Raw genomic sequence first — 56,880 nt, forward strand, 5'->3', positions numbered from 1 at the left:
GTGCCGCCCGCCGGTGCCGCCCGCCGGTGCCGCCGGGCGCGCCTGGCGGCACGGTGCGTGTCGCGCCCGCCGTCGCCCCCGCTCGTGCACGCGCGGCCGGTCACCCGCGGTCGATCTCACGGTTTGGTCGTACTGCTGTCGGTCGTGTCTGCTGTCCGTCGTGTCTGCTGTCAGGCGCGTTGTGTCCGCGGCCGCGGCCGGCGTGCGCGGTCAGCCCTGCGCGCCGCCGCCCTGCCGGGAGCCCGCCGAAGCGGAGGCCGCGGCGGACGCGGTCCGCAACAGCTCCTTCGCGCGCGCCTCACTCACTTCGGTGTGGGCGATGACCGTCGGCACGGCGATGCCCGGAAGCAGCAGCCGCCACATCCGTACGACCCGGTCGCCCAGGTCCGCCCGCCCCTCGCTCGCCACGGCGGAGTAGGTCTGCATGCCCGTACACGCCTCGACGACGAACTCGGCGAGTTCCTCCGGATCGACGCCGGCCTGCAGCTCGCCCTTGTCGGCCGCCACGCGCAGACACTCGGCCATGATCGCGCCCCAGTCGCGGTAGGGCTTGGCGTCCCGCAGGCCGAACGCGCCCTGTTCGGTGGTGAGGCGTACGCCCGCCCGCAGCAGCGGGTCCGTCCTCAGCTGCTGGGACCAGACCAGGGTGATGTCGACGAGCCGCTGGAGCCCCTGCGACTCCAGCCACGGCACTATCGAGTCGGGCTGCGCGTTCATGACCGCGCGGGCGAGCGCCTCCTTCGACTCGAAGTGGAAGTACAGCGCCCCGGCCGTGAGTTCGGCCTGCTGAAGAATGTCCTTGATGCTCGCTCCGGCGAAACCGGACTCGTCGAACACCTCTGCCGCCGCCCGGAGCAACTGCCTCCGAGTCTGCACTCCCCGTTCCTGCCTGAGCTGACGAACCACCAGTACCTCCTAGCGAAACCGAACACTCTTTACGGTATCGGCCTCAGCTCCCGAACCTGCCAGATGTCGAGCAAGACCCAAGCCCACCAGCCGGAAAACTTCTGTTTCGCCCCTTCCTGCACCGACGCTCTTGACCTAGTCGTGATCTCATCTTTACTTGGACATGACAGAAAAACAAAACGAGCGCTCTCTATATTGTTCTCGACAGTTCACCGCGCCAAACACCAACACACGAGGTCAACCACATCCCTGGGGGGGATCCACATGACCGTGACTGCCTCGACGCGCGTCATAGAGCGCCCGTCGGCCACCTCCGTTCCCCGCGAGTACGTGCACAAGGCCGCCGCGTCGGAGGTTCTGCTGACCGGGCTGTCCCCGACCGGACCCGACCGCTTCCACGTCAGCGCCCGGTGGCCGTCACGGCACCCCTTCTACGGACCGAAGGGCGGCTTCCACGACCCGCTGCTCGTCGCCGAGTCGGTCCGCCAGAGCGTGCCCCTGCTCAGCCACGTCGCCTACGCGGTCCCCTTCGGCCATCGCCAGTCGTGGAGCAGCCTGCGCTACGAAGTCGACCCCCTCGCCCTGACGTTCACCGGGAACGACGCGCACGTCGACCTGCACGTCACCTGCTCCGAGACAGTCCGCCGCGCCGGCCGGCTGGCCTCGCTGCGCATGCAGGTCGACCTGTACATCGACGGCCGTCCGCTGGGCGTGGCGGAGACGAGGTTCTGCAACCTGTCCCCCGCCGTGTATCCGCGCCTGCGGGGTCCCTACGCCGACGCCGCCCAGGCCGCACGGCGCGCCGTCCCGCTCGCCCCCGCCATGGCACCGGCCCGCGTCGCCCGCACCCGCACCCGGGACGTCGTCCTGTCCTGCGCCGGCGCCCGCGATCTGCCCCCCGGCCCGGCTCCCACCCGCGCCCAGTTGCGCGCCGACCTCACTCACCCCGTCCTCTTCGACCACCCGGCCGACCACGTCCCGGGCATGCTGCTGCTCGAAGCCGCCCGCCAGAGCGCCCACGCGGCGGCCCACCCGCTGCCGGGGCTCGCGACCGGCCTCGACGCCGTGTTCACCCAGTACGTCGAGTTCGACGCCCCCTGCTGGATCGACCGCGCACCGGCCGCAGACCGCGGGAACGCCCACCGGCTCGTCCGCGTCCGGGCCCTCCAGAACGACACCCCCGCCTTCACCGCGACCGTCGCCCTGACCTCACCCTGACCTCACCCCGCCCACGCCCCGCCCACGCCCCGCCCACGAGAGTTCCGTCCGCTCCGGCGGCGAGCACCCGGTGCGTACAGTGTTCTCCTCCGGGAAGAAAAAGCCACAGGTCAGCCGTCGGCGGCACGGGTGGCCGGCAGCGGTGGGCAAGGAGAACACGGAGCATGGCCGTGAAGCTGCGTGACCACCAGGTCGAGGCCGTCGCCGCCGTCGTGCGGGGTCTCGGCTCCCCGCCCGGCGGCATCCCTTCCGCCGGTCTGCGCGGGCAGGTGCACGCGGCGTGCGGGACGGGGAAGACCGTCATGGCGGCAGCGTCGGCGAAGCGGCTTGTGCCCAGGGGGCGTGTGCTCGTGCTGGTGCCGACGCTGGACCTGCTGGCGCAGACGGTGAGGGCGTGGCACGAGGTGGGGCACAAGGGGCCGGCGGTCGCGGTGTGCTCGCTCCAGGACGATCCGGAGCTGTGGTCGTTGAAGGTGCGCTCCACGACGAACCCCATCCAGCTGGCGCTGTGGCACGGGCAGGGGCCCGTGACCATCTACGCCACGTACGCCAGTCTGGGTGTCCTCGCGGAGGCCTTCGAGGGCGTGTACGGCCAGAAGCTGGATCCGGTGGACCTTGCGGTGGTGGACGAGGCGCACCGGACGTCGGGGTCGATGGGTAAGGCGTGGGCGGATATCCACGATCAGAGTGTGATCCCGGCGTACCGGCGGCTGTATCTGACGGCGACGCCGCGGATCTGGGAGGAGCGGCTGGGCCGGGAGGTCGCCGAGGGGGTGCGCGACCCGCTGCCGCGCGAGATGGCGGCGTCCATGGACGACGAGAAGGTCTTCGGGCCCGTCCTGTACAAGCTCTCGCTCGCCTCCGCCGTCTCCCGGGGCCTGTTGGCGCGGTACCAGATCATCGTCCTGGAGCTGAAGGACCCGGTCGTCACACCCGAACGGTTGATGGGCGAGGAGCGGCACAGCGAGGAGGTGCGCGGGCAGCGGCTGGGAGCCCTGCAGGCCGCGTTGCTGCACACGATGGCGCAGCACGACCTGTCGACGTGCATCACCTTCCACCACCGCACCATCGAGGCACAGGCCTACGCGGAAGGGCTGGAGCGGGTTGCGGCGAAGCTGCACGCCGACCGGCCCGAGACGTACCCGAAGCGGATCTGGGCCGACTGGCTGTGCGGGGAACACGTCCCCGAGCGGAGGCGGGAGGTCCTCGGCTCGTTCGGGTCGACGGCGCAGCGGGCCGTGCTGGCGAACTGCCGTGTCCTGGGCGAGGGCGTCGACATCAGAGCCGTGGATTCGGTTGCCCTGCTGGATCCCAAGGGGGCGCCGCACGACATCGTCCAGGCCGTCGGCCGGGCGCTCCGGCAGAAGCCCGGCCAGGGCAAACTCGCCTCTTTGATCGTGCCGGTGTTCCTCAAGCCCGGGGAAAATCCGGAGGACATGTTCACCTCCGGCTCGTATCGGCCCCTGGTGAAAGTCCTGGAAGGTCTGCGCGCTCACGATGAAGAGGCCGTGGAACTGCTGGCGATTCCACAGGAGCCGCAGAAGGACGTGGCGCAGCCGTCCGTGAACATCGGTGTCGCGCCGGAAGAGGGCGAGGAAGAATCACGGTTGCTGCTCCGTTTCGCCGCTCCCAGGGATCCGGTGATGGTCGCGGACTGGGTGTCCTTCAACGTGATCGACACCGAACGCCAGGAGCGGCTCGAGGACGGGACCGAGATCCGGCTCGGGGTATGGCGCAGCAACATGCGCAGCAGGCGAGACTCGCTGCCGGCTCCACGGCGCCGACTGCTCGCGGACCTCGGTCTGTTCGACTGAAGCGATCGTCAGCGGCCGGTCGTCAGCCGGCCGGTCGCCAGTGGCTGGTCGTCAGTGGCTGGTCGACGGGGGGGCGCGGCCTCCAGGTGCTGCCGGACGGGGTACGAGGTGCTGCCGGACGGGATACCTCTGGTCGCAGAGCTCTGCCTCGCCCCCCGCCTCGCTCAGGAAACCGGCTCGGGAACCTCACCCGGCCTGACCGGCACGATCTCGACACGGGTGCAGCCCACGGCCTTGAGTTCGGTGCGCCGACGCTTCGCCGACCGTTTGTCATACCTGCCGGCCGACGCCTGCGGGGCGCCGTCCGGGTCGGTCCACAGCAGACCGTAGTTCCGCATCACGCTCGTCATGGAGATCATCACTTCCCCTCCCCCGACGACCATAAGCACACCGCGCGAAGCTCACCGTCGTACTCATCGCACTCGCCACGCCCGGACCGGCAAATGGGCACAGTGAGGTTAAGCAGTGGGATAAGTTTCTGGGTAAGCGATATCGGTTCCTGAGGTGGAGGCGGCAGGCATGGCATCTGAGGAAGAACTGTTCGCGTCCGTCGACGCTCTGCTGAACGAGGAGCCGCACCTGCCGCCTCCGGCGGAACGTGCCCGGCTGCGTGAGGCCGCCGGCATCACCCAGGCCCGCCTGGCCACCGCGCTGAAGACCACGACCCAGTCGGTGAAGAACTGGGAGAACGGCCGCAGCGAGCCGAAGTCTCCGCGCCTGGACGCCTACCAGCGCCTCCTCAACGGATGGGCCGCGAAGTACCCCGCCCCCGGCGCAGCCCCGGTCACCGGCGCGGCCCCGGCTGCCGCGACGGCGCCGGCCACACCGACGACGTCCGCCCGGCCGGCTGCGTCCGCGGTGGAGACGGCGGACGCCCCGCAGACTCCCGCCGTCCCAGCTGCGGCGCCGACGCGCCCCGCCACCCCCCGGCCCGCCGCGGCATCGCGCCGTCCGGCCGCGGCGAAAGCGGCGCAGCCGGCGGCCGATCCGCGTTTCCCGCACGGCCCCCTCGCCGTGCTGGACGGCGACGGGGCCGCGTACGGCGTCGGTGGGATCGTGCTCGACTGCCCCGCCACAAGCGTGGTGGAGCTGGTGGAGTGGACGCTGCGCGAGTCCGGCCTCGGCGCGCCGAAGCTGAACCGCCACGGCAAGGACAGCGATCCGCTGATCGTGCTCACCGCCGCGGCCGCCGTGAAACTCGGGCTGCCCGAACGCCTGGAAGGCCACGAGCAGCGCCGCTCCCTTCGCCTGCCGGAGGACCATCCGGTGGTCGAGCAGGTGGTGAAAGCCAAGTGGCGGCTCACCCAGCGCGGGTTCGGCCCCTGGGCGAGGATCTACCGCAAGGCGCAGGGCCGTGAGCGGCAGTGCGTGCAGCTGGCGATCCTGTCCTGGGACGCCCTGGACGAGCGGTCCTGGCCCGGCGTTGCCGAGATGGAGCCGGCCGACATCGCCCGCGTCCTGGGCGTGTACGCCCAGCGCGTCATCACCCCGCGCGGATCCACAGCCGTGTCGGGGCTGGAGCTGATGACGGCGCTGCGCCCGCCCACCCGCGCCGTGCAGGACCCGCAGACGGGGAACTGGGTGCCTGGCCACAACCCCGGCTCGCTGGGCACGGAGCCTGTGGACCCCGCGCCGCCGGAAGCCACCCCTGAACACCCCGTCGTCGTCGACAGCGGCTGGAGCGGCGGGTTCCTGAACGAGGAGGCCTACCAGTGGGTGCGCGACGTCAGCCTGCTCGACGATGAGGAGTGCACCCTGCCCTACGCGGTAGGCCTCGACCTCAACACCGCCTTCCTCGCCGCCGCCGCCCGCCTCGTCGTCGGCCTCAGCGCACCCGACCACTTCCACACCCCGGCCTTCAACCCGAAGATCCCCGGCTCCTGGCTGGTCGACCTCTCCCACGTCGAGGTCGACCCGCGCCTGCCCTCACCCTTCACCCCGGACGGCACCCGCCCGACCGGACCGGCCTGGTACCAGACCCACACCGTCGCCTACGCCCAGGAACTCGGCTACAACGTGACTCCCCTGGAGGGGTACCTGCGCCGTGAGACCGGCGCGTACCTCGACCCGTGGCACGACCGATTGAAGACCGCCTACGTCGACACCCTCGCCGACCTCGGCGTCACCAAAGACCTTACCGACGCGGAGTTCCTGGCGGCGATGGAACGGCACAAGGACACCGACCCGGCGATGGCGGCCGTCCTGGCTGCGATCAAGGCCACGGTGAAGGGCGGCATCGGCAAGCTGCGTGAACGCCCGCAGGGCAGGAAGTACCAGGAGGGCGAGCGGTGGCCGGCCCTGCAGCGGCCCACCTGGCGCCCCGACATCCGCGCCGCCGTCATCGCCAAAGCGCGGGTCAACATGCACCGCAAACTGCGCAACATGGCCGCCATGACGGGCCTGTACCCACTCGCCGTACTCTCCGACTGCGTCGTCTACCCCTCACCCGGCGCCTCGCCACTGGACTTCCTGCCCTACGCCGCCTCCGGCAAGCCCCAACCCGGCGCCTTCCGCCTCGGACCCACACCCGGCCTGGCGAAGCTCGAAGGCGTCCAGTCGATGCTGTGGGCGGTCGACCTCATGGAACAAGGCCACAACCCCGCCCGCCACATCAAAGGCGGCGACGCCGTCCACGACGAAGGAGAGTAGGCCGTGGCCGGAGAGATCGACGACGCCATCGAACGCGCCGACCGGGAAGCCTTCACCCGCCAGCCCCCCAAGACCCTCCCCGCCCGCATCAACTTCCTGATCAAGCAGCTCAAGACCACCCGCGCCGTCGCGGCGGAACTCGGAGTCAGCCAACGCTCGGTGGAGCGCTACCGCAAAGGCGAACGCAAGCACCCGCCCAAAGCCATCGCCGAACGGATCGACGCCGCCGTACGCCAGCGCTGGCAGCCCCAGATCCGCAAACGCCGACAGAAACAGGCCGCCACCACGCGCGGCATCACCGTGGAGACACGGGCCCGCTTCGGCTACACCGCACCCATCGGCACCACCGACGACGGACGCTTTAGGCGCCTCACCGTCCACCTCCCCCCGGCGTACGCACAACGCCTCTTCGACGCCCGCAACACCGGAGCCGGCGACCAGCAGATGCGCGGCATCATCGCCGAGGGCTTCAAAGACGTGTACTTCCAAGACGGCGGAAACCGCGCCCAAGGACTCACCGACGTCACCCTCAACGACATCGACTACCTCGACCTCGACTACTGAACCTCCATCAGACGGCAGACCCGGCCGGGNCACCGACGACGGACGCTTTAGGCGCCTCACCGTCCACCTCCCCCCGGCGTACGCACAACGCCTCTTCGACGCCCGCAACACCGGAGCCGGCGACCAGCAGATGCGCGGCATCATCGCCGAGGGCTTCAAAGACGTGTACTTCCAAGACGGCGGAAACCGCGCCCAAGGACTCACCGACGTCACCCTCAACGACATCGACTACCTCGACCTCGACTACTGAACCTCCATCAGACGGCAGACCCGGCCGGGCACACCGGTGTGCCGAAGCGCGATAGGTGTCACCGAGGCAGGCGTGTTGTCACTCGGGGGCTTCGGTCGGCTCCTGCAGGGGGATGGGCCGGAGTCCGCCTGCGCAGGCCAGCACTTCCGTCGCTGAAGAGTTCAGGAAGATCGTGAACACGGACGATCTGTCCACGGAGTCGATGTGACCGGTACGCACACGCTCTTCCCCGGCCTGCCGGAGGATGTCCACAGAGGCGGCAAGGCCCTCAATCGTGTGGCCGCGCCGAGCCGCCGTGCGCACTCGAATCGCGAACACACCCGCGTGCCGGTTGGCGGGGACCAGACCGTCCCAGACATCGAAGGCGCCACCGGCAATCAAGGCGTCACGGGCAGGTCCGCATGCCGGGGTCTGTTCGCGAAGCATGGCGATGAGTTCCTCGCGAGGCAGGCTGCGCGCCGGTACCCGTACAACCCACTCATCGACCTCATGTGACAACTGCAGTGCCTCTCTGGTGACAGTCCCACTGCTTCGATCTGCTCCCTTCGCAGGCTATCCGGTGCCGACGGTGACAACTACAGAGCTTCGGCACAGCTCTCAGCTGTCGGTGTTGCTGTTGAACGCCTCGGCACAGACCTTGTGGGAGGGCTCGCCTTGGTCGTCGAGCAGGTTGGTGGTTCGACGACAGTGCCTGCAAAGCTGAGGTTCGAAGGACCAGTGCTCGGCCGAGCGCCAGTCCAGGACCTGTGCCGTGTCAGCGATTGACGCCTGCCAGGTGCTTTGGTCAGACACAGGCTGGCCCGCAGCGGCGCGGCGGGGACGGCACGTCGGCGGTCGCCTGCTCGCACCGGATGGTTGGGCACCGTCCTTTGGTCCGGGCGGAAGGGAACTGTTGCCGTTGGTGAGGTCGTTGAGCCGGTCGCTGTCGGCTCGGGTGACCCAGAAGCGGCGGGTGCGGGAGCCGGTGTTGTGCTGGACGGGCACGACGAGATTGGCGGCTGTCTGACGGACGAGGTCGTCGAAGAGGATGTCTCGCGGCTTGGGCGTGACGTGCACCTTGCCGCACCGGTGGGAGGTGTCGGGGCAGCGGTAGAGGGCACGGGTGTCGCAGCGCCAGAAATCCAGGGCACGGAAGCCGGAGACGACGCGCAGGTCGCCGGTCTTGGCGATGACGCGGGCGGGCAGGCGGTCGCTGCGCGTCCAGTGGGTGTCGTGGCGGTCGGCGTAGTCGGCGCGGTCGGTGTGCCAGGCGGGGGTGATGCCGTGGCGAGCGGCGTGGGAGGCGCGCGCACGGACGCTGCGCGGCCCGTGGGCTCCTGCCGAGGACAACTGCACTTCCCAGCCGATACGCAGGCCGTCTTCCCCGCACACAAGGGTGTCGGTCTGTATCCAGTTGCGCCGTCCGGTACGGGTGCGGACCTCGCAGTCGGCGCGGAACCCGCCGCTCTCGGCGGCTCGCACGATTCGCTCCTGGTAGGCCCGGTGTTCCGGGGTCATGAGAGGGACGTGACGTTGTTCGTCCTCGGCGCGTTCGTGGACTGCTTCGCGCCGGCCGTCGGCGCGCTGACGCAGGTACATCCAGGCGGTGACGCCGGCCTCCTGGCAGATGCCCCCGCACTGCAGGTCGCGGGCGCTGACGGGAACGTCCCGTGCGGCGTAGAGGCGGTCGGTGTCGTAGACGATGCTCCACAGGTTCGGCAGGTTCGGATGACCAAGGTCCTCAAGCGTCAGATCGAGATGGATACCGAGCTTGGTGTGCCAGACCAGATTCGCCACGTGCCCTCCCCCTCAAAGGCCATGCCCGCTTTTCACGGTAAGGCCGGTCACTGACAATCCGGCAGAGCGCGTGCACGGTGAGGCCGTGCACAGGCAGTGTTCGGTGGCCGGTCGCGTCCGAGACCGCAACCGCCGCCCCAGGGTGATGAGTTGGCTCTGCGGAAGCGGTGAGCGAAGGGTGACGCGATGGACGCTGTCTTGAAGGTGGCGCCGTAGCGGGCGAGGCGACGTGGTCCTTTCTGCACCGGGTGAGGCCGCCTACCAGTTGCAGGCCGCCGATCTGACCGGTGGTGGCGGTGGGTGAACTCCGGGCAACGCAGTCGCGGAGTGCGCCCGGCCAGCAAGGTGGTGGCACGTCCTTGCCCTGCTCGTGCCTCAAAGGCCCCCGGGGCGCTGGCGCGGCCACCGTGAACTCCTCGACGGCATCGCGTTCACGAAGGGGGCAGCTCTCCACAGCCGTCCCTGGGGATCTAGTTGCTTGAGCTGCTGGGCATCCGTTGCGAAAGGACCCGCCCGGGACGGCGGACACGAGACCGTAGTGAAGTGACCCATCACCCCGGACTCCTACGAACCGCTCCCCTGCAGGGAGAGACAACCTCGTCGCTGATCTGCCGCATCGCAGGCCGCTACGGGATGGAAGCGAGGGTGTTGCGGCGTCCTGGCAGTGGCGCAACTACCCGCCGGGGCACGACGGCGGGGGCGCGCGGGCCGACGCCGAGGTGCTGCTGAACGCAGCCGGACGGCAGCACCTGGCAGCCCTGTGCGGCGTCGAGGAAGACGTCCTGGCGCGGGCGTTGCCGTCCTGGGGCCAGGAGGACGCCAAGCTGTCGGCCGGAAAGAACGCGGTGCCGGCGGCGGCGTGGCGGACCGGCGGCGCGATCGCCGGTCCGGTCGCCTTCGGCTGCCGCCTGTGCGCGGCCCGGCGCACAGGGACAGCCGTGCGGGTGGTCCGGTACGCGCCGCGCTGGGAACGGGCGTGCGTCCGGCACGAGCGGTGGCTCCTGGACGCGGACGCCAACCAGCCCCTGGAGCACCTCGACCTGCGCGGCGTGCCGGAAGTGGCCGCGGCACAGCGGCGGTGGACCGGGGTGGCGCGGCGCGCGGTACGGGCCGGAGTAGAACCGGAGAGGGTGTTCGCGCTGGCGCACGCGGTGGTGGCCCGGTGGTGGGGGCAGGCCCTTACCTGGGAGCGGGAGACCATCTGGCCGCGGCGGCTGCACCAGGTCGCGGGCGGCAACGCCGGGACGGAGCTGGAGCGGTGGCGGATCGTGGGGCGGGACGCGGTCGTCTTCCCCGAGGTGGTGGCCGTCGCCGACGCGCTGCTGGACCCCACCATGGCCGAGCTGGCATGGCGCGCAAGTGGGGGGTTGCGGCCTCAGATGCGGGGCGGGGACGATCCGTTCTGCCACCGTCTGGGCGAGCGGGTGGACCGGGACTGGCTGGGTCCGCTGGCCGCGACCGACTACGGCGGCCCGCTGACCTCCTGGAGGGGCGCCGTCATCCGCATCCGCCGCGGCGCCGGCGGACCCCCCGGATACGACAACGACCCCTGGTGGCTGCGCCAGGAACACCAGCCCGCCACTATGGCCGGACAGCTGCGAGTACTGGGCAAGGAGAAGAAGGCGCCAGGCTCCGGGAGGATGTGGCGCGCGGCCGTGCCCGCCGAACAGCGCACCCTGATCACCCGGACCATCGAGAGCGCCGAGGAACAGCTCCTCCAGCTACGCGGAGCACAGACCGGACCCGCCGCCGACGTCGCCCAGCAGCTCCTGCGCAACCTCCGCCACAGCGCCGCCCTGATCGACAACGCCTGGAAACGGACCGTCCTGGCCGCGGCGAACGCCGGGATACCCCTGGAAGAGGTCGCCCAGTGGGCGGACATGTCCCCCGACGCCTTGATGAACATGCTGACGACCGGCCAGGAACACAAAGGCTGAAGGACCGCCCGGCAGCGCGGAGCAGCCGTCAGAGAGGGCTCGTCAACCGTTAGCGCACGCGGTATCCGTTCGTGGCGGGAATCCTCAAAACCACGTGTCCGCAGGGCGGATACGGCTTGGCTGAAGCAGGTGATCAACGCAGATACATCTGGGCCGGGGAGCCGGGCAGGGCGGGTGGCGGCCGGTCGCCCTACCGGATTCGAGGCGGTCTTTCTCGACCCCGTCGGGCAGGTGGTCCAGCAGCGGTGGGCGGACGCCACCCTCGCGGTCGCGTTCGAGGGCCTGGCGCCGGTGTCCGCGTTCCCGGTGATCCCGGGGCGGCGGTGGGGGCCGGGCCTGTGGTGGTCGGCCACGACCGGGAAACATGTCTCCGCAGGATCGAACGCGATGCGCACCCAGCTGATCGTCCTCGACCGCGATCCGCGCGTGACCGCCTTGGCGGGGCGGCCGGTACGGCTGCTGTGGCGCAACCCCCGCGGGCAGGTCCGTTCCTGGGTGCCGCAGCTCTTCGCCCGCTACAGCGACGGCACCGCCCTGCTCGCCGACTGCCCCAGCCACGCGGGTGCCGGCGGCGAACGCGCGATGAAGGCCGCCGAGGCGGTGGCACAGGCCTGCGCGCACGTCGGCTGGACCTACCGGCGCCTGGCACCGCTCGACGACGTCCTGGCCGCCAACCTGAAATGGCTGGCCGGCTACCGCCATCCCCGCAACGCCGGCCGCCCCGGCCTGACGCCCGCGGTCCTCAAGGCATTCGCACAGCCGCGGCCACTGATCGAAGGCGCCGAAGCCGTCGGCGACCCGATCGAGGTCCTCCCCGCCGTCTTCCACGCCCTGTGGCACAGACAGCTGACAACCCGCCTGGATACACCGCTGCACGAACGCGTCCTCGTCGGCCCGCGGGGCTGGAGCGCCCCAGGCAAGACGGGAGGTGCCGGGTGACCGCGCGGCGCAATGCCCGGCCGGCCGTGAAGGTCGGAGCTCACGTCCGGTTCCGCGGCGTGAAGTGGCAGGTGGTCGCCCTGTCCGGGCAGGACATCCACCTCCTCGGCCCGGACAGCGGCGGTGAGACCGTACTCGCCGGGCACCTGTTCGCCGACCCCGGCTTCACCGTCATCGGGGCCGACGTGCCCCAGGCGGCCCCGCAGTGGGGGCTGTTCGAGACCGCCCCCGCCGCGGCGCGCGAGAAAGCACTGGCCTGGCAGCGGCATGTGAGAGAGGTTGAATGCGGCCTTGCCGGCGGACCCGGCAGCGAAGGAACCGTGCGACCGCAGTACGACCCCGAAGCACACACGCTGGCCGAGCGGGAGCAGGCCAAGGCTAAGGAGCTGACCGCGCTCGGCTTCGGCCGCGTCTCGCGCACCACGGTGCAGCGCATGCGCCTGGCCTACCGCAAACAAGGTCTGTGGGGGCTTCTCGACCACCGCAGCACCCGTGCCCCCAGTCCCAACGGGCGGGCCGACGAACGGGTCGTCGCCGCCGTCCGCGAGGCGCTGCGCCGTCGGCGCGGCCGCTCCAGGGGCACCATCAACGGCCTCTTCCCGCTGATCAACCAGATTCTCGAGGACCGGCACGGCCCCGGTACGGTACCCGCGCCGTCCCAGGCCACGCTGTACCGGCTCGTCACCACCCTCGCCCGCCCCGGCGAACTGCCCAGCGGCCCCGTCCGGCAGACCCCCGCGAGCTTCGACGGGCGCGCCTTCACCCCCACCACCGCGCTGCGGCCCGGCGAACAGGTCCAGGTCGACACCACCCGCCTGGACGTCCTCGCCCTCTTCGACGACGGCCGCCTCGCCCGCCCCGAACTCACCATCGCCATCGACGTCGCCACCCGCGCCATCCTCGCCGCCGTCCTGTGCCCCAGCGCGACCAAAGCCGTCGACGCGGCCCTGCTGCTCGCGGAGATGGCCGTCCCGCACCCCGCCCGCCCCACCTGGCCGAACATCCTGCGCATGGACCACGCTCCCGCGCTCCCCCACCAGCGGCTGACCACCCTTGACACCCGCCTGGCGGAGGCGGCGGCTAGGCCGGTCGCCCTGCCCGAGACGATCGTCGTCGACCGCGGCAAAGTCTTCGTCTCCCGCGCATTCACCGCCGCCTGCGAAACCCTCGGCATCAGCGTCCAGCCCGCCCCGCCGTTCGCCCCCACCGCCAAAGGCATCGTCGAGCGCGCCTTCGGCACCATCAACCACCTGTTCTGCCAGCACCTGCCCGGCTACACCGGATCCGACGTCACCCGCCGCGGCCCCGACACCGAACAAGAAGCCTGCTACAGCGTCCCCCACCTGCAAGACCTCCTCGACGAATGGCTGGTGCACTACCACCACCGCCCCCACGAAGGCCTCCGTCACCCGATGATGCCCCGCAAAGCCCTCACCCCGAACCAGATGTGGGCCGCACTCGTCGCCGTCGCCGGACACGTGCCCGTCCCGCTGACCGGCCACGACTACCTCGAACTGCTGCCCGTGCGCTGGCAGGCCATCACCGCCTCCGGCATCCGCATCCACCACCGCACCTACGACGCGGACCTCCTCGCCCCCTACCGCGGCCAGCCCTCCTCCCACACCGGCCGCAACGGGAAATGGGAGATCCACTACAACCCCCACGACGTCCGCCAGATCTGGATCCGCCTGTCCGACGGTCTACTGACCGAGATCCCGTGGATCCACCGCAACCACGTCCACCAGCCGTTCAACGACCACACCTGGCAGCACATCAGGACCCTCACCCTGCACAACCACCACGACGCCGAGCAGCACGAAGCCGACCTCGCCGACGCCCTCGACCAACTCATGCGCCGCGTCCACAGCGGCCACGCAACCAAAACCGAACAAGCCCTCCTGGCCCGCACCGCCACAGTCCCGCTCCCTGCAGCCCGCCATCCGGAAAACGCCACCGGCCCAAGCGCCGACCGGCCGGCACAGCAGGACGAGGACGACAGCATCGACGACCTCGACGACCTCCCCGACGACGACACCCACCCCGCCGCGGCCACCGGGTTCGGGCTCTACGACGCACACGAGGAAGCCGACAAATGGTGAGCCCGCGCCCGCAGAGCGCCCACAGCCCAGCCACCGACGGCGAACACGGCGATACCGCCGAGCCCTCCTGGCCCCTGACCACCTGGCAGGGCTGGCACCGCTTCGCCACCACCGACCCGCCAGCCCCGCCCCAGCCCGGCGCCCCGGCCCGCAGCCGCGATGAGCGCCTCACCTATCACTCCGCGTTCGTCACCATCCGCACCCCCGCCATCAGCACCCTCGCCACCCAGGTCCGCACCCTGATGATCCTCGGCCGACACCAACAGGCCACCGCACGGCCCTCACTGATCGTCACCGGACCCGCCGCAGCCGGGAAGACCACCGCCCTCCTCCACGTCGGCCGTGCCTGCCACCTCGCCCACACCCGCAAAAACCCCGCACCGCCCGGGTCAGCCCACGCCGCGGTACCCGTCGCGTACGTCCTTGTCCCGCCCGGCGCCACCGCGAAAACCCTCATCACCGAATTCGCCCGCTACGTCGGCGTCCCCACCACCACCCGCATGACCCAGACCCAGATCACCGACGCCGTCTGCCACACCTACAGCCAAGCCGGTGTCCAACTCGTCCTCATCGACGAAATCCACCGCCTCAACCCCCGCACCACCACCGGCGCCCAAGCCGCCGACCTCTTGAAAGACCTCACCGAACGCCTCCGGGCGACCTTCGTCTACGCCGGCATCGACGTCACCGACACACCCCTCTTCTCCGGCACCCGCGGTGCCCAGCTCGCCGGCCGCGCCACCCTCATCACCTGCGGCCCCCTCCCCGCCCGCCACGGAACACGTGAACCCTTCCGCGACGTCATCACCCACCACAAAACCGGCACCCTCCCCCGCCACACCACCTACCTCCACCAGCGCACCGCCGGCCGCATCGGATCCCTCACCCGACTCATCCGCCAAGCCGCCATCACCGCCATCTGCGACGGCACCGAACGCATCACCAAAACATCACTCGACACCATCCGCCTCGACCACCTCGCCGAAACCCACCACCACCCCCGCACACGAGACCGCTAACCCCACCACCCCGCCAGCACAAACAGCCCTGACCAGCACAAACACCAGCCGAACCCTTTCACGCCAGAGCTACCTACAACGAACCACGCCACACTCAGCACACACCACACAACCCCAGCTCATACACCCCGGACACCCGCTGGAACCACCCACCTCGCCTCTCAACAAACCAGCAACACACCAGACCAGCCGCCACCCCGCACACCAACAACCCCCCTCAAGCGTCACCCGGGTCTGGTCCCGGCTTCACCGGGTCGTCCTCGATGAACTCGGGGCCCGCGGCGAGCTGGACTGGTCGCGATGCGCGATTGATTCCGTCAGCCTGCGGGCCGTAAAAGGAGGCACAGGTCATTGGCCCCGCCACCCGATCCGCGCCCGCATCACCGGGCCCGGCATTGGCACGAACCCGGAGCTGATGGAACGGCTCACCGCGTAGGTCCTCGGTGGCGACACCGTGCTGGGCGACCTGGCCTGTCAGGTTCAGGACCGTTCCGACCACGTAGTGGCCCAGCTGCTCGCACAGGCCCGCGGCGGAGACGCCGGACCGAGCCCTGGCCTGACACCCGACTGCTGGCCCACACGGGCGCGCTGCTATATGGAGTCAGGCAAAAACCGGGGGGCGGGGCGCCGCCCTGCCATGTGATGATCCCTGCCGGTGCGCCGGGACTGCCGGCGCGTTACCACACCCTTGGGGGTAGCAATGAGACTGTTCTCTGCTGGACGCCCGGTATGGCTCAGATCCGGCGCCGCCGTGGCGGTGGCGGCCGGCCTATTGACTGCCGGCCTCGCCGCGCCCGCATTAGCTGACGGCCGTCAGCCGCAGACTGACCAGTTGTCGATCAACGAGCCGTACGATCAAACCCTGCCGCTTGGCACCGACGGCGGTCAACCGCAGTCCCGCTCCCTCCACGTCGGCATCTACCACGACAACGAGAACTTCACCGTGACCGACGGCAGGCTCACCGTCGACATCTCCGACCTCACGGGGGTCGCCGAGGTGACCTGGCCTGACAACTGCACGCCGAGCGGCACGAGCGCGGTGTGCGACATCCCCGTGGTGCCCGCGATCCAGGGGGACTACGAGAAGCAGGTGTTCCTGACGGTGCGCGCGGCCGACGGCGCTGCGGCGGGCGCACAGGGCAAGATCACCTACGAGGCGACCGCCACCGGCGGCCCTGACGGTACGCTCACCGCGCCGCACGACAGCTTCCACACCACCCTTACCGTCGGCACCGGGCCCGACCTCGCCATCGACTCCATCGCCGACGTCGAGGACGGTCAGCCAGGCGACGAGCGGACAATCCCGTTCAAGGTCACCAACAACGGCAATGAGCGCGCGAACGGATTCACCGTCAAGCTGCATGCCTCGTACGGCCTGACGGATCTGACCCGGTACGACGCCTGCGCCTACACCTCGACGGACGGCAACGACTACGCACCGTCGAACGAGGCAATCTGCACCTTTGACCAGGTGCTGGCGCCGGGCGACTCCTTCGAGCTGCCCGAACCGCTGACGGTGCGACTCGCCCCGCACGCGCTGCACGAGCGGCTCGACCTCGACATCGTGCCGGGCGGCGGCGCCCAGGACATCGACTCCGAGAATAACTACGCGGCCCTGCGGATCAGCGCGGACAACACCGCGGACTTCTCCGTGACCGGTGACACCATCTCCGGCACGGCGGGCCAAACGGCCACCGCCGAGCTCACGTTCAAGAACAACGGCCCGGCCTGGCTCGGCAACCTCGGCTCTGGCGACCCAGTCGCCGAGGTCCGGCTGATCGTGCCCACGGGCACCAAAGTCACCGGTGTGCCGTCTGGCTGCTACCCCCACACCCTCGCCGGCGGCTACTACCCGAAGCAGACGGGCGCCCCGCGCTACGACTGCAACCTGCCGTACTGGGTGCTGGAGGACACCCAGCGCACGTTCGCGTTCTCCGTGCGCGTCGACACCGTGGTTCCCGGCGCGGCCGGCGCCGTGAGCATCCACCCCCCGTTCGGGGAGTTCGGCCAATACCCCTTCGACTTCGACCCGGTCCCCGCGAACAACACGGCGGTCCTGGCCGTCAACTGACCGGCCCAGGCATTCGGAACAACCACCCAGGCGACTACGAACCCACGCTTCACAGGGCAGCTACTGGCGGTCGGTCTCAGCCGGCCCGAGCCTGGCGTCCGGGGTTGTCCGCACCGCCGATAGCGGTACGGACAACCCCCGTGCTACCGCCCGATGCCCGGATCCACCGGGACGAGTACCCCCGCCAGCTGGGGCTGAAGGCCAACTTCATCGACGAGTATCTGATGGAGCAGATCGAGTCCGAGGAGAACCTGTCGCTGCTCGATCCCGAGACCCTCACGCTGGTGTTGAGCTGCCGCGACGAGGGATTGCGCATCAGCGAAGCACTCACTCTGAAGACCGACTGCCTGAAGAAGACCCCGTCCGGCCGCTGGGCCCTGATCCACTACAAGAGCAAGGACAAGAGCTTCCGGGCCATCCCCGCCTCCCGCGTGGTCGTGGACGCGGTGCGTGGACAGCACCGCCGCGTTCGCGAACGCTTCGGTGACAGCTGCCGCTGGCTGTTCGCCATGGTCAGCGGCAACCCGGATGGGAAATATCCTGCTGGAGATGGACCGGCCCAAGAGCCGACTCATCTGACTGCGCAATCCCAACGTCGTCCGACTCCTCCAGGGCCTGGCCACGGGCAGTATTCCGCTCACCCATGACGGGCTGCACCAGGAAACCCCCTGGCGAACCGTCACTCACCTGCGTGACCTGCTGATGCTCGCGCTGGAGGCGGGCCTTGAGGAAGACTTCGGCGGCGACGGCCAGCTCACCCCCGGCCCGCTGCTGCGCCGCACGCGGTGACCTCCGGGAATGGTTCGGCCTACGCCTCACACCACCGATGCCCGGAAAGGATCAGTGGGAACGATCTCCGCGTCGTCGAAGAGTTGCTCCAACGCCTCGTGGCCCTCGCGCCGGCGGAACTCCATCTCGGCGGCCGTCACAGGCAGGGTCCACAGGATGCGGGCGTGTCCCTCGGGCAGTGGACAGTGCTCAAGGTCAGGCCCGTGGAGATAGGGCAGGCTGATCAGCAGGTGGTCGCAGGCCGAGCCTGGCACCCATGGTTCACCGATCGGCATGCTGTGCTCCAGATCGAGCTGATGGCCCCCGCAGTGGTAGTAGGCGATCATGGCCATGAGGTCGATGAACCGCTGATCTCGGACGTGAGCGGTCAAGACGAACTCAAGCCCATGACCGTCCTTCTCCATCGCGGCCCAGCACCCAGCGGTCACATAGGCCCAGCCATCGCTGCGTGGACCTGGGCCAACAACGAGAACCCGCAGGTCGGGCAGAATCTCGCGCCGCTCCGGCCCCAGGTCGCAGACGACAACCTCAACGGAATGCCCCTCGAAGAACGCACGGACATGTGACTCAACGGTCTCCACGGCCAGCAGCCTCGCATCACTCACCGCGCGATCATGCCAGACCCAACCAACTGGCCCGACTTCTCACCCAGCGTCATGGCCTGTGGACCTCGATTGCGAATACGCGGATGGTATCCGGAATCAGGATAGGACGGAGCACCGCGGGTGTCGCGCTCGACGCGCTGTCCGACACGCACCGGAAACTGCGCGACGAGCATCACGAACTCAGCGGGAAGCACGAGGAGTTGGGTGGGCGGTACCGGGGGCTGGAACAGACCCACGCCGCCCTCACGAGCGAGCACGGCACCCTTCGAACCGAGCACGGCCGGCTTCAGGGAGAGGCCGAGGCGCTGCACGCGCGCGTGGAGCAGCTGTCCGAGGAGAAGGGCCGCCTTGAGGAGTCACAGCGGCGTACGGCCGCCGACCTCGTCCGCGTGCAGACCGAGAACACGGGCTTGACCGCCCGGCTCGGCGAAATCGAAACGCACCGCGAGGAGCTCAAGGAGACGATCGGGCGCCTGAACACCCGGCTCGACGAGGAACGTGACCAGCACCGTCGAGAGATGGCCGCCCTGCGCGCGCGGCTCGATGCTGCCCAGGCGGCGGCCGAACCGCCCGCCGCCACCGGCGACGGGTCCGGCCCGGACCTGCTCGACGAGCCGGAGCCAGCTGAGCCGGAGCGCGACAGCGACGACGACCCCGCGGCCGCCGGGTCGGCCAGCGGGCTCCGGCGGCCATCCTCGACCTGGGCGTGCACGGAGGATCCGGTTGGACCCTGACGCGCTACGAGGACGACCACAGCCGCTGGCGGGTTCTGCGCGACGGCGAGATCGCGGGCAGCATCCAGCCCGAGCACTCCCAGCACGGCACCTCGGCTGCTCGGCTGGTCCGCCCGGACCAGCTACACCATGCCGCTGCGTCCGCCTCACGGCCAGAAGCGCTTCGCCAACCGTGAGCACGCCGCGGCTGCGGTCATCCGTGACGGCCTGCGCCGGGCCCCCGGCGCGGGAGCGGCCGCGGTGGCCGGTGCCTTCACCGCTCTCAGCGAGCCGGAGCAGAACGCTCTGGTCGCCGCGGTGATCCCGCTGGCCACCGCCACCCCGGAACGCGGCGGCCGGTTGGCACGCCTCCCCCAGGATGTCCGGGATGCCGCGCTGCGCACCGCCCTGCGCGTGCCCGGCGAACAGGACCTCCGACACCTCGCCGACCACGACGCCGCGGTGCTCGGCCGTAGCAAGGAGGCCCGGCAACTGCTCCGCGCGCTTCAGGTCCTCGCCCCGGCCGATACGCAGGAGCCTGGCCCAGTCGACCTGGGCACGATCGGCGGCCGCGCGTGGCGGCTGGAGCCCGACCCCGCCTACTTCGGCGGCTACCGCGTGCTCGCCGGTGGCACCGACGTCGGCGTCATCGCCCCCGTCCGACCCCGCAAGAGCGACACCGTCCGGTGGACGGCCGAACACCGGCGGCGCACTCTCGGACGCGGCCCCGCCCACGCCAGCCGGGACACCGCCGCCCGGGCAGTCATCGCAGCGGAGGACGCCTGGGCGCCACTGCCCGACCTGGACGACAAGGCCTACCTGCGCATACCGGCCGGACTGCGCTCGAACCTGTACGGCGCGGCCGGCCGCATCGACCTGCGGCGCGGCCGACTCGCCCAGGTCCAGCCCGGCTCCTACCGCCAGCAGCTCCACGCCGCGCTCAGCCAGGCTCGGCGTAGCGCCAGCGGCCGGATCGGAGGCCCGCACCTGGCCGTCCTACTCGATGCCGCCTGCGAGGACCTCGGCGCCCCCAACAGCGCATCCGCCCAGCGGCTGTACGACGCGATCCAGGAGATCCGCGCCGTCCTAGTGGCCGGAGCGGACACCGCCTGAGCGCCCCGTCGGCGGGTCTCAGCCTCCGTCTGTCGGTGAACGTCTCGCCTGCCGACGGGCCCGCCTTGCCCGCCGCCAGCTCCGCCACTTCAGACGCCAGTGGTATTGCCAGGCCAGGGGCCGTGCCAGGAGCCGCTTCTTAAGTCCCAGGGGGCGCAGCAGATTCCGCCGTGCCTTCGCGGTCAGGTCGTGTGCCAAGACATCGTCGTCCGTCATGTCGCTGAGTTGTTTCAGGCGACCTCTCATACGCTCGATGGGTTCGTCGCCCTGCCCCGGCAGGTCCTCCCTCCGAAGGATCGCCTCGTGGAGTCTGCTTTCCGTCTCCTCGCCGTCCGGTTGCCCTGGCAGGAGGGACAGGAGGTGATGGGCGGCGTCGAGGCGCCCCCACGCAAAGTCGTGACACCGCCATTCCTTGCTCAGGAACGCCGCGAAGTGGTAACAGCGCAGCCCGTACAGCTTCTTGGCGCCCAGGTCCACCGACCAGTCCTCGTTGAAAAGCGGCCCCATGTGATCAGGACCGAGCCGCAGGAACTGGAACTCAGGGGTGAGCTTTTCCATGGCACGCGCGGGTGGGGCGAAGCTCTGCGTGAGGACCTCCACCAGCAGCATGGCGGCAACGACGTGTTCCGCCGTCTCCCAGTGCCCCAGAGGTGTGAGTTTGCTTCCGCGGGCCGCTGACAGGAAGCAGTGCGCGGCGGCACCCACCAGGCGGCCGACCTGTGAGGGGACTGAGAGGTCGATGAAGAGGGCTCTGAGCTTGATCGCCTCCTCGCTCGGACCGGGAGGACACTCGTCCCATTGCGTCTTCTTGCGGACAACCTCGTTGATGGCCAGGACCTTGAGAAGACTGTCGTTGACGAACAGGATCCCCTCGGACACCCGGTGCGCCCACCCGCTGTCATCGGCCTTCCGGGCCTCTCGCAGCAGCAGATGAAGCAGGGCAAGAAGGTTTTGCAGCAGACGTTCCGCTGGGGTGATACCCCAAGACCACTCGTCCAGGCGGGGCGCGTTGAGGCTCTCCACCATTCTGGGCGGAAACCACATCAGGTCGTCCTGATCGAGGACCTGCCTGATGATCGCTTCCAGAGGCTCGTCGGCGACTTTAAGTACGGTCACCCGCGCATTGGTGACAGCGAGCCGTTTCCGTACAGCCAGGACCCGGCTCCTTCGGTACTCGCTGTACAGCGCCTGTGCCGCCTTCTGCATGCGGTCGTGCTCAGCGGGTCCACCCCTCAGGAGCCGCAAGAGCAGTTCGTCCCGCGATCTCGGGCCGCTGATCTCCAGGCGAAACTGCACATCCTCGATTCCGGAGCGGAAGTCAACTTCCTGCGGGTAGTTCAACGCGCTCCAGGCAGCCGTCCTCCTGCCGATCTCGCCACACCGGCTGTCCTTGACTGCCTCGTCGGCCAGCATTCCCCCGGAGGGAGCAACGAACATGACGACACGCTCGGCCGGGCCGCCACGCCGTTCAGTGATCTCGTCGAGGACGGGGGTGAAGGGCGCGTTGTTGAGAACACCACCGTCCATCACGCAACTCGCGGGGACGTCGAGCCCCTTGTCCGGGTGAACCCGGTAGGCGAGGAGCGGATGTTCACTGACCGGCTGGAACGCCACCGGATAGCTGGCCGTAGCGCGCGCCGCTGTGACCAGAGCCTCGTTATGGTCCTCAGTAAACTGCCTGGTGGCCCGCTTTTGGAACTCCCACCCGGTCCGCTTGCCCTCATAGCGGAAGCTCTCGGGTTCATTGCGGAACCGATACATGCGGCGGTGGTCCCGCACGCTGAAGAGGCTGCCGGCGGCGTCCTCGTAGGTCCGGGGGCGGCCGTCCAGGGCGGTGGCGGTGACGAAGAGGGTGACGCGCTCCTGGGGCTCCGGTCCTCGCAGCATGCCGTCGAGAACGTCCTTCACCTGGTCCTTGAACCAGTCGCCGTCGAGCAGCGCCTCCCGGCGCGGGCTGCGCTTGCGGCACAGCTCGTCCAGTGAGGCGACATCGCGCCACAATTGGCGAAGCTTTAGCAGCTGCGATCCCCGGGCAATGCCGGTGGCCAGGAGCAGGCCGTTGAGACCGCCGGCGGACGTGCCGGAGATGATGTCGATCTTCACCTCGACCCCGGCCCTCTCCGCGACCTCCTGCCACAGTTTGAAGACCTCGCGCTCCTTTTCCGGGACTGTGTCCGGGTGGTCTCCGCGGGACGCTCGCCGGAGCAGGTCGAGTTCGTGGGTGACGCCGCCCATCCACACGGCGAGACTGACACCGCCGTTCATCACCAGTGCGATCCGGAGTTCGGCCTTCGGCAGGGACTGTGGCTCGTCCCGGGCGCAGGGGGCCGTGTGATTGTCGTCGGGCATGCGATGTCCTCCAACGGCGCCAATCGTCCGGCCAAGCCAAACGCCCTTTCGGGTGGATGACGCTCCCAGCCTCGCTTCGTCCGAGGGCAGGCGCCACTGGGTGGTGCCATCCGGACGGCAGGTCGCACCCTTCCGGGGTACTGCCGCGGAAACCCGGGCCACCACGCAAAGGCGCGGTGGCCCGGGGCCTACACCGTGCCGACAGGGCTGTCTAGTGACCCCGCCCAGGGACGCCCCCAGCCAGCCAGGTGCTAAATGGGTGCTGACCACCGGCCGCGGGAGAGCGTTGCCTCCCCGTCAGGGGTGATGGTGACCCGGGCCCCGTTCACGGGCAGCTCTCCGCCGGTGATGAGGCGGTCGAGAATGTCGGTCAGCAGGTCCCATAGTCGGCGGGGGCCGCCTTGGTCGCGGGGGCGGTCGACGCTGGCGCGGGCCCAAGATCCGTCGGGGTGGGCCATCCACACGGTGCGCCTGCTGCTCTCGTGCTGCTCGGTGCGGTGCTCGATGCCGGGCGTCTCCACCAGGGTGGCGTGGCACGGCCCAGGAGTCCGGTACGTACGTGAGCGGATATCGGCTGGCGGTCACCGTCTCCCCGTCCTTGTCCGCGGCCTGCCACACCTCGGCGGTCGGTGAGGTGTCGTCGTAGTCGTCGCCGTGGCGGGTGCGCATGAACGTGGCCTGGTCGGAGGCGATGAAGCCGCGGGCGCCGCCGTCCGGCGTCTTGTCGGCGACGAGGATCATCGCAGTACCGCTGATGGTGGTGACCAGCCGGCCCCCGGGGCGCAGCGCGTGCAGCCACGAGCCGGACGGAGACGGTGCTGCATGCACGCGTGGAAGAGTTGTCCGGCGAGAAAGCCCGCCTTGAGGAGGAAGCGCCGCACGGCCGCCGAACTCGCCTCCGCGCAGACCGCGAACACGGGTCTGACCGCCCAGCTCGGTGAACTGCGCGAGCACCGCGAGGAACTCAAGGCGCAGATCGGACGCCAGGCCGGGCAACTGGAAGACGAACGCGTACGGCACCGCCGGGAAGTGGAGACGCTGCGCGGCCAACTGGACGGGTCCCGCGCGGCAGCCCCGCGGGCAGACGGTCCGAGCGAAGACGAGTCCGCTCCGGGGACCGAGGACGACCAGGTGCCGACCGGGGCACAGGGACGGCCCCGCGACGGACGATTCCGATGAGGCCCCGGACAGCACGGGACCGGCCTTCCCCGCGGCGATCGTCGACCTCGGCCGGCACGGCGGATCCGGCTGGAGCTTCATGCGCAGAGACCCGGGCTGGGACACCTGGACAGTGCTGCACGACGGCGAGACGGCCGGCAGCATCTGCCCCAAGCACTCCCTGCTCGGCAACTCCCTGCTGGGCTGGTCCACGCGGACGTCGCATTTCATCCCACTGTCGCCGTACAAGGAGAAGTACTTCGCCAACCGTGAGCAGGCGGCCGGTGCGGTCATCCGCGAGCCCCGCGCCGAGCGGCGAGCGCCGCGCCGGTAGCCGTGGCCGCCGCGTTCGCCGCTCTGGACGAACCCACCCAGGAGGCGGTGGTCGCCGCGGTGATCCCGCTGGCCACCGCCACCCCCCAACGGGGTGGGCGGCTGGCACAGTTGCCGCGCGATGTCCGGGAAGCCGCCATGCGCACCGCGCTGCGCGTGCCCAGCGACCAGGACCTGGACCACCTCACCGCGCTCGACGCCCAAGCACTGGGCCGCAGCAAGCAGGCCCGGCACTTCCTCACTGCCCTTCAAGACCTCCGCCCGGCCGCAGCGCGGGACGAGACCGGCCCGGTCGACCTGGGCACGACCGGCGACCGCGCGTGGCGGCTGGAGCCCGACCCCGCCTACCTGGGCGGCTACCGCGTGCTGGCCGACGTCGGCGCCATCGCCCCCGTCCGACCCCGCAAGAGCGACACCGTCCGGTGGACTGCCGAACACCGACGGCGCACTCTCGGCCGCGGCCCGGCCCGCGCCGGCCGGGACACCGCCGCCCGAGCCGTCATCGCAGCGGAGGACGCCTGGGCGCCACTGCCCGATCTGGACGACGACGCCTACCGGCGCATCCCGGCTGGACTGCGCTCCAACCTGCACGGCGCGGCCAGTCGCATCGACCTGCGGCACGGCCGACTGGCCCAGATCCAGCCCGGCGCCTACCGCCAGCAGCTCCACGCCGCCCTCGGCCAGGCCCGGCGCACCGCGACCGGCCACATCCGCGGTCAGCACCTGGCCGTCCTGCTCGACGCCGCCCGCGAGGACCTGGGCGCCCCCGCCAGCACAACCGCCGATCGGCTGTACGAGGTGATCCAGGACATCCGCGCCATCCTCCTGACCAGGGCGGACACCGCCTGACGCCCTCCGCTGGGCTCCCCGGGGCACTATCGCCGGATCTACAGCCGCACCCGACAGCCGCTACGGCGTGCCGGGCGATACGTGTTGGTCGAGCGGGGCGTATGACGATCGTTCCCATGGGGGTGTCGGCGTACCGTCCGGTTCCAGCCCGTGAGGCCACAGCGTTTCGAGTATTTCTTCGGTGACGCCGTGGTCGACGCTCTGCCGGAGGAGGCGCTGCGCCCCTTCTTGGTTCCCGGCCTCCTCTCGCATCATGACCAGGCGGTAGGGGGCTTCGGGGTACCCTTGGTCGGCGGCTTTGAGGGCGAGAGTCTCGGCGCCTTCCGGATCCCCTGCCGCCTCCCGGGTTAGGGCCAGTTGAAATAGGGCGGCAGCGTCGCCGTGATCGGCGGCTTGCTGAAAGAGGCGCTCCGCTCCTTCTTTGTCCCCGACTTCGTCCTGCCTCACGGCCAAGTGGTACAGGGCACCGCTGCTCCCATGGTCGGCGGCCTGGCGAAAAAGGTGTTCCGCTCGTTCTTGATCCCCGGCCGTGTCCCGGCGTAGGGCCAAGCTGTACAGGCCGTCGGCACTGCCGTGGTCAGTGGCTTTCTGGGACAGGATTTCGGCACCCTCTTTATCCCCGGCTGCCTCTCGCAACAGCGCCAGGTGCGACAGGGCGCTGGCGCTGCCGTGGTCGGCGGCCTGCCGGAGTAGGTGTTCCGCCCTACCAGGGTCTTTCCGTACCGAGACCAAGAGGATCAGGGCACCGGTCTCGCCGTGGGCAGCGGCTTCCTGGGCCAGGTTCTCGGCACCCTCCCGGTCCCCGGCGCGCTCTCGCAGCAGCGCCAGGCGGGACAGGGCATCGACGTTGCCGCCGTCGGCGACCTGCTGAAGGAGGGGCTGCGCCCCTTCCCAATCCCCAGCCTCTTGCAGCATCACAGCCAAGTCGTGCAGTGCGTCGACATTGCCGCCGTCGGCGGCCTGCCGGAGGAGACGTTCCGCCCCGTCCCCGTCCCCGTCCCTCTTGCACTGATTGGCCAGGAAGCGCAGGGCATCGGCACTTCCGTGGTCGGCGGCCCGGTGGCTGAAGAGGTGGGCCCATTGCAGGCGGTGGCGGCGGCCGGCTGCTATGCAGAGGTTGTACAGGTCGTCGGGTTGGGTGAGGCGAGTGTGGGCGGCGTGCCAGAACGAGGCAGGCGGACACAGTCGGCTTCGGGTGCTGCGGCCGTGTTGTTCGAGGTAGTCAGCGAGCCGGAACACCGGCCCCGCAGGCGGTGAGGCAGGGGTGTCGGCGCGAAGGGAGGGGATGGGCGGGCGTCGTGTGGCTCGGGGTGTTGTGCGGCGCAGGGGTGCCTGTTTGCCGTGGACGGGTTGAGCGAGGGTGGCGAACGCCTGTTCAGCCCAGTCGTCGGCGAGCTGGTCGTAGTCAGTGTCGTTGAGGTAGTCGGTGGCGGCGTCGATGAGGAAGGCCTGCGAGAGGTGAAGGCCGATGCCGAGACGGCGTGCGTCCATCGCCGCTTCCAACAGCGCTCTGGCGGCTGGGCTTGCGTGCTGGTAGCGGTTGAGGAGTTCGGGGGCGCCGGCCAGGTCCTGAGTGATGCGTCCGTCGGAGCTGGCCCGGGTGAGGGCGTCGGACAGCAGGTGGTCACCGTCCTTGGCCAAGGCGGTTGCGGCGGCCAGGGCCGTGGCGTCGAAGGCGTCGGGGACGGTCAGGGTGTGTCCGGAGAGCAGTTCCCGCACCCGGCTGTGTGGATCTTCCTCGTTCGGGGCGGGCAGTGCTGTGTACTGGTGCACGTATTCGGGCCAGAGCGTCCCCAACACCTGGACCGGCCCGCGCTCCGGGCTGACGAGCAGGTGGTGCACGGCCGCCGCGATCCGCTCACCGGCCGCCCGGTCGCCTAGGTAGTGCTGAGCCTCGTTCAACCACACCACCGTGCAGGGCTGAACACGGCGCAGGTCCTCCAGCGCGGCCTCCGCGCGAGTCGGATCGAACGGATGCCACAGCCGCCAACCCTTCTCCGCGAGCGGCTGCACGGCCTCCCAACAAGCCCGCGTCTTCCCCGTCGACGAGGTACCCACCAGGATCACGATCCGGCTGCGGCCGGCCGCCATGTCCCTGACCGCTTCGGCCAGCACCCGGTCATGCTCGCGGAGTACGTATCCGGGCAGGGCCCGCGTCCCGGACGCACCAGCGCCGGAAGCGGTCTGTCGCGGACCTGCTGGGTGCACTTCCAGGTCGTGCGGCTCCCACTCCCCGATCAGACGCCCCGGCCCGACCGTTGTCACCGTGCCCGACTCCTCGGCCGCAGTCCGCTGCAAGTCCAGCAGCTCCTGCACTGGCAGCTTCAGCGGGCCGGCCAAAGCGGCCACCGTCTCCGCCGACGGCACGGGCTTCCTGGGCGATAGCGCCTCCGACACGGTGGTGCGCCCCAGCTTCGCCTGGCGGGCGAGCAGTGTCTGATTCAGAGGAGATCGCGCCAGCCCGTCAGCCAGCCTCCTGCGCAGTTCGATGAGTGCCGGTTTGTGGCCGTTCTGCTCGTCGTGCACGTGCTCGCCCCCTGGGGCCGTGGTGTGTTCGACGGTGTTCATCTTCGTCCGGTCGAACCACGGCGCACATCGTTTCCGCGACCTTCGACCACGTCAACACCCCACCATGTTCAGGGAGTCCGTCGTGGCCGTCGTCCTGCTGACCACCGCACTCGTCATCGTCGTCGCATTGCTTGCCGCAGCCGGCGCGGGCAAGCTCGCCCGTATGGACGGCGCCACCTACCCCGCCGCCCTCACGCGCGCTGCCACCGCCTTCGCCGCGGTCATCACCCTCGCCGCCTCCGTAACCGCAGCCCTCGCAGCCCTCACCGCCGTGCTGACGTAGTCACCAATGCTCGCGTCTTTGCCTGCTGCTGTCACCTGCCAAGGGCACACATCACCCGCACGCCCGCCTGACCAGTACGGCCCGATCCTGGCCAGTTCGAGGACAGCAGCGATGACATCGAAGTGCTGCGGGGCCCGTAGCCCTCAACGGACGGGACCGGGCGATGTCCAGCCCGGCGGGGCCACCTCGGGAAGAATCTCGAAAAGCGCGTCAACCGTCCACACCATGCCCAAGTCCGCCTTCGGGTCGAGCCGCCCGCTGTAGACCCCGACCAGAGCGGTGACCGACTCCTCGTGCATGACGACGTCGCCGGCGGCGACGACGGGTTCACCGGGCCGGATGTGCATCACGACCGGCGACCCGGACTGGCCCTCACGGGTTCGGGAGTCGAGGAGGAATCCGGGTAGTCCGGCCCACCGGGCGAAAGGCTCGCTCGCGACGGGTGCCGCCGTCCATACGGCGTACGGCCAACTGCCCGTGTTGCCGAAGGGGAAGCCGAGGACAAACAGGCGATCCGTTATCCGCAGGGGGATGTCGAGGTCCACCTCGCTTCCCAGCTGCGCGCGCCGTTCACGGGCGGACAGCTCGCGCAGGGTCGGCCATGTATTGGGCATGAACGCCTCCACCACGGCCTCCGGGACGGCGCCGATGTGCAAAGCAGCGATATCGACCCGCCGTTCGGTGTGACTGCGCCACCGAGGACTCGACTGGAACTCACCGTCGTACAGCTCGAAGTCCCGATCGACGGGGTGGAAGCCGTCTTCCCCTTGGCCCGCGAACCGGACCCGGAGGTAGTCCGGGCGAAGGCCGTCCTTACGGATTGCGTCCCCGCTGTCCGAACGACATCCGGTGACAACATGCCAGGCGGTGACCAGCCAGAAGTCGCCGGGGACCCCGATGAGGAAGCCCGTGGCAGGCCCCAAACGTGTGTCGTCAGCCTCTCCGAGGGAGCGGTGCCACGCCTCGACATAGAGAGCACCGAAAGACAGGGCATGGATGCTGCCGACTCCTCGCATGCGGAGGAGCCTATGCGTCGGCCGCCACCGCGGAGTCGGGATTCGCAAGTGGTGGGTCGAAGACACAGACACCCGGGGCACAAACTGCCCCGGGTGTCTGCTGTGCTCAGGGCTAATGGGCAGCGGCGTTGCAAGGGGTGCCAGGAAATCAAGTCGCTCGCGGAATTTACTCGCGACCCGGAAGGCTATCCGGTCACGCGTTGCCGTCCGTGTGCGAGCTTGAACCAGCGCCTGCGCGCTCAATCCGCACCAGCCGCCCCCTCTCACGTTCCGTAAGGAGAACCCCGCCCATGACGACCTTCACGGCCCCCGCCATCGGCATCGACAAGAACCTGGATACCGCGTGTGCCGCTGTCACCAGCGAGATCAACCGAACGGACGGCGAGGCGTCCCTGTTCTTCAAACTACTGGAAGGCCGGATCGACTGGAGCATGGTCAGTGTGGACTCGACCCCTTGCCGCGTCCATCAGCCACGATGGTTCGACCAGCCCTTACGGCTGTGCCATATCGTTCAGCACGTTTCCGTCTTGGCGTAGTTGCCGAAGGTGAAGTGGTAGGCCGCCCCCGAGCCCGGGGGAATGGTGAAGCAGTCGCTGTCCGGCCCCCAGCCGATAACGACCCGTGCTCGTTGCGTGTTGCCGCATGCGTTCCACACCCACGCGACCTGCCCGGAAGCCTCGTTGTAGATGTCCGTCGAGACGCACCACGGGACGTTCCCCGTCGCGGATGCGTCCTGGGCAGGGGCCGCGACCGCGGGTCCTGCCGCACAGGCGAGGGCGGCCGCTGCCACCAGAGAGGTGAAGAGAACTTTGCGTGATGCCATAAGGCGTCCTCCGTTGTCGTGAGGTGGTGGCCCAGCGCCTGCGCGCCTGAGTAGGTGTTTTTCAACATCTACCCGGGCCGTCACCGGTCGGGTCCGGGTACGGCGTGTGCGGGTGACCAGGGTGCAGGCAGGAACCAGTAGAGACCGAATCAGTATGTGATCGCAGAATGCCGCAGTCCAACATTTCGATATTCCTCGAAAAGGTGGACGTGTTGGACGCCCTCCCGCAATGAGCGGCGCGCCTGCCCGGAGCCGGCTCGCTGGCGCGTGTCGATGAGCTTGCCGGCCTGTCACCCGACGCTGACGTCAGCACTCTCCGTCGTGACGGTCATGGGCTCTTGCTGGGGCCCACGTCGGGGGCCTGTGCCGGTAACTGATGGCACTCGGGCCAACGCGGAGTGGTTTCGTACGCGAGAGCGAGCAACGTTTATCGCTGCTTTTGGGCAGCACTTAACGATCAGATCGCTCGGAAATGTCGATGAGAGCCGACAACACTGGCGCATCCTGCCGTCGTTGGGTGACTTGTTCCGACATCACCTGTCGGTGATCTTCACTGGTACGGTCCGGTCATGCCGCGCCTGGTAGAAGTTCCTGGGTACGTACGTTTCTGGACCGCCTCGGCTGTGTCTGCCTTCGGCTCGCAGGTCACGGGGCTGGCCTTGCAGATCCTTACCGCTGTGACGCTGAGCGCTTCTGCCACCGAGGTTGGCATCGTCAACGCCGCCCGCTGGGTTCCGTATCTGCGGCCCCACCGCGCCCGGACGGTGACCGCGGCTGTGACCGACGCGGTGACGCACGAACTGTGACGCACCCGCAGAGCCGACCAGTACCGGGGCGCGTCCTCACGCACACGTACGCGTGCACCGCATGTGCGGGAAACCGCGCCACGGAACGCCCACGGGCCTCCCCTGCGGTCAAGAGCGAGGCCGCCTGACCGGAGGGGCAGGCGGGTGGGCGCCGGCTGATGCCGGTCGAGCAGGGCGCCTACTTCCGCCAGCCGCCCGGCGAGCCCGCACCCGCCCCGGCCCGGCCCGGCCCGGCCCGACGTCCGCTCGCCCCCGGCGGCCTCACCTTCTTAGACCCGGACCGCCATGTCTGAGCGCTAGCGCCACGGGTTGCGCCAGGTCCAGGACCAGCTCATCACCTAGCCCCACCGCCCGGTGTGCCAGCGCCTCCATCTGGACAGTGAGCCCATTCCAACTTCAGGCGACAGCCGATCGACGCTGTGCCACGGAGGTCTGGTAGACCCTGGCTATGACGTTCTTGGCGGTGGTCGAGGGTGATGCGGGCGGATGGCGCATCGATCGGGATGGTCTGACAGAAGCGATCCGTGCCCGGTGGTCCGGAGTCGAGATCGACTCGACGCAACGCAGCGAAGTGCGCAGCCTCATATGGTAGTTCGAGACCGAGGACGGTCCCGGTGAGGCCTATCTGCACGAGGACGGTACCTGCCTGTACATGGACGTATGGGAGGAAGACGCGATCTGGTTGGCGATCGTCTTCCGCAGGCTGGCACCCACGGACCTTGACCTGGTGTTCTGCGATGAGGGTTACACCTTCGACGTTCGTCTGCCGGCCGGGACGACGGAAGCCGAGTTGACGGACTGGGTGAATGCTGCGGGTTGATCTCAGCCCGTCGCGGTGAGCTGGAGCACCAGGACGGCTTGGACGAGGCTGGTGATTCGGGTCGTTGAGCAGCGGAGTTTACGGAGGAGGCGCCAGGACTTGAGGGTGGCGATGGCCTGCTCGACCAATGCACGGATTTTCGCGTGGGACTGGTTGACGGCCTGCTGGCCGGTGGAGAGGCTGTCCCATCGGCCGCGGTAAGGGAGACGGACCGTGCCGCCTGCACCCTGGTAGCCCTGTCTGCCCAGCAGCTGATGTTGGCCTTGGCGAGTACCTCGATGATGCCGTGCTCGCGCGCCGCCCGGATGTCGTGGACGGCGCCGGCCAGGGCTGGTGAAGCCCACATCAGACGCCCCTTCGGATCAGCTATGACCTGCACGTTCATGCCGTGCTTCTTGTGTTTGCCCGAGTAAAACGGGCGGTCGGCGGCGATTCGGTCGATGGGCAGGAGCGTCCCGTCCAGGATCACGTACGCCTTCGTCGACGCCGCTCGTACGGCTTCGGCGAGGGTGGGGGCGAGGGCGGCGAGGAGGTTGACGGCCTCGGTGATGTATCGGTAGGCGGTGGTGGTGCCGATCCCGAATCCGGCCGCGAGCTGGGCGTAGGGCTGGCCATTGCGCAGGTGGGCGAGGGTGAGCAGGGCCTGTCGGCCTGCGATCAGGCGCCGCCATCGGGTTCCGAGAGCGCGGCGATGTTCTTTCAGGCGGGCGGCGAGGAAGCGCAGGGCCGAGCTGGACACGTCGACGCCGGACGGGTAGACAAGCATGCGAAGCCTCTGGTGGAGACGGTTCCCTTGGTCGGAAACCCATCTACCAAGGGCTTCATCTGTCTGTCAGCCCAACCACCCGCCTGGCAAGTGAGGTTGGAAAGGGCTCAGTGGTCGTAGCCGGCCCGGCTCCCGCCTCGGATACCGTGTTCCTCTACGGGGTGCCATGACGGATGTGCCGCCCCTTACCGGAGGTAGTCAGCGTATGAGTTCAAAGCGCAGCAAGAATCCAGCCCTGCCCGTACTTGACGACGCATTCCGACTCGCGTCGGTCAAGGAGGCCGAAGAGTCCACCCGTGACTTGGCCGCGCGGCTGGCCACCACCGAGCTGCGCCGCGTTTCCCACCCGGGCCGGGTCACCTGGGAGCCCACCGATCAGGCCGAGCCCGTACCAGTCCCGCCGACTGTGGTCGACGGTGACGGGGACCTGTGGCTGCGGGACCGGGGCACTGGCGCCTGGACCATGCCCGAGTTCAACCCGAAGGAGTTCCCGGCCCGCTGTGGCGAGGTTCTGACGTGGAACCAACTTGCCCGCGAGTTCGGCCCGCTTACCGCACTGGCCGACGACCGCCGCATCGGCGGCGGCCGGCGCTGACCGCGTAGCCTTCTGGGATGACCGCGCCCCTGAAGCGCCCCTTACGGGTAGCTGGGAGCTCCAGCTCACCGCCGAGCTCGACGATGGCGGCGAGCAGGTGAGCGTGGTGGTCGGTCACGATGTCTCCATGTTGAGGCCGGATACGTCGTCGCTGTCCGTGGAGTCGGGAATGATCAAGCGCAAGATGTACGGCCGGGCTGGCTTCGGCCTCTTACGGAAACGAGTCCTGCTGGCATCCTGACGGGCTCATCACGAGCTCTGTTCTCGATCTCCGGTTCGCCCTCGATCCCGCGCGTGGGCAGGTCACGGGCCACGATTCGCAGCACGGTGCGCAACGTCTCCAAACACTCGGGGCGAGGTCGAAGCCGGGATCGAAGCCCGCGTCGTCCAGGATGCGCCGGACCAGGACGGTCATCTCCGCCGCCGACACCTCGGCCGGGTTCCGCTCGACGACCTCCAGGATGGCGTCGGTGTAATGGAACCAGTCGAGCAGTTCGCAGGCGAGGGCGACGACATTTTATGGGTCGAGGTTTCCCTCGCGCAGGCCGACGTAGCCCCTGCGCGTCAACTGTTCAGTATCCGCTTCGTGCTCAGCCATGGCGTTGCTCACCGGCACAATATCCCGACGCGGCGCGGTTCCCCGCTGCATGGTTTTTCGGCATGCCGCCTGACGCACTCACCAGCGGAACCATGACCTCACCACTGATCGCGGCCGTAACTCGAAAAAAACCGCACCCGAAGCAGTTCGCCGGCCTGGGCCGGTGGGGTGGGTTCCATGGGGTGCTTCCTTCGGGTGGGCGGCCTGGCCGGTTGGCCGGGCCACGACGGGCGTGTCAGGTGGTGCAAAGGACCATGCGCTGTTGGTCGGAGCCGCATTCGAACGACTTCCGGAGTGGACGCATTGCCAAGTGAGTATGGACTGAGTGCTAATGCCCACCGCAGAGTTGCATGAGAGATTCTCCCTTCGTACCGGGAATTCATCGCTTAGCTCGGCACGATGCAGGGCGTGTCCACACGGGCGTACGCCAGGAACGACACAGGAGAATCACGTATGCGGCATGGCTTGCTTCGTAAAGGCATCGCGACGGCTGTGGCGACAGTGGCGCTGTTGGGCGGTGCGGTGATGTCCGCCCCGAGCGCCGGTGCGGTAACCAACTCGAAGTGCAATCTTGATGAGCCTGACCACTCCTGGTACAAGATCGCGACGAACAACGTGAACCTGCGCAAGGGTCCCGCGACGAGCTACGCCTCGCTCGGACAGCTGACCAAGGGCACCACGTTCACGTACTACTGCACCAAGACCTACCCCAGCCCGGTCTGGTTCTACGGCAAGGTGACGTCCGGGGCCCACAAGGGCGTCACGGGCTGGGTCCGTAGCGACTACGTCACCTACTGACGGCTCGCGGCCTGACAGGCTGAGTCCAAGTGCTCCGCCCCGCGGGGCAGGGCGCTTGGCCCACGCCGTCCGAACACGGACAACCTCCCTCCTGTGTTGCTTCGCCACCATTCCTCGCGCTCACGCTTCCAGCGCCACGCTTTCGTCCGGCAGGCAGCTGAGCAGTACCGACGCGACCGGCTGCCCTCTGGCAGCGGACTGCCGCACTGGCTGCACGTCCGAATGCTCTTCCTCGCCACATGTCCAGGGTCCTCCTAGACGTCTCCCGGGACCAGGACGCGAGGGAAGAGTCCCGATCGAAAGCGCATGTTGCCCTGCGGGTTCGACAGACTCAGGCCTTGAGCGCTGCGGGACCCGGCCGCCGCACCGGGTCTCCGCCTGCTGCGGGCTACAGGTCGAGGACGGCGCGCAGCGCCTGGTCCACGCGGGCCATTGCTGCAGGGTCGACCTCACCGAGGAGTTTGGCGCCATCGAAGCGGGCGGCCCTGAGCTGCTGGAGGTTGACGGCGACCGCAGTGCACGCAAGGGGGTCACCGATCACGACGGACATGGCGGTGTCGGGGTAGCGGCCGGAAGGGTGCAGCACGATCGCCAGTACCGCCCCGTGAGCCTCTTCCAGGCCGGCCAGGGAGACGATCAGGACGTCGCATGGGCTCGATCTCTACTGCTGCCCCCGGCCGCCGAGCTTCCGGCGCCGGGGGCCTCGCTGTTCGGCCGGCACTACCTCGCCGTGCTCCTGGTCGTCGTCGATCTCGGCCCGCTTTACCGGCAGAAGCCGCAGGGGCCGCTCCTCCTCCGAGGTCCCGGTGCTCATCGGTCCGGTGCCGAGCGTGCGGCGAGTAGTCCTCATAGCGGGAGTCTGTCGCTTCTCGCACGCGTACGCGTGCCTTGGGATGCGAATGCGAGGGTGTGTGGCAGCTCGTGAGGCTGAGGATCCGACTCCTGAGCTGGGAGCCGACAAGCGACAAGACAAGCGACAAGACAAGGCAGGCGACAAGCGAGACGACAAGCCGCGCTCTGTGACTGGAGTTCGTCCTGCCGAGGGATCTCCTCAACCTCTCCATGGACGGGTCGGATACGAGCGAACTATTGAATGCCGTCTCCCGACCTGGTCACCTGGCCCGACCGAAGCCTCTCGCTGAACCGCCGGCGGGGGGCTTCGTTGTGCCCGGGGCTGTACGACCACCGGGTGAGCCAGACCAAGAGGCGGAGAGGCTTGCGGGGCTAGCCCGTCGCTCCCTGATCCTTCCGACCGTCCCGGTCCCGCTTGTCCGGTTGTCCGGGACGGGAGGACTTTTTTCTGAGCACCCCTTGGAGGAGCACGTGAGCAACGAGCAGCGCGACCAGCAGCAGACGACGCCGGCACCGCAGCCGACCCCGGACCCGCGCCGGGAGTTCGCAAAGAAGGGAGCTCTGACCGTGGTCAGCGCCCTCGTTTCCGGGGCCGCCCGTGCGGTGGTGGCTCATCTGCTCACGGATACAGAGTGACGCGGGCGGGCAGACGGCCGGGGAGCGGGACGAAGGCAGGAGCGGCCCGGCCGAGTGCCGGGCCGCGCGGCCCGCAGGGAACCTTGAGCGATTGCCTGTCGCACGGGTGGTGGTCAACGTTTGACGCGGCTACGGACGGCAAGGACGGCCAGTCCCAAGAGGACGGGTTCGGCCAGCCGGGAGATCATCTCGGTGTAGGTACCGAAGGTGGTGAGGTCCTGGCCGGAAGAGCGGAAGACCACCGAATTGATCACCACCCGCAGACTCTTCTCCCATCGTTCGATGGTGACGCGTTCGATCAGCGGGCCGGTGGGATTGACCGGGACGGAAGTATCAGTGATGAGGACGACCTTCTGCCCGACAGCAACCTGGCGGCCTGTAGTGGTCGGTTTCGGTTCCTCGGTAGGCAGGCCCCATAGCACCATCACCGCAATCGTGACGACCATGGCCACCCCCAGCCACGCCAGGGCACGAAGCGCGCGCAACCCATACCCGGACAGGGCCCAGTAAGCCGTCAGCAGCGCCCGCTCGCTCAAGGGCCGTCCAGTGTCGTGGCGGCGCATCTCGCACTCGCCGTAGTAGAAGTCGGCCGCCCCGGGTTCATCCTTGCCGTCCTCCAGCGCCTTGCGCAGCGCCCTATACACCGGCGCCAACTGCGTAGGCCCGACGCGCCCCGCGCCAAACAGTGCGGTGTTCCATCCGCGGGCTGCTGCCGGTCTGCGGGCGCGCCAGTGGTGTTCCTCAGCTAGGGTGCGGCGCTGGGTGAACCGCAGCGGCAGCCGGCGAACCCAGTGCATGCCGGGCGGGACCGCATCGAAAGTGCAGGCACCCTCTAGCCGTACCTGATCCAGATGCACCGTGCCGGCGAACAGGCACTCGGCCAGGTCGATGTCGGCGAGGACCAGGTGCGCTGCGTCCACACCACGCAGCGAGGCTAGCCGCACCTCGCTAGAGGCACCGGCAAGCACCTGTTCGTGCATCAGGGCTCCGCCAGGAAGTGGGAATGGATCGGCCTCAGTGGCAATGGTCAGAGGGTGCTCGAAGACCGCGTAGGAGAAGTCCACGGTGGCGTACCGCAGCCGCATCTCGGCTGTCGACGACCAACGCGTGCGCTGGCATTCCAAACGGCGCGCAGCAAGTGTGAGAGTGACCGGCCCGTCGAATGCCGCCCAGGACAGCATCACGCGCCCAGCGCACACCAAAGGGCCAAAATTGGCCGACTGCTCAAACACCGCTTCCTCGAACCGAGCATCGCCCGCGAAGGTCGCCCCGTCGAACCGGGTGTCGCCTGTGAAGGTCACCCCGTCGAACCAGGCGTCGCTGGCGAAAGTCGCCCCGTCGAACCAGGCGCCGCCCGCGAAGGTTGCCCCTTCGAATTGGGTGTCCCCGGTGAAGAGCGCACTGTTGAACCAGGCGTTCCCGGCAAAGGTCACATCGAAAAATTTGGCATAGCCGATGGTGGCATTGGTGAACCAGGTATCGCCGGTGAAGGTCGTCCTGATAAACCCGGAGCCGTTGGTGAAGGTCGTCCCGGTAAACCCGGCGGTACCGGAGAACGTCGCATCATCGAAACTGGCGCTACCGGAGAAGGTTGCATCGTCGAAACTGGCAGTACCGGAGAACGTCGCATCGGTAAAGCCTGCACGATCAGTGAATTCTGCCCTTACGAAGTTGACGTTGCTGGTGAAGACTGCCCCGTCGAACCTGCCGCCATCGGCGAAGGTTGCCCCGTGAAACTCGGCGCCACCGGTGAAGGTTGCCCCCTCGAGGTTGACGTTGCTGGTGAAGACTGCCCCGTCGAATCCAGCGTCACCGAAGTGCGGTTGGCCGGTGCCGAGGTCACGCAAGGCGTCGAGCAACCTGCTCAGCAGGTCGCTGGTGAACGTGGTTCCGCCGTGGTCAACGTCGGCGCCAGGGACCAGGCTGGCCAGGTAGGCGTCCCGACCGGCCTCATCCACGTGGGCCAGGCAGACGGTATGGCCGGGAACGTGGGCGCCATTGCAACCGACTGTCTCCACACTGTGACCACACCTCGGCCGAATCCGGATCAGTAGCGGTCGGAGGATCACGGGTCGACGTCTCATGCCCAAAGGACGCGTGAGTACAACCAGACGGTTGCTCGGGCCACACGACTCGGAGGGCATCACTTGTGACTGAGCGCTTCGGCTCGCCAGTGTCCCGAGGGTCAGGCGCTCAGTCCGCCGACTCGCACGCTCATCCGCCATCTAAAGCGCTCCTTACCTTGTTGGCGGGTTGATTCCGGTCCTTCGTACGATCGGGAGACCCAGGGGCCTGGGTGTGGCTTTAGAGCGCTCATGCCGAAGGTGTGGCTTTGACTGATTGGCCGCCCAGTGCCCCGCGACGACACGGCCACTCATTGGGATGAGCGAATAGAGATCGCTTCGTAAGGACACGTCGGCGTGGTCGTCTGCAGGGACCAGTCAACTAATCGACGAGGGAGGCTTGGGTGCCCGAGCTCTGGGCGGGGACGGATGCCGGCAAGGCCGCGCATCACTGCACGGTCATCGACACGGACGGGACGAAGGTGCTCTCGCGCCGGGTTCCCAACAACGAGCCCGAGCTCCTGGAGCTGATCGGCGATGTGCTGGCACTGGCCGAGGACGGCCCGGTTACGTGGGCCGTCGATCTGAACGCCGGCGGGGGCGCTCTGCTGATCGCCCTCCTGACCAGCCACGGACAGCGACTGCTCTACATCCCTGGCCGAACCGTCCACCACGCTTCCCGTGGCTACCGCGGGGACGGCAAGACCGATGCAAAGGACGCCTACGTCATCGCCGACCAGGCACGGATGCGCCGGGACCTGCAGCCCTTGCAGGAGTGGGACGAGATCGCGATGGACCTGAAGATCCTCACCGCCCGCCGCTACGACCTCGCCGCCGACCGGACCCGCGCCATCAACCGGATGCGTGCCCAGCTCCTGGAGTACTTCCCCGCCCTGGAACGGACCTTCGACTACGCCGCCTCCAAAGCCGCACTCATCCTGCTGACCGGCTATCAGACCCCAGCCGGCCTCCGCCGGGTCGGCCCGAGCCGGCTCGCGACCTGGCTGAAGAACCGCAAAGTCCGCGGCGCCCAGGCCATGGCCGATGCAGCCGTCGCCGCGGCACAGGCCCAGCACACCGCCGTGGCCGGGGAGAGCACAGCCGCAGCCGTGGTGAACACGCTGGCCCGGTCGGTCCTGGCTCTGGACGAAGAGATCGCCGCCGTGGATGCAAAGATCGCGGCACGCTTCCAAGAGCACCGGGATGCCGAGGTGATCCTCAGCATGCCTGGCATGGGCCCGTTGCTGGGGGCGGAGTTCGTCGCTTGCACCGGCGGGGACATGGACGCCTTCGGGACCGCGGGCAGACTCGCCGGAGTCGCTGGTCTGGCACCTGTCCCACGAGACTCAGGCCGGATCAGCGGCAACATGCGCCGGCCGCACCGCTACCACCGCCGCCTCCTGCGCGTTTTCTACCTATCCGCCCAGATCGCAGCCCGCTTCTGCCTGACCTCGAAGACCTTCTACGACCGCAAACGGGCCGAGGGAAAGAGTCATAAACAGGCGATCCTCGCCCTCGCTCGGCGACGCCTCGACGTCCTATGGGCCCTCATAGGCGATCAGCGCACCTTCGAGGCTCAGCCTCCCCAGCAGGGTCTCGCCGCTGCCTGAGCCTCAGACCGTGAAGAGCGGCTCGTAGGGGTGTCCCTCCGGCGTGTAGATCAAAACGAAGTCTTCCCCCAGCCGAGTGGCCACCTCCCTCAAGCGAGCCAGGACCTCGGCCTGACCCGGAAGATCGAGGCCAAGGGCTGCGGCAGCACGGTCCCTTCTGGCCGCGAGGTCCGGCATGTCCTCCAGATACTCAGCCTCAAGCTCGCGACTCTCCTCGTCCGTGAACGCCTGGCAGCCTTGCCACCACGGGACGACCAGCAGCAGCCGCACCAGCTCGTGCAGGCCGATGGCAACCAGAGCCGCACCTCCTTCGGAGTCGGCGTAGAGGATCGGACGCTCCTCTCCGCCTTCACCGCAGAAGAAGAACGTGCCGCCCGCACCATCGCCGGCGAACCCCTCAAGCGCGGCACCCGAGGCGAGGTGCACTTCCTCGACACGATCGCCTCGGTCAAGGTCGAAGTCACCCGGCCAAGCGAGAAAACGGGCAGCTTCTTCCTGCCCACGGACGGCAGCGATCAACGATTGCATGAGCCGCAGCCTACGTCCCGCTGCTTGACAACCATCATTGGGAATCAGTCACACCCTTCGCGGCAGCCGGCGCGGCAGGAAATCACAATCCGAATTCGATGTAATCGATATCCGTGAATTCGACCGTGAGATCCCCGGCGCGGCGGCCGCCGTCCTTGAAATAGACCTCCTGCAGTCCTTCCGCCGCGATCCGCTCAAGCTCACGCTCGGACGCGCCCTGGTCGCGGGCCGAGAAGAGCCGGGCCGCGTACCCGGGAGGCAGGACCTGGGTGAGACGGCGCATGCGTCCGTCATCGGTGGTGCCGGGCGCGGCGGTGAATCCGAACCTCGCGCGGGTCTCGATGACGATTCCCTGCGAGGTGGCCGCCACCTTCCGAGCGCGGGCACGGACTCCCGGCTGCCAGCGGGCGCGGACGGCGTCGGCCAGGTGGCTTCGTTCACTTCAACCGACAGCGTTTGTTCATCGGTTCCGGCGGCGTTCAGTGATCGCCTGCTCTCTGGATGTTCACGGGAAATGACGGCAGCGTCTTGAAGCAGCTCCACAGAGTCGCGTCCGCAGCGTCTGGCCGCTGGTCACCACTCGCTGGCGGTGTGGCGCATCTGCTGGAGGTGGCCAGTGATCACGTGGAAGCCAGGACCGCGAATCCGACGGTGGCCGAGGGGGCGGTGAGCCATCCGCAGCAGCAGTACCGGCGAAGCGTCCCATTTGCATTCCTAGGATCCCTAGATTAAAACTAGGAGCCCTAGGATCGAGGAGAGTGCATGGCGCGGGCAGGGCTGACGGCGGAGCGGGTGACGCTCGCGGGCGCCGAGCTGGCGGACGAGGTCGGGTTCGACCAGGTGACGATGTCGCAGGTAGCGCGACGGCTGGGCGTGAAGGACGCGAGCCTCTACACGCACGTCCGCAGTCTGGAGGATCTGCGCGGACGGATCGCGCTGCTGGCGGCAGACGAGAAGACGATCCGTATTGCGGAGGCGACCTCCGGGCGGGCGGGCAAGGATGCGCTGGTCGCCTTTGCCAATACCTGGCGGGAATACGCGCACAAGCATCCGGGCCGCTACATGGCGACGCAGACGCCGATCCAGATCGACCCTGAGCTGGCCGCAAAAGCGTCCGGACCGCGGCGCGCGGTCGAGCTGACCTACGGCATGCTGCGCAGTTATGGCCTGGCCGAGCCTGACCTGACCGACGCGGTCCGGTTGCTGCGCAGCACGTTCCACGGGTTCGTCGCCTTGGAGGCCGCAGGCGGGTTCGCGCATGAGCGTTCGCCGCAACACTCCTGGGTTCGCGCTCTCGACGCCCTGCACACCCTCCTGGAGCACTGGCCCCCGTCCCGAGAAGGAGACTCCTCATGAGCGCCCCGACCATCGGCAGCCTGCGCGTGAATGGCGCGACCCTGTACTACGAAGTGCGTGGCCAGGGACCGCTCCTGCTGCTGATACCCGGAGGGGCGGGCGACACGACCTCCTACGACGGCATCGCAGACGACCTGGCCGCCGAATACACGGTCGCGACCTACGACCCGCGCGGCATGTCCCGCAGCACGCTGCACGACCCCGAGGCCGAGCAGCACGTGGCCGAACACGCCGACGACGCGTTCCGGATGCTCGAACTGCTGTCTCCCGATGAGCCCGCCCGGGTGTTCGGCTCCAGCTCGGGCGCGATCGCCGCCCTGCACCTGCTCACCGCCCATCCCGAACGCATCGAACGCCTTGTGGCACACGAGCCGCCGCTAGTTGAGGTCCTGCCGGACGCCTCCGAACATCGCGCGCTCATCGCACACGTGCATGAGACCCTCCGCACAGAGGGGCTCATGCCGGCGATGGCTGTGTTCGCTGCGGGTCTGAAGAAGGACGGCGACGCCACCGAGACGAAGGTCGAGCTCAAGCTTCCGCCGCAGGCAGCGGCACGGGCCGAGCGGACAATGGCCAACCTGCCCTACTTCGTCGGGCACATCGTGCCCAGCTTCATGTCCTACGCCCCTGACATCCACCGGCTGGAGGCGCTGTCGGACCGGCTCGTGCTCGCCTGCGGCCAGGACTCACGTGGCGAGTTGCCCTACCGTCCTGCGGCTCTCCTGGCCGAGCGTCTCGGCACGGAACTCCAGCACTATCCAGGCGGGCACACCGGCCTGACCACGCACCCAGCCGAGTTCGGCGAACGCCTTCGGAAGGCCTTCCGCGCCTAGACTCGGGCCGTACATGGCGAAATCCTCGCGGCCGGTGTCATGCTGATCCGCTGCCTTTGGGCAGCGGATCAGCATGGGGCTCCAGTTCAGTTCGCTTCAGCGTGCTCGGCGCGTGCTCGGGTGCTGGCGAGACGGTATGAGTCGGTGCCGGTCTCGATGATGGTGCCGTTGAAGGTGAGCCGGTCGACGATGGCCGCGCAGTGGCGGGGGTCGGTGAAGGTCTTGGTCCAGCCGCCGAACGATTCGTTGGAGGCGATGGCGACGCTGTTCTTCTCCTCGCGTTCGGTCAGCACCTGGAAGAGGAGTTCGGCGCCGTGGCGGTCGAGTTCCATGTAGCCGAGCTCCCGTGGCAGAGATCGAGGACGCCATCGAGCGCGCCGACCGCGAAGCGTTCACCCGTCAGCCGCCCAAGACGCTCAAGGGCCAGATCGGCTACCTGATCAAGCAGCTCAAGACGACCCGGGCCGTCGCCGAGGAGATCGGCGTCAGCCAGCGGTCGGTGGAGCGCTACCGCAAAGGCCAGCGCAAGCACCCGCCAAAGGCCATCGCCGACCGGATCGACGACGCCGTACGGGCACGGTGGCAGCCCCAGGTCCGCAAACGCCGACAGAAACAGGCGGCCACCGCGACCGGGATCACGGTGGAGACCAGGGCCCGCTTCGGGTACACCGCACCCATCGGCACCACCGACGACGGACGCTTCCGACGCCTCACCGTCCACCTCCCCCCCACCTACGCACAACGCCTCTTCCACGCCCGCAACACCGGCGCCAGCGACCAGCAGATGCGCCAGATCATCGCCGAAGGACTCAAAGAGATCTACTTCCAAGACGGCGGCAGCCGCGCCTTGGGGCTCTCCGACGTGACCCTCAACGACATCGACTACCTCGACCTCGACGACTAACCCCAGAGCCGGCCGGGTGCACAGCATCCCTCTTGTGACTGAGCGCGATAGTTGGCGGCTGAGCTCGACAGTTGGCGGAGTGCCAGGGCTCCTCATGGGCAGGTGGGAAGGTGGCGTAGCGCGGACCAGGCCCCGGAGCGAAAGGGTCGTTTCGTGTTCGAGGAATTCGCCACCAGGACGGTGCGCACCAGTGAGGCGTCCGTCTTCGTTCGGTACGGGGGCGAGGGCCCGCCTCTCCTGTTGTTGCATGGCCACCCGCGCACGTCGGCGACCTGGCACCGGGTCGCGCCCGTCCTGGTGCGGCGCGGTTTCAGCGTCGTCTGCCCCGACCTGCGCGGGTACGGGCGCTCCCGCGGCCCGGCGCCCGCTTTGGATCATGTCCCGCACTCCAAGCGCGCCGTGGCGAAGGACATGGTCGAGGTCATGCAGACGCTCGGGCACCAGCGCTTCGGTCTCATCGGCCACGATCGGGGGGTTGCCGTGGCGCTCCGCCTGGTGCTGGACCACCCCTCCGCGGTGACCCGGGTGGCGTTCCTGGACGGCCTGCCCCTGAGCGAGCACCTGACCCGTGCGGATGCCCGGTTCGCCACCGCGTGGTGGCACTGGTTCTTCTTCGCCCAGCCGGAGATCCCCGAACGCGTCATCAACGCCGATCCCGACGCCTGGTACCGCGGCGACCCCGAAGCCATGGGGCAGGAAAATCACGACGAGTGGCGGACCGCCACCCGCAATCCAGACGTTGTCCGCGCCATGCTGGAGGACTACCGCGCCGGGCTCACCGTGGACCGCCAACACGAGGAGGCGGACCGCGCCCGAGGCGCGCGGATCGACTGCCCGGTCCTGGTCCTGTGGTCGCTACGAGACGACCTGGAGGACCTGTACGGCGACCCGCGCACCATCTGGCGCGACTGGGCCGACGACGTCCGGGGCCACGGCATCGACGCCGGCCACCATGTGGCCGAGGAAGCCCCCGGCCCGCTCTCCGCCACCCTGGGCGACTTCTTCAACGGCTGACGCTGGCTCGCTCCGCCGCCGGAGAGGCCTGCGTCCCCCATGGCCGAGGAACTGTCCGAGAACCTTCAGCACCACAGTTGGCGAAAGCCGCCAATTGTGGTGCTCAGTCACACCTCTTGTGACTCAGCGCTTCAGTTGGCGGGTGAGCGCTTCAGTTGGCGAGTCGGTTCGCGGAGACCAGCCACCGCCAGCGTCGACGCTCCGTGACGAGGGTGGCGGCGACCAGCAGGGTCACGGGGGCCGCCGCCCAGGCGGGCCAGGCCAGCCACGAGGAGATCACGGTCGCGGCGAGCTGGAGCAGGTCCTGCGCCGCTTCACGCGCGGCGGGCCCAAGCACCCCACCTACCGCGCGATCGAGGAACTTGGGCGGGCGGTGCGTACGGCGTTCATCTGTGACTACCTCGCCGACGCCGACCTGCGCCGCGAGATCAACGACGGCCTCCAGGTCGTGGAGAACTGGAACTCCGCCAACCACGACCTGTTCTACGGCAAGGACGGCGACCTGACCGGCTCCGACAAGGAGTCCCAGGAGGTCTCCATGCTCGCCCTGCACCTGCTCCAGTCCGCTCTGGTGCACCTCAACACCCTGCTGCTTCAGGACATCCTGAGCGAGGAGAAGTGGCAGAAGCGGCTCACCGACGCCGACCGACGGGCCCTGTCCCCGCTGTTCTGGACCCGCGTGAACCCCTACGGTCGGTTCGAGCTGGACATGAACTCACACCTCGCCCTCGCCGCCAGGACGTCCATGGTCCCCGGCCCTCGCACCGTGCCCGAGGCGGAAGCCGCCCGATCGGCGGCGGACAGTGGGTCCGGGTCGGCATCCTGAAGACCCGCCCGCCCGGCGTCAATCCCGATCGGCTGGATCGTTGACCGGGTGAGGCGCCGGGCCGGGGAGCGGCCCCAAGCCACCGTGCTCGCGGACGGCTCGATTCGGCTACGCGTCGCGCCTGTGCAGCAGCAGGCTGCCGACCAGCAGCGCGGCCGCGGCCCACGTGGCGAGCACGCCCAGGCCGGCCCATGGGCCGATGGGCAGCTCGTGCAGATGGACGGTGGCTTGGATCGCGAGCCCGGCGGTCATGGGCGAGATCTGCTGGAGGTGGCGCTGCCACTCCGGGTCGTTGACCACCCGCGTGACGACCGGGAAGAGGTAGAGCAGCCCGAGCACGATCCCGATGGCGCTCGCCGCCTCCCGTACCGCGGTCGCCACGCCGAGGCCGAGCAGGGCGATGAGGACGAGGTAGAGGACCGAGCCCACGGCCGCGCGCAGGGTCGGGCCGTCGGCCAAGGAGAGCGGAGCATAGTCGTGCGCCTCGGTGAATCCGTTGCCGGGCAGGATGTAGTGGCCGGCGAGGAGGGAGACCAGGATGGCAGCCGTCCCAAAGGCGAGGACGACCGTGGTGAGGATCGTCGCCTTGGCGGTAAGGACGGTGATCCGGTTCGGCACCGCCATGAGCGTGGTGCGGATCATCCCAGTGCCGTACTCGCCGCTGACGGCCAGCACCGCGAAGACGGCGATGACCGCCTGCCCGACGGTGACGCCGGTCAGGGCGAGCTTGACGGCGTCCTGGCCGCACCCCGCGTCCGGGCACTTCACGGCCTTGGCCGTGCCGCAGCCGACGGCCACGGTCAGCGCGACGGCGAGCAGGAGCAACCAGCCCATGTCCCCTGCGGTGCGCAGCTTCGTCCACTCCGCGTGCAGGGCGCGGGCGAAGTCCCCTCGCCACGCGCCGTCCGCCGTGCTCATGAGTCGTGCACCGCTCAGGAAACTCATACGTCCCTCCCGCGCAGCCGCAGCACGGCCAGACCGAAGGCGAGCGCGGCGTATCCGCACAGCACGGCGAGGCCGGCCCATGGCGCCAGCGGGTAGTAGCCGGTCGACGGCTCGTACACGCTGAGCACCTGTGCGTACTGCGGGAGAGTCTGCTGGATGGCGAAGCCCGCAGCCGGGGTCACCCGCAGCAGCCACTCCGAGACGCCCGGGGGCAGTACGCCGGAGGTGGCAAGCAGGAAGGGCAGCACGATCGACGCGATGACCAGGGCGACCGCAGTGCCGCTGCGCCGCAGCAGGGCACCGACACCGACGGCGAGCACGGCGGCGGCTGCGCAGAGCAGGCCGGTTCCGACCATGACGCGCGCTTCGGTGGCCGACGTGACGGGGAAGACATGGAAGCCCCTGCCACGCGCGCTGCGTTCCCCGATGGGAATGGTGATCGCGGCGGCGACCAGGCCGATGGCGAACGCGACGCCCCCGGCCACCAGCGCCTTGGCACCAAGCACCCGGCCCCGCAGGGGAGTTGCCGCCATGGTCGTACGCAGCAGACCGCGCCGGTACTCGCCAGTGATGAACACCGTGCCCACGGTGATCACCACGACCAGCCCGGCGAATGTGCCGACGAGGAAGTTCTCGACGGAGAAACCGACGCCCATGGCTGGCCCGCCGACGACCGGTGCGATGTCACCGGCCCCGGTCACGGTGAACCCGCCGCCGTCGGTCTGGGCGAAGCCGCCCTTGGTGGTGTTCGTGTAGCTGCCGGAGGTGCCCGCGTCGCCGCCCACCTGTGTGCCGCGCCACGCCCCCTGGGACCAGTCGCCGGTGAGAGCGGGGCGGCCGAAGGTGCCGGTGGCCACGGCGGGACTGAAGCCCGCGCCCGCCGCTGTGTCCTGCTTCGCCTCCGGTGACGTCGCGAAGAGCCCGGCCTGCACGGGGCGCGCAAGCCCAGGCAGCTTCGCATGGCCGACCTTGGTCCAGTGGGAGCCGTCGGTGGAGGTGTAACCGGTGAGGCTGTCGCCGGAGCGGACCAGGCGCAGCCAACGCGGGGACTCCTGGGTGACCTTGCCGGAAGGGCCCGCCGTGTCGTGCGTGTAGTCGTACTGCATGCGCACGCCGTGGCCGCCGGTGGCCATGACCGCCGCGTACGGGGATCCCTGGGTGAGGCTTTCCTTCAAGATGATCCCTGTCTTCGCCCAGGGCTGGGCGCTCTGTGCTGTCTTGCCGGTCCCGGTGTCGGCCACACCGGTCAGGGACCGCAGGGGAACGGTGAGGGCGCCGTCGCCGGTGAGTGTCCTGTGGACGAAGTAAAAACTGTCGTTGACGGCCTCGCCGCCGGTGCCCTTCGGGTACGAGGCGGAGTCGGCGCCGCCCCCGCCGGGGGCGGGGGCGGCCGTTCCGAGCAAGCCGACCACGATCGTCGCCAGGAGCGCCCCCGCCATGGCGAGGACCCAGCCGCGTACCGTACGGAACTTCGTCCACTCGGCGTACAGCGTCCTGAGGAACCCGCTCGGCTCAGCGCGCCTCGTGGCCGGGGGGCGAAGAGTGAGGGTGGCTGTCATCGGGTGGCCTCCCCCGCCGAGATGCCCCGGTACTCCACCGCGTCCCGGGTGAGCTCCATGTACGCTTCTTCGAGCGTCGCCCTGTGCGCGGACACCTGGGAGAACGGCACCCCGTTCCGGGCAAGCAGGGTCACGATCTCCTCGTCGGGCAGGCCCGTGACGCCGAGGGTGTCGGGGCCGGTGGCGAGAACGGTGGCGCCTGCGCCGTGCAGGACCTGGGCGGCGCGCGAGGGCGCGGAGGTACGCAGGGTGACCCGGCCGCCGGATGCCTCGGCGAGCAGCTCGGACACGCTGGTGTCCGCGACGACCCGGCCACGGCCGATCACCACGAGATGGTCCGCGGTGTCTTGGAGTTCGCTCATCAGGTGACTGGAGACCAGGATGGCGCGGCCCTGCCGGGCCAGCTCCACCAGGAAGCCGCGCATCCAGACGATGCCGTCGGGGTCGAGGCCGTTGAAAGGCTCGTCCAGCATGACCACCGGCGGGTCACCGAGCAGCGCCGCCGCGATCCCCAGGCGCTGGCGCATGCCCAGCGAGAAGCCGCCGGCCTTTCGCCGGGCCGCCGTGCCCAGGCCGGCCTGTTCGATGACCTCGTCCACGCGCCGGGCCAGGACCCCCTGTGAGTGGGCCAGCCACAGCAGGTGATTACGGGCGGTGCGGCTCGGCTGCAGCGCGGAGGCGTCGAGCAGTGCCCCCAGATGCCGAAGCGGGCGACGCAGGGTGCGGTACGGCACCCCGTCGACCAGGGCCTTTCCCTCCTCAGCCGCGTCAAGGCCCAGGATCACGCGCATGGTGGTGGACTTGCCCGCGCCGTTCGGGCCGACGAAGCCGGTCACCCGTCCGGGCCGCACGGTGAACGTCATTCCGTCCAAAGCCAGCTGTGGCCCGAAGCGTTTACGCAGACCGATGACCTCGATCGTCGCCTTCGTACTCTCATCGCTCATGGGCCCCACTCTGTGACGGAGCGAGTTACAGGGGCCGAACGGCCACTGTCATCTCGCTGTTAGGCGCCTCGGCCTAGCCTGGCCTAGTACGTGTCCTGGTGCGCCGGCGAGAGGGGAGCATGCGGATGAAATGGGGTCCGCCCCCACGGCTTGCGGGCCTGACCGCCCGGCTCGGCCTGCGCCGTGGCACTGCCCGCACCCGCTTCACCGCCTTGTACGTGACCCTGTTCCTGCTGTCGGGAACGGCGCTGCTGGCCATCGCGGCCGTGGTGGCATCCGGCGGATCGCGCTCCAGCCAGACCGCCCCCGATGGCGGCACCGATCAGCCCGTCACTGCGGCACAGGCCCAGGGCCGCATCGACGAGCTCGAGCAACAGCTGGCCCAGGCGCACGACACCCAGTCCCGGCAGATCGTGATCGGATCCGCCAGCGCCCTCGGCGTCATGGCGGTGATCTCGGTCGGCCTCGGCTGGTTCGTCGCCGGCCGGGTGCTGCGCCCGCTGCGCGTGATGACAGCGGCCACCCGCCGGATCACCGCCGACAGCCTGCACGAACGCCTGGCCATCGGCGGCCCCGCCGACGAGGTGAAGGACCTCGCCGACACCATCGACGACCTCCTCGGCCGCCTGGAGGGCTCCTTCGACGCCCAGCGCCTCTTCGTCGCCAATGCCTCCCACGAGCTGCGCACCCCACTCACCACGATGCGGGCCTCCCTGGATGTGGCCCTCGCCAAGCCGGGCCCGGTACCCGAGACCACGGCCACGCTGGCCGCCCGGTTGCGCGCCGAACTCGACCAGGTGGACCGGCTGCTGGAGAGTTTCCTCGTCCTGGCTCGCACCCAGCATGGTGAGTTCACCGACTCGGCGCGCCTCGCCCTCGGCCAACTCGCGCTGACCGCCCTCACCGGACGGGCAAAGGACATCGCGGCCAAGGGCCTGACCGTGCGTGAAAACCGGATCGACGACTCCGCGTGGGTGTGGGGCAGCCAGACGCTGCTGCGCCGCGTAGCCGACAACGTGGTCGACAACGCGATCGCGCACAACGACCCCGGGGGCTGGATCAGTGTCGCGGTACGGGCCGAAGGAGACGACGCAGGCGCAGTGTCCCTCGTCATCGAGTCCAGCGGACCGGTCCTCGACCAGCGGCGGGTGGCGGACCTCGCGCAGCCCTTCCGCCGCCTTGGCGCCGACCGGACCGGCACCGGCCAGGGCAGCGGCCTCGGCCTCTCCATCGTCGCGGCCATCACCCAGGCCCACCACGGCACCCTGGACCTGCGCGCCCGCCCCGACGGCGGCCTGCGCGTCACCATCACCCTCCCCCATACGGACGGCAGGGCGACGGCGGAAGCCCCCAACACAGAGACGGGCGTGGCGCATTGAGAGTCCTGGTGGTCGAGGACGCCCGCACCCTCGCCGAAGTCATCGCCGAGGGACTGCGCGACCAGGGCATGGCCGTGGACGTGGCCCACGACGGACTCGACGCCGCGGCCAAGCTGGACGTCAACGCGTACGACGTCGTCGTACTCGACCGCGACCTGCCAGGCATCCACGGCGACACCCTCTGCCAGATGATCACCGAGCGGGACAGTCGCGTGATGGTCCTCATGCTGACCGCCGCCGACTCACCCGGCGACCGCGTCAGCGGCCTGACGCTGGGCGCCGACGACTACCTCGCCAAGCCTTTCCACTTTCCCGAACTCATCCTGCGCATCCGCGCCTTGGCCCGCCGCCGCCCCGCCGCCCGGTCCCGCACCCTGAGTGCGGCGGGCATCGAACTCGACCCGATGCGCCGCACGGCCAGCCGCGACGGCCACCAACTCGGCCTCTCCGTCAAGGAATTCGCGGTACTCGAAGCCCTCCTGAACGCGACCCCCGCCTTTCTCAGCACGGAAACCCTCCTCGAACAGGTCTGGGACGAACACGCCGACCCGTTCACCAACACCGTCACGGTGACCATCAGCCGCCTGCGCCGCAAACTCGGCGACCCCCCGGTCATCGCCACCACACCCGGCGTGGGGTATCGGATCATCGACACAGGCGCCCCACCCGACTGAACAGCGGGCCGCAGCCGGCAGCCGGCGCATCTCCACCGCCTTGAACACCCCCCGCTCAGCCACCCGCAGGCGCAGTTCCCACCGCATCCGCCCCTCCCTCCCCATCAACGCTCATCTCCCCCGTCACTGCGGCCGGCAGGGGTGCCCGCAGGGCCGAGCAGGCGCCCTGCCACCCGGGTGTTCGCCTGCTGCCAGCACCACTCGATCCGCTCGGCCGGCACATGGACATACCGGGCCGTCGTCGGCAGCCACGTGTGTCCCAGCAACGCACCGATCGCCTCCAGGCCCATCCCCTGGTGATAGAGGTGGGAGGCGCAAAAGTGCCGCAGCGGATGCGGCGTCAACCGGCCCGACCAGGCCGGCAGCCACCGCTCGACCGCCTGCGCAAGGCCCTGGCGCAAGGTCACCGCACAGGCCGGACGCAGACCACCACCGGCGGTAGCGTGAAAACGGCTGGGCAGCAACGCCGCCCGCCCACCGGCCAGTTCGTCACCGAACTGACCGCGCACCTGCGACAGCCACCACGCCAGCAACCGGTCCACCCCGTCGATCGCCGGCACCAGCCGCTGCCGGGGCCCGCTGCCCTTCGCGCCCTTGCCGCAGCGCACGTGCAGCATCCCCCGGGTCCCTGCCTGCCGATACCAGTCCCCCACCTCCAGGCCGACCGTCTCGTTGATCCGCAAGCCCACCCGCCGCCACAGCGAAGCGGCCACATAATCCCGTGCCGCCGCCAAGAACCCCGTGCGCCGCACACCGGGCAGATGACAACGCCACGCCGTGAACAAGGCCTGGATCCGCGCCCAGCGCCTCGAATGCGCCCGCCGCGACCTGGCGAACCCCAATCTCAGCTTCACACCCGTCCATACCACCGCCGCCACCCGCTGGGGCCTGGTCCGCGCCTCCGACTTCACGCGCGCCTTCCGCAGAGCGTTCGGGGTCTCGCCCATCGAGTACCGCGTACAGGTACAGACGGAGACCGGGCAGGGGCCGAGCAGACGCAGCGACAACGAACCGTGGACGCGTAGCCAACGACAGGTCCAACACTCACCACTCACACTGGTCTGACCATCTCGCTGCTCGACGGAATAGGAATTAAAATGAGTAAACGTTCCACATTGGCCTTCGCTGGCTGGCGTATCGCGATAACGGCGGCCACAACCGCGGTAGCGACGGTATTCGCCATCACGCAAGCCTCTGCCTTGACCCAGGAGAACGATCTCGCAACCGCGACGTCAAGCTCATCGAGCGGACCCTGGAAGTGCGCCGAAAATGTGTATGCCGAAGTCTGTTTCAGCGCGGATGGTGACTGGTTCAGAGTAAAGGACAATCTTGCCGACTCGCATTCTGCTGTCGGGTATTGGAGCGTGCGGAAGCCTGACGGAACTACGATCAGGTACGGGTACATATACAACCAGGGCGGAAATGGGTCCGTCAGGTACAAGAACAAGGACCTCCCCGAAGGCCAAGGCATGCTCATACGGCCGTGCCGTGGGCATTGGAACTCAGGCTCCGACCCGACAAATTGCACCGGGGACTTTTGGGTCACTACTAGTGGCTGACCACTGACGCGATATTTCGTGACGGCTCGCACTGCTCACTGCGGTGAGGCCGTTGCGGCTTCCGAGAACAGGTTCAGGCCGACAGCGCCGATGACGGTCGCCGCCCAGCTCCACCAGTCCGCTTCGTGGACATGGCACAGACCTGGAAGGCCGCCAGAATCCACCTCTGCGCCGCGGACTCGCAGGGGCGGGCACAGTGTCGCCGGTCGGGCGCCTGTCCATGTGTGAGTGCGGCTGGCGCATGGACAGGCGTGACCCTGGGGCCTCAAGCCGCTTCGAGGACGGGGTAGTCGGTGTAGCCCTCGGCGCTCGGCCCGTAGAACAGTTCCGGCCGCGGCTCGTTCTCCGGGTGGCCCCCCTGCCAGCGCTCGACCAGGTCGGGGTTGGCGATGTGGGCCCGGCCCACGACCACGGCGTCGGCGTGGCCGCCCTCGATCTGCCGGAGCGCTTGCTCGCGGGTGGTCTGCCCCCCGGCCCTCACGACAAAAGCGGTAAAGCATCCGCAATGGCGCACCGCTCCAGCACGCCCGCACCCGTCCGTCTGCCCCGGGGCAGACGGACGGGACGTGAACGGGCAGCATCCGGCGGGATCGTGCCCATCATGGGCGGCGCGGCAGGGCGCATCGCTCCGCTGAGCGGGGAGCTGACGCTGTCGTTCCTGACCAGGATCGCCGTCCGCTACCACCTCGGCATCCGTGACGTGCTGGCCGCCGTCACCGATGTCGGCGGCCAGCGCAACCTCACCGGGATGCTGTACCCGGACAGCGAGATTCACCTCAACACCCAGGCCCGCGCCCGCGTTTCCGCCCTCTGCCACGTTCCGCAACACGTGCTCGAGCAGGAACTGCCCGCATGGACGAGGGAAGAACCGAGCGGAAAGCACGGGACCGGACCGGCCGGGCGACTGCTGCGCGGCGAGGAGGCCGTCACCGCCTGGGGACCGGCCTGCCCCGCATGCACCGCCGCCCGCACCGGACGCGACGTGCCCGCCCGCCGGTACCTGGCACCCGAGCAGCGGGTCTGCGCACGCCACCGGTACTGGCTCCTCTATCTGCCCCACACCAGCGGGCTGCCTGTGCCCCTGGGCCGCTGCCCGGAGGTGATCGAGGCCCAGCGGCGGCACGTCCGGCTGCTGCACCGCTCCCCTGCCGCAGCGCCGGCCTTCGAAACACGATCGGCATCACCGCTCAGACAGCCGAACAGTGGCCGCCAAGCCCGCGCCCCCGGCCCCACGCCGAAGCCCTCACACACGCCCGTACCTGGGCCAGCGAACACGGCCACCTCTGCCCGCCGATCAAGACCGTCCACGACGGCTTCCCCCTCGGCGAATGGCTCAACCGCCAACGCGAACTCGCCAAGAAACGCAGCAGCCCCTCCCCCACCCAGCAAGCACTCGCCACGATCGACCCCTGGTGGAACCCACCCTGGCCCATCCTGTGGCAACGCGCCTACCACCACGCCCACATCCACCGCCACACCCCCGCCATCCGCCAATGGCTCCAACCAACGGCAGCGACGTACCTGGCCCCTCCTCCACCCCGACCAACAACACCTCCTCACCACAGCCGGCCTGATCAGCGTCTGAATCGCTCTGGCCGACACCGGCGCCATCCGTCCCTGGGCGGCCGCCTCCCCTCAACCAGCAGCGACCGACGAGAACTTCGGGACTGATCTGGCAGAACAGGCCCCAGACGGCGCTGCGATGAGTGATACTGGTGGCACGTCCGGCGTGCCCACAGCAGAGCGCACCCGTCCGACGAGCAAGAGAAAGGCAACGCGGAAAAGGTTAATGAACCGGCTTAAGGGCTTTATCAGCAGTCTTTTTGTTAGCTGCCTCTCTTGACCCGCCCTGCCCAAAAAGCCGAAGAAAACCTCCGCTAGAACCGCCGAGCAAAGCCTCTGAAAAACCCCACGGGACCAGCGAACCGGTCCCCCAAGGGGCTGACAGGCCTGCCGTAAAACACCACCGGCCCGCCCTATGGCGACGCCGGCCTTCGGCATGCCCTCACACCACGGCACACCTGTGCCGCCTCTCCCCGTCCCAGCCGTCCCTGCACGGCTCGTTCAGGCATGAGGCGGCCCAGCCGTCACGTGCTGGAAGGGCATCCACGCGATGAACTCGTCCTCCCTTGGCCCGATCGCCGGCCTTCTGGCCGGACTCCCCGCTGTCCTCGCCGGTGCCCTGGGCGGTGCACCCTGGTGGGCCGTCGGAGTCATCGTCATCGCGGCATACCTCGCCGTCCCCCTCACCAGCCTCGTCCTCGAACACTCACGACAACGAAAAGGAACACTGGTCGATGAGAAATTCGCAGCCACCCTCGACCAGATAACAGACCCCGAAAAAAGAATCCAAGCCATCATCAGCTACCGGCAAGCCACAGCCCCCGCCGCCACTCCCCAGCCACCACCCGACCCGCCACCAGGAGCACTACCGGCCGCCGACCCGGCCGGTGCGGGCGGGTCACCAGCATCCGCATAGGCAAGAAGGCGGACAGGCCCTCGGCCCGGCCCTTTGATACTGCAACTGGCCAAGGTGCCGACGGATCCGGCGGGCGCGGTCACGCGGAAGCGGACTACCTCGTCCGTGAGCGTGCTGGAGTTGATCACCTTGTAGGTGCGGACGGGGAGCGCCATGGTCTGGGCCCTCTCGAGCGGGGGCGCGCCCCGCCCTGTGGCGGTGGCCTCAACAACCCCACCGACGCGTTCGTGCGGCTGCTCCTGGTCCTCGACGCCATCCCCGCCGCGCCCGACGTCCGCGTGCGCCGGGTTCGCCACGACGCCGTCCAGGTCCTCGACGACGAGCCGGGCCCGCGCCTGCCCGGCACCGTGAACCCCACGGTGGACGAGGAGACCTCGCGTCTGCTCACCCGCCGCCCGGCCGACGACAAGGTCAGCGAGGCGCTGGCCGCCGTGCTGGTCCGCCTCACCTTGCGCCGCTGGACGTGGACCGATGGTCGAGCGGCTGCTGGCCGAGCGCCGCCACCGCGAGGGCGGGCTGCTGCACGCGTGCACCCACACCCGCCGGGGCACGCTGCGCGCCGTACTCCCCGACGTACAGGCCCGCCAGTGGGCCCGTTGCGTGCCGTACGCGGCCACCCTGCCGCTGCCCGAGGACACCCCGGCGTGGACCGAGAACCTCGCCCACGTCGTCGCCCTGGTCGAGCAGCTCCAGGCCGCCGCCGACGTCTGCCCGGAGCGCTGGGCCACCGAGTCCGGCCCCGCCGACCGCGCCGCCCTCGATCTGCGGGGCCTGCTCGCCCTGCGCGCCGGCACCGCGGTGCTCGCCCTCGACTGCCGCCGCGCTGCGCTGGCCACCGGCCACGGCCGTTCGACCATGACCGCGCCCCAGGAACGCCTCACCCTCGACGGCTGGCTGGCCCCTCATGACTCCGACGGCCTGGCCGGAACCCACGAACTGCTCCCCGTCACCGCTTCGCATCCCGGATTTGCACCCGTTGCACGGGGTGGGGCACTAGGAACCCCGCCCCCCCCGGAGGGGAGAGGCGCACCCACCTGATCTCCACTCTCCAGGAGCGCCTTGCCGCAGGTCAGCACGATGTCTTCGCCTACGGCCGCGCCACCGAGACCCACGCTGGACCGAGGGCGCCCTGACCGATTCGTGCGCGGCCGCCATGATGACGGCCGTGCGCACCGGAGTTCACCCGACGGCGCGAGCCACGCAGCCGACCGGCCGGCTGCCCGACTGGATGGCGGACTGGCTGACTGACCGGTCCACCGGTTGACTCGAAAGGTCTCGTCACGCGTGGGGCCCGGACATCGGCGAGCCGGGCCCGCGCGCGACGGGGCTTACGATCCCTCGTACCTCGTGTTCATTGCTGGTCGAGCACCGTCCCCGTCAGCACCGGTCTGTCGGGCAGCGGCTTGGCGTTGCGGTCGGTCAGTGCGACGCGCACCGACTCTGTCGGCTCGGCCATCTGGTCCTGGACGCTCGGCACGACGAAGTCCACGCTCGTGCTCCCGGCGGGGATGTTCAGCCACGCCCACAGGTGGGCCTGGGACAGCGGCCGCTCGGGGTCGGGCACGTCACCGGACCACTCCTTGAGCCACTGCGGGTCCACGTCCTTGGTGGACAGCTCGGCGCCCTCGGCGGCCGCGAGCACCCGCACCGGCTGCCAGATGTCGGCCGCCGCGGGCGTCTCCACGGACAACCGCCAGGTCAGCGTGGCTCCCTCGGTCACCCGGTCCGCGACCGGCGACATGGTGATCACCGGCTCGGGGTCGTCGTTCTCGACGGTGAGGCCGCCCCGGTGCTTGCCGACGACCGCGTTGTGGACGGCCTTGACGGCGATGTCGTGCTCCACGTCGTCGCCGAAGACCGTGTCGCCCTCGATCTCGACCGGCACGTCGATCGTGTGGCTTCCGGGCCGTACGGTCACGAGCCGGTTCTCGGCCCGGCCGCCGTCCGGGTCGAGGACGTACACGCGGACCTGTCCGCTGCCGTGCCCGGAGAGCGTGACCGGGATCCGGTAGGTGCGGGTGCCCGAGTCGCCCTCCTTGACGATCGTGCGGCCGACGTCGACACGCGGCAGTGCGGCCTCCTTCACCGCCGAAGTGCCGGGCGCCCAGCCCCAGGCGTCCATCAGCCAGGCCTGCCCGGACCGCGAACGGGGCGTCAGCGCAAGGGACTTGACATGCGCGAGATCGAGTCCGGCCCGCGTCGCGGCCGACAGTGGGACGCGCAGTTCCTGAGCCCAGTAGGACGCGGTGGCCGCGGAGCCCGGAAGTCCGGCCATCTCCACCCGGCCCAGCGTGGCCGTGCGGCTGCGGGAGTCGGTGACGGACACGTCGAACTTGGTGCCGGCGGTGTTCGGCGGTACGAAGACCCGGAGCGCGAGCTTCTGCGACCCGCGCAGTGAGAGCGGTCGGGGTGGAGTGATCCGCGCGGCCGTCCCCGGCGCGGACCACTTCAGGGCCACCGCGCCGCGGCCGGTCTCCTGTCCCGTCTCCCACGAC

General features: G+C 69.2%; 51 protein-coding genes and 8 pseudogenes (1 of these 59 only partly in view). 36 read left to right on the forward strand and 23 right to left on the reverse strand.

Annotated features, from left to right (window positions below; all coding sequences use genetic code 11):
* Nucleotides 1-210: 210 nt before the first annotated feature.
* A complete protein-coding gene (locus BG482_RS00005) occupies nt 211-876 on the reverse strand; it encodes a ScbR family autoregulator-binding transcription factor (RefSeq protein WP_256096121.1) in 666 nt (221 codons plus the stop codon).
* A 294-nt stretch (nt 877-1,170) separates the two neighbouring features.
* Between BG482_RS00005 and BG482_RS00010 the strand changes: the two genes are divergently transcribed.
* Both BG482_RS00010 and BG482_RS00015 read left to right on the forward strand, forming a co-directional pair.
* On the forward strand, nt 1,171-2,124 hold the full coding sequence (locus BG482_RS00010) for a ScbA/BarX family gamma-butyrolactone biosynthesis protein (RefSeq protein ID WP_069766709.1): 954 nt from the start codon (nt 1,171-1,173) through the stop codon (nt 2,122-2,124).
* A gap of 164 nt (nt 2,125-2,288) precedes the next feature.
* A pseudogene (locus BG482_RS00015) lies at nt 2,289-3,818 on the forward strand (DEAD/DEAH box helicase family protein); the annotation flags it as partial.
* A 284-nt stretch (nt 3,819-4,102) separates the two neighbouring features.
* On the opposite strand, the gene BG482_RS00020 reads toward BG482_RS00015, so the two are convergent.
* Nucleotides 4,103-4,297, reverse strand: a complete 195-nt coding sequence (locus BG482_RS00020; RefSeq protein ID WP_069767022.1) for a hypothetical protein — start codon at nt 4,295-4,297, stop codon at nt 4,103-4,105.
* 160 nt (nt 4,298-4,457) lie between these two features.
* On the opposite strand from BG482_RS00020, the gene BG482_RS00025 reads away from it, so the two are divergent.
* From BG482_RS00025 to BG482_RS44640, 3 genes and pseudogenes are all read left to right on the forward strand, one after another.
* Complete coding sequence (locus BG482_RS00025) at nt 4,458-6,587, forward strand: DNA-binding transcriptional regulator (RefSeq protein WP_069766710.1); 2,130 nt, start codon at nt 4,458-4,460, stop codon at nt 6,585-6,587.
* Between the two features lie 3 nt (nt 6,588-6,590).
* Nucleotides 6,591-7,151, forward strand: coding sequence for a terminal protein TpgA2 (locus BG482_RS00030; protein WP_069766711.1), 561 nt, complete (start codon nt 6,591-6,593; stop codon nt 7,149-7,151).
* Nucleotides 7,152-7,181: 30 nt separating this feature from the next.
* A pseudogene (locus tag BG482_RS44640) lies at nt 7,182-7,401 on the forward strand (XRE family transcriptional regulator); the annotation flags it as partial.
* 78 nt (nt 7,402-7,479) lie between these two features.
* Here BG482_RS44640 and BG482_RS00040 read toward each other — a convergent pair.
* Nucleotides 7,480-7,827 (reverse strand): hypothetical protein, encoded by a 348-nt coding sequence (locus BG482_RS00040; RefSeq protein WP_256096122.1) that lies wholly within the window; start codon nt 7,825-7,827, stop codon nt 7,480-7,482.
* Between the two features lie 171 nt (nt 7,828-7,998).
* A complete protein-coding gene (locus BG482_RS00045; protein ID WP_069766712.1) occupies nt 7,999-9,177 on the reverse strand; it encodes a hypothetical protein in 1,179 nt (392 codons plus the stop codon).
* 719 nt (nt 9,178-9,896) lie between these two features.
* On the opposite strand from BG482_RS00045, the gene BG482_RS00050 reads away from it, so the two are divergent.
* The 7 genes and pseudogenes from BG482_RS00050 (at nt 9,897) to BG482_RS43610 (ending at nt 17,889) form a co-directional block, all read left to right on the forward strand.
* A complete protein-coding gene (locus tag BG482_RS00050; protein ID WP_069766713.1) occupies nt 9,897-11,114 on the forward strand; it encodes a DNA-binding protein in 1,218 nt (405 codons plus the stop codon).
* A gap of 231 nt (nt 11,115-11,345) precedes the next feature.
* Nucleotides 11,346-12,053, forward strand: coding sequence for a TnsA-like heteromeric transposase endonuclease subunit (locus tag BG482_RS00055; protein WP_370745726.1), 708 nt, complete (start codon nt 11,346-11,348; stop codon nt 12,051-12,053).
* Nucleotides 12,054-12,112: 59 nt separating this feature from the next.
* The gene (locus tag BG482_RS00060; RefSeq protein ID WP_256096123.1) at nt 12,113-14,152 is read left to right on the forward strand and encodes a Mu transposase C-terminal domain-containing protein; all 2,040 of its coding nucleotides are present in this window, start codon (nt 12,113-12,115) and stop codon (nt 14,150-14,152) included.
* A gap of 74 nt (nt 14,153-14,226) precedes the next feature.
* Nucleotides 14,227-15,171 carry a TniB family NTP-binding protein gene (locus BG482_RS00065; RefSeq protein ID WP_069767024.1) on the forward strand — a complete coding sequence of 315 codons (945 nt, stop codon included), beginning with the start codon at nt 14,227-14,229 and terminating at the stop codon, nt 15,169-15,171.
* Nucleotides 15,172-15,391: 220 nt separating this feature from the next.
* A pseudogene (locus BG482_RS42100) lies at nt 15,392-15,511 on the forward strand (IS5/IS1182 family transposase); the annotation flags it as partial.
* 411 nt (nt 15,512-15,922) lie between these two features.
* Complete coding sequence (locus tag BG482_RS00070; protein ID WP_256096124.1) at nt 15,923-17,242, forward strand: hypothetical protein; 1,320 nt, start codon at nt 15,923-15,925, stop codon at nt 17,240-17,242.
* Between the two features lie 140 nt (nt 17,243-17,382).
* Nucleotides 17,383-17,889, forward strand: coding sequence for a hypothetical protein (locus tag BG482_RS43610; RefSeq protein WP_069766717.1), 507 nt, complete (start codon nt 17,383-17,385; stop codon nt 17,887-17,889).
* A gap of 168 nt (nt 17,890-18,057) precedes the next feature.
* On the opposite strand, the gene BG482_RS00080 is transcribed toward BG482_RS43610, so the two are convergent.
* On the reverse strand, nt 18,058-18,636 hold the full coding sequence (locus BG482_RS00080) for a suppressor of fused domain protein (protein ID WP_069766718.1): 579 nt from the start codon (nt 18,634-18,636) through the stop codon (nt 18,058-18,060).
* A gap of 83 nt (nt 18,637-18,719) precedes the next feature.
* Between BG482_RS00080 and BG482_RS00085 the strand changes: the two genes are divergently transcribed.
* Together BG482_RS00085 and BG482_RS00090 are read left to right on the forward strand one after the other, a co-directional pair.
* Entirely contained in the window at nt 18,720-19,370 is a 651-nt protein-coding gene (locus BG482_RS00085; protein ID WP_069766719.1) for a hypothetical protein, read from the forward strand.
* A gap of 129 nt (nt 19,371-19,499) precedes the next feature.
* The gene (locus BG482_RS00090) at nt 19,500-20,462 is read left to right on the forward strand and encodes a hypothetical protein (RefSeq protein WP_069766720.1); all 963 of its coding nucleotides are present in this window, start codon (nt 19,500-19,502) and stop codon (nt 20,460-20,462) included.
* 18 nt (nt 20,463-20,480) lie between these two features.
* On the opposite strand, the gene BG482_RS00095 is transcribed toward BG482_RS00090, so the two are convergent.
* Nucleotides 20,481-22,811, reverse strand: a complete 2,331-nt coding sequence (locus BG482_RS00095; RefSeq protein WP_069766721.1) for a patatin-like phospholipase family protein — start codon at nt 22,809-22,811, stop codon at nt 20,481-20,483.
* An 861-nt stretch (nt 22,812-23,672) separates the two neighbouring features.
* Here BG482_RS00095 and BG482_RS00105 point away from each other — a divergent pair.
* The 3 genes from BG482_RS00105 (at nt 23,673) to BG482_RS45765 (ending at nt 25,151) form a co-directional block, all read left to right on the forward strand.
* The gene (locus tag BG482_RS00105; protein WP_069766723.1) at nt 23,673-23,990 is read left to right on the forward strand and encodes a hypothetical protein; all 318 of its coding nucleotides are present in this window, start codon (nt 23,673-23,675) and stop codon (nt 23,988-23,990) included.
* Between the two features lie 79 nt (nt 23,991-24,069).
* The gene (locus BG482_RS00110) at nt 24,070-24,303 is read left to right on the forward strand and encodes a hypothetical protein (RefSeq protein WP_069766724.1); all 234 of its coding nucleotides are present in this window, start codon (nt 24,070-24,072) and stop codon (nt 24,301-24,303) included.
* A 2-nt stretch (nt 24,304-24,305) separates the two neighbouring features.
* Nucleotides 24,306-25,151 (forward strand): hypothetical protein, encoded by an 846-nt coding sequence (locus BG482_RS45765; protein WP_069766725.1) that lies wholly within the window; start codon nt 24,306-24,308, stop codon nt 25,149-25,151.
* A 60-nt stretch (nt 25,152-25,211) separates the two neighbouring features.
* Here BG482_RS45765 and BG482_RS00120 read toward each other — a convergent pair whose 3' ends face one another.
* Nucleotides 25,212-27,719 (reverse strand): tetratricopeptide repeat protein, encoded by a 2,508-nt coding sequence (locus BG482_RS00120; protein ID WP_256096125.1) that lies wholly within the window; start codon nt 27,717-27,719, stop codon nt 25,212-25,214.
* Nucleotides 27,720-27,783: 64 nt separating this feature from the next.
* Between BG482_RS00120 and BG482_RS00125 the strand changes: the two genes are divergently transcribed.
* Nucleotides 27,784-28,002 carry a hypothetical protein gene (locus BG482_RS00125; protein ID WP_069766726.1) on the forward strand — a complete coding sequence of 73 codons (219 nt, stop codon included), beginning with the start codon at nt 27,784-27,786 and terminating at the stop codon, nt 28,000-28,002.
* Between the two features lie 143 nt (nt 28,003-28,145).
* Here the strand turns inward: BG482_RS00125 and BG482_RS00130 are convergent, their stop codons facing one another.
* Complete coding sequence (locus tag BG482_RS00130) at nt 28,146-29,018, reverse strand: trypsin-like peptidase domain-containing protein (RefSeq protein WP_069766727.1); 873 nt, start codon at nt 29,016-29,018, stop codon at nt 28,146-28,148.
* A 290-nt stretch (nt 29,019-29,308) separates the two neighbouring features.
* Between BG482_RS00130 and BG482_RS00135 the strand changes: the two genes are divergently transcribed.
* Complete coding sequence (locus tag BG482_RS00135; protein WP_069766728.1) at nt 29,309-29,554, forward strand: hypothetical protein; 246 nt, start codon at nt 29,309-29,311, stop codon at nt 29,552-29,554.
* Here BG482_RS00135 and BG482_RS43275 read toward each other — a convergent pair.
* The gene (locus BG482_RS43275; RefSeq protein ID WP_141746502.1) at nt 29,530-29,841 is read right to left on the reverse strand and encodes a hypothetical protein; all 312 of its coding nucleotides are present in this window, start codon (nt 29,839-29,841) and stop codon (nt 29,530-29,532) included. The two genes, BG482_RS00135 and BG482_RS43275, sit on opposite strands and share 25 nt — an antisense overlap.
* 569 nt (nt 29,842-30,410) lie before the next feature.
* Here BG482_RS43275 and BG482_RS00140 point away from each other — a divergent pair.
* Together BG482_RS00140 and BG482_RS44650 are read left to right on the forward strand one after the other, a co-directional pair.
* Nucleotides 30,411-30,584, forward strand: a pseudogene (locus tag BG482_RS00140) (MFS transporter); the annotation flags it as partial.
* Between the two features lie 715 nt (nt 30,585-31,299).
* The gene (locus BG482_RS44650; protein WP_256096126.1) at nt 31,300-31,467 is read left to right on the forward strand and encodes a hypothetical protein; all 168 of its coding nucleotides are present in this window, start codon (nt 31,300-31,302) and stop codon (nt 31,465-31,467) included.
* 2 nt (nt 31,468-31,469) lie between these two features.
* Here the strand turns inward: BG482_RS44650 and BG482_RS00150 are convergent.
* Nucleotides 31,470-32,233: pseudogene (locus BG482_RS00150) on the reverse strand (IS5 family transposase).
* Nucleotides 32,234-32,438: 205 nt separating this feature from the next.
* Between BG482_RS00150 and BG482_RS00155 the strand changes: the two are divergent.
* Nucleotides 32,439-32,828: a hypothetical protein gene (locus BG482_RS00155; RefSeq protein WP_069766730.1), complete on the forward strand. Its 390-nt coding sequence runs from the start codon at nt 32,439-32,441 to the stop codon at nt 32,826-32,828.
* Between the two features lie 1,123 nt (nt 32,829-33,951).
* On the forward strand, nt 33,952-34,224 hold the full coding sequence (locus tag BG482_RS00165; protein ID WP_256096127.1) for an SH3 domain-containing protein: 273 nt from the start codon (nt 33,952-33,954) through the stop codon (nt 34,222-34,224).
* A 388-nt stretch (nt 34,225-34,612) separates the two neighbouring features.
* Here the strand turns inward: BG482_RS00165 and BG482_RS00170 are convergent, their stop codons facing one another.
* Together BG482_RS00170 and BG482_RS43280 are read right to left on the reverse strand one after the other, a co-directional pair.
* Complete coding sequence (locus BG482_RS00170) at nt 34,613-34,810, reverse strand: hypothetical protein (protein ID WP_256096128.1); 198 nt, start codon at nt 34,808-34,810, stop codon at nt 34,613-34,615.
* A gap of 75 nt (nt 34,811-34,885) precedes the next feature.
* Nucleotides 34,886-35,074: a hypothetical protein gene (locus BG482_RS43280; protein ID WP_141746503.1), complete on the reverse strand. Its 189-nt coding sequence runs from the start codon at nt 35,072-35,074 to the stop codon at nt 34,886-34,888.
* 473 nt (nt 35,075-35,547) lie between these two features.
* Between BG482_RS43280 and BG482_RS43615 the strand changes: the two genes are divergently transcribed.
* Complete coding sequence (locus tag BG482_RS43615; protein WP_176741261.1) at nt 35,548-35,712, forward strand: hypothetical protein; 165 nt, start codon at nt 35,548-35,550, stop codon at nt 35,710-35,712.
* A gap of 113 nt (nt 35,713-35,825) precedes the next feature.
* Here BG482_RS43615 and BG482_RS00175 read toward each other — a convergent pair whose 3' ends face one another.
* Nucleotides 35,826-37,730, reverse strand: a complete 1,905-nt coding sequence (locus BG482_RS00175) for a pentapeptide repeat-containing protein (protein ID WP_256096129.1) — start codon at nt 37,728-37,730, stop codon at nt 35,826-35,828.
* 449 nt (nt 37,731-38,179) lie between these two features.
* Here BG482_RS00175 and BG482_RS00180 point away from each other — a divergent pair, with 449 nt between their 5' ends.
* The gene (locus tag BG482_RS00180; protein ID WP_069766734.1) at nt 38,180-39,385 is read left to right on the forward strand and encodes an IS110 family transposase; all 1,206 of its coding nucleotides are present in this window, start codon (nt 38,180-38,182) and stop codon (nt 39,383-39,385) included.
* A 3-nt stretch (nt 39,386-39,388) separates the two neighbouring features.
* Here BG482_RS00180 and BG482_RS00185 read toward each other — a convergent pair whose 3' ends face one another.
* Together BG482_RS00185 and BG482_RS00190 are read right to left on the reverse strand one after the other, a co-directional pair.
* Complete coding sequence (locus BG482_RS00185) at nt 39,389-39,913, reverse strand: hypothetical protein (RefSeq protein ID WP_069766735.1); 525 nt, start codon at nt 39,911-39,913, stop codon at nt 39,389-39,391.
* A gap of 82 nt (nt 39,914-39,995) precedes the next feature.
* Nucleotides 39,996-40,328, reverse strand: a pseudogene (locus tag BG482_RS00190) (XRE family transcriptional regulator); the annotation flags it as partial.
* Nucleotides 40,329-40,675: 347 nt separating this feature from the next.
* Between BG482_RS00190 and BG482_RS00195 the strand changes: the two are divergent.
* Nucleotides 40,676-41,269, forward strand: coding sequence for a TetR/AcrR family transcriptional regulator (locus BG482_RS00195; RefSeq protein WP_069766736.1), 594 nt, complete (start codon nt 40,676-40,678; stop codon nt 41,267-41,269).
* The gene (locus BG482_RS00200; protein WP_069766737.1) at nt 41,266-42,102 is read left to right on the forward strand and encodes an alpha/beta fold hydrolase; all 837 of its coding nucleotides are present in this window, start codon (nt 41,266-41,268) and stop codon (nt 42,100-42,102) included. The genes BG482_RS00195 and BG482_RS00200 overlap by 4 nt, the downstream gene beginning before the upstream one ends.
* Nucleotides 42,103-42,188: 86 nt before the next feature.
* Here the strand turns inward: BG482_RS00200 and BG482_RS42110 are convergent.
* Nucleotides 42,189-42,446: pseudogene (locus BG482_RS42110) on the reverse strand (ATP-binding protein); the annotation flags it as partial.
* A 2-nt stretch (nt 42,447-42,448) separates the two neighbouring features.
* Between BG482_RS42110 and BG482_RS00210 the strand changes: the two are divergent.
* The gene (locus BG482_RS00210; RefSeq protein ID WP_069766739.1) at nt 42,449-43,006 is read left to right on the forward strand and encodes a terminal protein TpgA2; all 558 of its coding nucleotides are present in this window, start codon (nt 42,449-42,451) and stop codon (nt 43,004-43,006) included.
* 153 nt (nt 43,007-43,159) lie between these two features.
* A complete protein-coding gene (locus tag BG482_RS00215) occupies nt 43,160-44,020 on the forward strand; it encodes an alpha/beta fold hydrolase (RefSeq protein ID WP_069766740.1) in 861 nt (286 codons plus the stop codon).
* 151 nt (nt 44,021-44,171) lie between these two features.
* Here BG482_RS00215 and BG482_RS43620 read toward each other — a convergent pair whose 3' ends face one another.
* On the reverse strand, nt 44,172-44,357 hold the full coding sequence (locus BG482_RS43620; RefSeq protein ID WP_069766741.1) for a hypothetical protein: 186 nt from the start codon (nt 44,355-44,357) through the stop codon (nt 44,172-44,174).
* On the opposite strand from BG482_RS43620, the gene BG482_RS00225 reads away from it, so the two are divergent.
* On the forward strand, nt 44,325-44,846 hold the full coding sequence (locus tag BG482_RS00225; protein WP_256096165.1) for a transposase: 522 nt from the start codon (nt 44,325-44,327) through the stop codon (nt 44,844-44,846). The two genes, BG482_RS43620 and BG482_RS00225, sit on opposite strands and share 33 nt — an antisense overlap.
* Nucleotides 44,847-44,954: 108 nt before the next feature.
* Here the strand turns inward: BG482_RS00225 and BG482_RS00230 are convergent, their stop codons facing one another.
* The 3 genes from BG482_RS00230 to BG482_RS00240 are packed head-to-tail and all read right to left on the reverse strand — an operon-like array spanning nt 44,955 to nt 48,294.
* A complete protein-coding gene (locus BG482_RS00230) occupies nt 44,955-45,764 on the reverse strand; it encodes an ABC transporter permease subunit (protein ID WP_069767027.1) in 810 nt (269 codons plus the stop codon).
* Nucleotides 45,765-45,787: 23 nt separating this feature from the next.
* Complete coding sequence (locus tag BG482_RS00235) at nt 45,788-47,350, reverse strand: ABC transporter permease subunit (RefSeq protein ID WP_069766743.1); 1,563 nt, start codon at nt 47,348-47,350, stop codon at nt 45,788-45,790.
* Entirely contained in the window at nt 47,347-48,294 is a 948-nt protein-coding gene (locus BG482_RS00240) for an ABC transporter ATP-binding protein (RefSeq protein WP_069766744.1), read from the reverse strand. The genes BG482_RS00235 and BG482_RS00240 overlap by 4 nt, the downstream gene beginning before the upstream one ends.
* A gap of 125 nt (nt 48,295-48,419) precedes the next feature.
* On the opposite strand from BG482_RS00240, the gene BG482_RS00245 reads away from it, so the two are divergent.
* Together BG482_RS00245 and BG482_RS00250 are read left to right on the forward strand one after the other, a co-directional pair.
* Nucleotides 48,420-49,673, forward strand: coding sequence for a cell wall metabolism sensor histidine kinase WalK (locus tag BG482_RS00245; protein WP_256096130.1), 1,254 nt, complete (start codon nt 48,420-48,422; stop codon nt 49,671-49,673).
* Complete coding sequence (locus BG482_RS00250; protein ID WP_218108749.1) at nt 49,670-50,347, forward strand: response regulator transcription factor; 678 nt, start codon at nt 49,670-49,672, stop codon at nt 50,345-50,347. Before BG482_RS00245 ends, BG482_RS00250 begins: the two co-directional genes overlap by 4 nt.
* A 104-nt stretch (nt 50,348-50,451) precedes the next feature.
* Here the strand turns inward: BG482_RS00250 and BG482_RS00255 are convergent, their stop codons facing one another.
* Nucleotides 50,452-51,225, reverse strand: a complete 774-nt coding sequence (locus BG482_RS00255; protein WP_141746504.1) for a tyrosine-type recombinase/integrase — start codon at nt 51,223-51,225, stop codon at nt 50,452-50,454.
* Here BG482_RS00255 and BG482_RS00260 point away from each other — a divergent pair.
* Nucleotides 51,125-51,412 carry a helix-turn-helix domain-containing protein gene (locus BG482_RS00260; RefSeq protein ID WP_069766747.1) on the forward strand — a complete coding sequence of 96 codons (288 nt, stop codon included), beginning with the start codon at nt 51,125-51,127 and terminating at the stop codon, nt 51,410-51,412. The genes BG482_RS00255 and BG482_RS00260 overlap by 101 nt on opposite strands.
* A gap of 759 nt (nt 51,413-52,171) precedes the next feature.
* Here BG482_RS00260 and BG482_RS00265 read toward each other — a convergent pair.
* A complete protein-coding gene (locus BG482_RS00265) occupies nt 52,172-52,387 on the reverse strand; it encodes a hypothetical protein (protein WP_069766748.1) in 216 nt (71 codons plus the stop codon).
* A gap of 120 nt (nt 52,388-52,507) precedes the next feature.
* Between BG482_RS00265 and BG482_RS44655 the strand changes: the two are divergent.
* The 3 genes and pseudogenes from BG482_RS44655 to BG482_RS44665 all read left to right on the forward strand — a co-directional run.
* Nucleotides 52,508-52,933 (forward strand): annotated as a pseudogene (locus BG482_RS44655) (helicase); the annotation flags it as partial.
* Nucleotides 52,861-53,577, forward strand: a complete 717-nt coding sequence (locus BG482_RS44660) for a helicase associated domain-containing protein (RefSeq protein ID WP_256096166.1) — start codon at nt 52,861-52,863, stop codon at nt 53,575-53,577. The pseudogene BG482_RS44655 and the gene BG482_RS44660, both read left to right, overlap by 73 nt.
* A gap of 1,279 nt (nt 53,578-54,856) precedes the next feature.
* Complete coding sequence (locus BG482_RS44665) at nt 54,857-55,423, forward strand: hypothetical protein (RefSeq protein WP_256096131.1); 567 nt, start codon at nt 54,857-54,859, stop codon at nt 55,421-55,423.
* Nucleotides 55,424-55,736: 313 nt separating this feature from the next.
* Here the strand turns inward: BG482_RS44665 and BG482_RS00275 are convergent, their stop codons facing one another.
* A protein-coding gene (locus BG482_RS00275; RefSeq protein WP_176741284.1) for a hypothetical protein crosses the window boundary here: on the reverse strand, nt 55,737-56,880 show its end. Its footprint extends 1,583 nt past the window's final position; only the last 1,144 of its 2,727 coding nucleotides appear in the window; its start codon lies off the right edge, out of view — the gene reads right to left on this strand; it ends in the stop codon at nt 55,737-55,739.

This window comes from Streptomyces sp. LUP30 (genome assembly GCF_001746365.1).
Taxonomy (GTDB): domain Bacteria; phylum Actinomycetota; class Actinomycetes; order Streptomycetales; family Streptomycetaceae; genus Streptomyces.

What these genes read in the sequence shown, in the direction of transcription:
- BG482_RS00010 (WP_069766709.1), top strand. Translation starts at nt 1,171, where the DNA reads ATGACCGTGACTGCCTCGACGCGCGTCATAGAGCGCCCGTCGGCCACC.
- BG482_RS00020 (WP_069767022.1), bottom strand. Translation starts at nt 4,297, where the DNA reads ATGATCTCCATGACGAGCGTGATGCGGAACTACGGTCTGCTGTGGACC.
- BG482_RS00025 (WP_069766710.1), top strand. Translation starts at nt 4,458, where the DNA reads ATGGCATCTGAGGAAGAACTGTTCGCGTCCGTCGACGCTCTGCTGAAC.
- BG482_RS00040 (WP_256096122.1), bottom strand. Translation starts at nt 7,827, where the DNA reads ATGCTTCGCGAACAGACCCCGGCATGCGGACCTGCCCGTGACGCCTTG.
- BG482_RS00085 (WP_069766719.1), top strand. Translation starts at nt 18,720, where the DNA reads ATGGTATCCGGAATCAGGATAGGACGGAGCACCGCGGGTGTCGCGCTC.
- BG482_RS00090 (WP_069766720.1), top strand. Translation starts at nt 19,500, where the DNA reads ATGCCGCTGCGTCCGCCTCACGGCCAGAAGCGCTTCGCCAACCGTGAG.
- BG482_RS00095 (WP_069766721.1), bottom strand. Translation starts at nt 22,811, where the DNA reads ATGCCCGACGACAATCACACGGCCCCCTGCGCCCGGGACGAGCCACAG.
- BG482_RS00110 (WP_069766724.1), top strand. Translation starts at nt 24,070, where the DNA reads ATGCGCAGAGACCCGGGCTGGGACACCTGGACAGTGCTGCACGACGGC.
- BG482_RS00120 (WP_256096125.1), bottom strand. Translation starts at nt 27,719, where the DNA reads ATGAACACCGTCGAACACACCACGGCCCCAGGGGGCGAGCACGTGCAC.
- BG482_RS00125 (WP_069766726.1), top strand. Translation starts at nt 27,784, where the DNA reads ATGTTCAGGGAGTCCGTCGTGGCCGTCGTCCTGCTGACCACCGCACTC.
- BG482_RS00130 (WP_069766727.1), bottom strand. Translation starts at nt 29,018, where the DNA reads ATGCGAGGAGTCGGCAGCATCCATGCCCTGTCTTTCGGTGCTCTCTAT.
- BG482_RS00135 (WP_069766728.1), top strand. Translation starts at nt 29,309, where the DNA reads ATGACGACCTTCACGGCCCCCGCCATCGGCATCGACAAGAACCTGGAT.
- BG482_RS43275 (WP_141746502.1), bottom strand. Translation starts at nt 29,841, where the DNA reads ATGGCATCACGCAAAGTTCTCTTCACCTCTCTGGTGGCAGCGGCCGCC.
- BG482_RS44650 (WP_256096126.1), top strand. Translation starts at nt 31,300, where the DNA reads ATGGACGTATGGGAGGAAGACGCGATCTGGTTGGCGATCGTCTTCCGC.
- BG482_RS00155 (WP_069766730.1), top strand. Translation starts at nt 32,439, where the DNA reads ATGAGTTCAAAGCGCAGCAAGAATCCAGCCCTGCCCGTACTTGACGAC.
- BG482_RS00165 (WP_256096127.1), top strand. Translation starts at nt 33,952, where the DNA reads ATGTCCGCCCCGAGCGCCGGTGCGGTAACCAACTCGAAGTGCAATCTT.
- BG482_RS43280 (WP_141746503.1), bottom strand. Translation starts at nt 35,074, where the DNA reads ATGAGGACTACTCGCCGCACGCTCGGCACCGGACCGATGAGCACCGGG.
- BG482_RS00185 (WP_069766735.1), bottom strand. Translation starts at nt 39,913, where the DNA reads ATGCAATCGTTGATCGCTGCCGTCCGTGGGCAGGAAGAAGCTGCCCGT.
- BG482_RS00195 (WP_069766736.1), top strand. Translation starts at nt 40,676, where the DNA reads ATGGCGCGGGCAGGGCTGACGGCGGAGCGGGTGACGCTCGCGGGCGCC.
- BG482_RS00200 (WP_069766737.1), top strand. Translation starts at nt 41,266, where the DNA reads ATGAGCGCCCCGACCATCGGCAGCCTGCGCGTGAATGGCGCGACCCTG.
- BG482_RS00230 (WP_069767027.1), bottom strand. Translation starts at nt 45,764, where the DNA reads ATGAGCACGGCGGACGGCGCGTGGCGAGGGGACTTCGCCCGCGCCCTG.
- BG482_RS00235 (WP_069766743.1), bottom strand. Translation starts at nt 47,350, where the DNA reads ATGACAGCCACCCTCACTCTTCGCCCCCCGGCCACGAGGCGCGCTGAG.
- BG482_RS00240 (WP_069766744.1), bottom strand. Translation starts at nt 48,294, where the DNA reads ATGAGCGATGAGAGTACGAAGGCGACGATCGAGGTCATCGGTCTGCGT.
- BG482_RS00245 (WP_256096130.1), top strand. Translation starts at nt 48,420, where the DNA reads ATGAAATGGGGTCCGCCCCCACGGCTTGCGGGCCTGACCGCCCGGCTC.
- BG482_RS44660 (WP_256096166.1), top strand. Translation starts at nt 52,861, where the DNA reads ATGCACCGCCGCCCGCACCGGACGCGACGTGCCCGCCCGCCGGTACCT.
- BG482_RS44665 (WP_256096131.1), top strand. Translation starts at nt 54,857, where the DNA reads ATGGTCGAGCGGCTGCTGGCCGAGCGCCGCCACCGCGAGGGCGGGCTG.